This is a genomic window from Streptomyces sp. NPDC002125, assembly GCF_053593715.1.
In genome coordinates this window covers 574,738-630,352 of the sequence record NZ_JBSFDD010000001.1, presented here as the reverse complement: position 1 = coordinate 630,352, position 55,615 = coordinate 574,738, and the positions used below count along the sequence as shown (strand labels likewise).

52 protein-coding genes, 2 tRNA genes, 1 pseudogene and 1 riboswitch (2 of these 56 running past the window's edge) are annotated in these 55,615 nt (G+C 70.8%); of the genes and pseudogenes, 27 read left to right on the top strand and 28 right to left on the bottom strand.

The window, feature by feature from the left end; all coding sequences use genetic code 11:
* Window positions 1-1,071, top strand: the 3' portion of a protein-coding gene (locus ACWCQM_RS02755) for a YlbL family protein (protein WP_450913561.1). Its footprint begins 33 nt before the window's first position; 1,071 of the gene's 1,104 nt are visible here — the last part of the coding sequence; its start codon lies beyond the left edge, outside the window; the stop codon is at window positions 1,069-1,071.
* Window positions 1,072-1,092: 21 nt separating this feature from the next.
* On the opposite strand, the gene ACWCQM_RS02750 is transcribed toward ACWCQM_RS02755, so the two are convergent.
* A complete protein-coding gene (locus ACWCQM_RS02750; RefSeq protein WP_241839472.1) occupies window positions 1,093-1,662 on the bottom strand; it encodes a PPA1309 family protein in 570 nt (189 codons plus the stop codon).
* 127 nt (window positions 1,663-1,789) lie between these two features.
* Between ACWCQM_RS02750 and ACWCQM_RS02745 the strand changes: the two genes are divergently transcribed.
* The 4 genes from ACWCQM_RS02745 (at window position 1,790) to ACWCQM_RS02730 (ending at window position 7,385) form a co-directional block, all read left to right on the top strand.
* Window positions 1,790-4,714 carry a UPF0182 family membrane protein gene (locus ACWCQM_RS02745; protein ID WP_450913638.1) on the top strand — a complete coding sequence of 975 codons (2,925 nt, stop codon included), beginning with the start codon at window positions 1,790-1,792 and terminating at the stop codon, window positions 4,712-4,714.
* A gap of 42 nt (window positions 4,715-4,756) precedes the next feature.
* Window positions 4,757-4,830, top strand: a tRNA-Met gene (locus ACWCQM_RS02740).
* A 212-nt stretch (window positions 4,831-5,042) separates the two neighbouring features.
* The gene (locus ACWCQM_RS02735; protein ID WP_450913560.1) at window positions 5,043-7,082 is read left to right on the top strand and encodes a sel1 repeat family protein; all 2,040 of its coding nucleotides are present in this window, start codon (window positions 5,043-5,045) and stop codon (window positions 7,080-7,082) included.
* Window positions 7,083-7,311: 229 nt separating this feature from the next.
* Window positions 7,312-7,385, top strand: a tRNA-Met gene (locus ACWCQM_RS02730).
* 125 nt (window positions 7,386-7,510) lie between these two features.
* On the opposite strand, the gene ACWCQM_RS02725 is transcribed toward ACWCQM_RS02730, so the two are convergent.
* Window positions 7,511-7,930 carry a Fur family transcriptional regulator gene (locus tag ACWCQM_RS02725; protein ID WP_450913559.1) on the bottom strand — a complete coding sequence of 140 codons (420 nt, stop codon included), beginning with the start codon at window positions 7,928-7,930 and terminating at the stop codon, window positions 7,511-7,513.
* A gap of 158 nt (window positions 7,931-8,088) precedes the next feature.
* Between ACWCQM_RS02725 and ACWCQM_RS02720 the strand changes: the two genes are divergently transcribed.
* Window positions 8,089-9,561 (top strand): catalase, encoded by a 1,473-nt coding sequence (locus ACWCQM_RS02720; protein WP_450913558.1) that lies wholly within the window; start codon window positions 8,089-8,091, stop codon window positions 9,559-9,561.
* Window positions 9,562-9,674: 113 nt separating this feature from the next.
* Here the strand turns inward: ACWCQM_RS02720 and ACWCQM_RS02715 are convergent, their stop codons facing one another.
* The gene (locus ACWCQM_RS02715) at window positions 9,675-10,076 is read right to left on the bottom strand and encodes a CBS domain-containing protein (protein WP_450913557.1); all 402 of its coding nucleotides are present in this window, start codon (window positions 10,074-10,076) and stop codon (window positions 9,675-9,677) included.
* A 312-nt stretch (window positions 10,077-10,388) separates the two neighbouring features.
* A complete protein-coding gene (hisN, locus tag ACWCQM_RS02710; protein ID WP_450913556.1) occupies window positions 10,389-11,189 on the bottom strand; it encodes a histidinol-phosphatase in 801 nt (266 codons plus the stop codon).
* A 129-nt stretch (window positions 11,190-11,318) separates the two neighbouring features.
* Between hisN and ACWCQM_RS02705 the strand changes: the two genes are divergently transcribed.
* Window positions 11,319-11,960: a TetR/AcrR family transcriptional regulator gene (locus ACWCQM_RS02705; RefSeq protein ID WP_450913555.1), complete on the top strand. Its 642-nt coding sequence runs from the start codon at window positions 11,319-11,321 to the stop codon at window positions 11,958-11,960.
* Here ACWCQM_RS02705 and ACWCQM_RS02700 read toward each other — a convergent pair.
* The 4 genes from ACWCQM_RS02700 to ACWCQM_RS02685 form a co-directional block, all read right to left on the bottom strand.
* On the bottom strand, window positions 11,852-12,175 hold the full coding sequence (locus ACWCQM_RS02700) for a DMT family transporter (RefSeq protein ID WP_450913554.1): 324 nt from the start codon (window positions 12,173-12,175) through the stop codon (window positions 11,852-11,854). The genes ACWCQM_RS02705 and ACWCQM_RS02700 overlap by 109 nt on opposite strands.
* Window positions 12,176-12,302: 127 nt before the next feature.
* Complete coding sequence (gene rsgA, locus ACWCQM_RS02695) at window positions 12,303-13,319, bottom strand: ribosome small subunit-dependent GTPase A (RefSeq protein ID WP_450913553.1); 1,017 nt, start codon at window positions 13,317-13,319, stop codon at window positions 12,303-12,305.
* 4 nt (window positions 13,320-13,323) lie between these two features.
* Entirely contained in the window at window positions 13,324-14,703 is a 1,380-nt protein-coding gene (aroA, locus tag ACWCQM_RS02690; protein ID WP_450913552.1) for a 3-phosphoshikimate 1-carboxyvinyltransferase, read from the bottom strand.
* Between the two features lie 115 nt (window positions 14,704-14,818).
* Window positions 14,819-15,532, bottom strand: coding sequence for a M50 family metallopeptidase (locus ACWCQM_RS02685; RefSeq protein ID WP_450913551.1), 714 nt, complete (start codon window positions 15,530-15,532; stop codon window positions 14,819-14,821).
* Between the two features lie 74 nt (window positions 15,533-15,606).
* On the opposite strand from ACWCQM_RS02685, the gene ACWCQM_RS02680 reads away from it, so the two are divergent.
* The 9 genes from ACWCQM_RS02680 to ACWCQM_RS02640 all read left to right on the top strand — a co-directional run bounded on the left by ACWCQM_RS02680 (window position 15,607) and on the right by ACWCQM_RS02640 (window position 23,952).
* Window positions 15,607-16,422: an SOS response-associated peptidase gene (locus tag ACWCQM_RS02680; protein WP_450913550.1), complete on the top strand. Its 816-nt coding sequence runs from the start codon at window positions 15,607-15,609 to the stop codon at window positions 16,420-16,422.
* A gap of 16 nt (window positions 16,423-16,438) precedes the next feature.
* Window positions 16,439-17,092: an alpha/beta hydrolase family protein gene (locus ACWCQM_RS02675; protein WP_450913549.1), complete on the top strand. Its 654-nt coding sequence runs from the start codon at window positions 16,439-16,441 to the stop codon at window positions 17,090-17,092.
* 329 nt (window positions 17,093-17,421) lie between these two features.
* Window positions 17,422-18,078 carry a sigma-70 family RNA polymerase sigma factor gene (locus tag ACWCQM_RS02670; RefSeq protein ID WP_450913548.1) on the top strand — a complete coding sequence of 219 codons (657 nt, stop codon included), beginning with the start codon at window positions 17,422-17,424 and terminating at the stop codon, window positions 18,076-18,078.
* Window positions 18,075-18,395: a mycothiol system anti-sigma-R factor gene (gene rsrA / locus ACWCQM_RS02665; RefSeq protein ID WP_450913547.1), complete on the top strand. Its 321-nt coding sequence runs from the start codon at window positions 18,075-18,077 to the stop codon at window positions 18,393-18,395. Before ACWCQM_RS02670 ends, rsrA begins: the two co-directional genes overlap by 4 nt.
* Before the next feature lie 205 nt (window positions 18,396-18,600).
* Window positions 18,601-19,983: an HD-GYP domain-containing protein gene (locus tag ACWCQM_RS02660; RefSeq protein WP_450913546.1), complete on the top strand. Its 1,383-nt coding sequence runs from the start codon at window positions 18,601-18,603 to the stop codon at window positions 19,981-19,983.
* The gene (locus ACWCQM_RS02655) at window positions 19,980-21,227 is read left to right on the top strand and encodes an HD-GYP domain-containing protein (RefSeq protein ID WP_450913545.1); all 1,248 of its coding nucleotides are present in this window, start codon (window positions 19,980-19,982) and stop codon (window positions 21,225-21,227) included. Before ACWCQM_RS02660 ends, ACWCQM_RS02655 begins: the two co-directional genes overlap by 4 nt.
* 91 nt (window positions 21,228-21,318) lie before the next feature.
* Window positions 21,319-22,311, top strand: coding sequence for a tetratricopeptide repeat protein (locus ACWCQM_RS02650; protein WP_450913544.1), 993 nt, complete (start codon window positions 21,319-21,321; stop codon window positions 22,309-22,311).
* An 80-nt stretch (window positions 22,312-22,391) separates the two neighbouring features.
* Complete coding sequence (gene def / locus ACWCQM_RS02645; RefSeq protein ID WP_073745059.1) at window positions 22,392-23,030, top strand: peptide deformylase; 639 nt, start codon at window positions 22,392-22,394, stop codon at window positions 23,028-23,030.
* Window positions 23,031-23,214: 184 nt separating this feature from the next.
* Window positions 23,215-23,952 (top strand): D-Ala-D-Ala carboxypeptidase family metallohydrolase, encoded by a 738-nt coding sequence (locus ACWCQM_RS02640; RefSeq protein WP_450913543.1) that lies wholly within the window; start codon window positions 23,215-23,217, stop codon window positions 23,950-23,952.
* Window positions 23,953-23,978: 26 nt separating this feature from the next.
* Here ACWCQM_RS02640 and ACWCQM_RS02635 read toward each other — a convergent pair whose 3' ends face one another.
* Window positions 23,979-24,953, bottom strand: coding sequence for a GlxA family transcriptional regulator (locus ACWCQM_RS02635; protein ID WP_450913542.1), 975 nt, complete (start codon window positions 24,951-24,953; stop codon window positions 23,979-23,981).
* A gap of 81 nt (window positions 24,954-25,034) precedes the next feature.
* Between ACWCQM_RS02635 and ACWCQM_RS02630 the strand changes: the two genes are divergently transcribed.
* Window positions 25,035-25,250, top strand: a complete 216-nt coding sequence (locus ACWCQM_RS02630) for a hypothetical protein (RefSeq protein WP_450913541.1) — start codon at window positions 25,035-25,037, stop codon at window positions 25,248-25,250.
* On the opposite strand, the gene ACWCQM_RS02625 is transcribed toward ACWCQM_RS02630, so the two are convergent.
* The 6 genes from ACWCQM_RS02625 to ACWCQM_RS02600 all read right to left on the bottom strand — a co-directional run bounded on the left by ACWCQM_RS02625 (window position 25,247) and on the right by ACWCQM_RS02600 (window position 32,473).
* Window positions 25,247-26,263: a ribonucleotide-diphosphate reductase subunit beta gene (locus ACWCQM_RS02625; RefSeq protein WP_450913540.1), complete on the bottom strand. Its 1,017-nt coding sequence runs from the start codon at window positions 26,261-26,263 to the stop codon at window positions 25,247-25,249. The genes ACWCQM_RS02630 and ACWCQM_RS02625 overlap by 4 nt on opposite strands.
* Window positions 26,263-28,659 (bottom strand): ribonucleoside-diphosphate reductase subunit alpha, encoded by a 2,397-nt coding sequence (locus tag ACWCQM_RS02620; RefSeq protein ID WP_450913539.1) that lies wholly within the window; start codon window positions 28,657-28,659, stop codon window positions 26,263-26,265. Before ACWCQM_RS02620 ends, ACWCQM_RS02625 begins: the two co-directional genes overlap by 1 nt.
* Window positions 28,660-28,799: 140 nt before the next feature.
* Window positions 28,800-28,922, bottom strand: a riboswitch (cobalamin riboswitch).
* Between the two features lie 53 nt (window positions 28,923-28,975).
* Entirely contained in the window at window positions 28,976-29,476 is a 501-nt protein-coding gene (locus ACWCQM_RS02615; protein ID WP_450913538.1) for a GNAT family N-acetyltransferase, read from the bottom strand.
* Window positions 29,477-29,596: 120 nt separating this feature from the next.
* Window positions 29,597-31,231: a monocarboxylate uptake permease MctP gene (gene mctP, locus ACWCQM_RS02610; protein WP_450913537.1), complete on the bottom strand. Its 1,635-nt coding sequence runs from the start codon at window positions 31,229-31,231 to the stop codon at window positions 29,597-29,599.
* Window positions 31,228-31,491 (bottom strand): DUF3311 domain-containing protein, encoded by a 264-nt coding sequence (locus ACWCQM_RS02605; RefSeq protein WP_450913536.1) that lies wholly within the window; start codon window positions 31,489-31,491, stop codon window positions 31,228-31,230. Before ACWCQM_RS02605 ends, mctP begins: the two co-directional genes overlap by 4 nt.
* Before the next feature lie 211 nt (window positions 31,492-31,702).
* Window positions 31,703-32,473, bottom strand: a complete 771-nt coding sequence (locus ACWCQM_RS02600) for a GntR family transcriptional regulator (RefSeq protein ID WP_450913637.1) — start codon at window positions 32,471-32,473, stop codon at window positions 31,703-31,705.
* Between the two features lie 283 nt (window positions 32,474-32,756).
* Here ACWCQM_RS02600 and ACWCQM_RS02595 point away from each other — a divergent pair, with 283 nt between their 5' ends.
* From ACWCQM_RS02595 to ACWCQM_RS02580, 4 genes are all read left to right on the top strand, one after another.
* A complete protein-coding gene (locus tag ACWCQM_RS02595) occupies window positions 32,757-34,055 on the top strand; it encodes a sugar ABC transporter substrate-binding protein (protein WP_450913535.1) in 1,299 nt (432 codons plus the stop codon).
* Between the two features lie 123 nt (window positions 34,056-34,178).
* Window positions 34,179-35,195 (top strand): carbohydrate ABC transporter permease, encoded by a 1,017-nt coding sequence (locus ACWCQM_RS02590; protein ID WP_450913534.1) that lies wholly within the window; start codon window positions 34,179-34,181, stop codon window positions 35,193-35,195.
* Window positions 35,192-36,064, top strand: a complete 873-nt coding sequence (locus ACWCQM_RS02585; protein WP_450913533.1) for a carbohydrate ABC transporter permease — start codon at window positions 35,192-35,194, stop codon at window positions 36,062-36,064. Before ACWCQM_RS02590 ends, ACWCQM_RS02585 begins: the two co-directional genes overlap by 4 nt.
* A 9-nt stretch (window positions 36,065-36,073) precedes the next feature.
* Window positions 36,074-37,600 carry a glycoside hydrolase family 3 protein gene (locus ACWCQM_RS02580; protein WP_450913532.1) on the top strand — a complete coding sequence of 509 codons (1,527 nt, stop codon included), beginning with the start codon at window positions 36,074-36,076 and terminating at the stop codon, window positions 37,598-37,600.
* A 69-nt stretch (window positions 37,601-37,669) separates the two neighbouring features.
* On the opposite strand, the gene nagB is transcribed toward ACWCQM_RS02580, so the two are convergent.
* A complete protein-coding gene (gene nagB, locus ACWCQM_RS02575) occupies window positions 37,670-38,455 on the bottom strand; it encodes a glucosamine-6-phosphate deaminase (RefSeq protein WP_450913531.1) in 786 nt (261 codons plus the stop codon).
* 557 nt (window positions 38,456-39,012) lie between these two features.
* Here nagB and ACWCQM_RS02570 point away from each other — a divergent pair.
* Window positions 39,013-40,494, top strand: coding sequence for a sensor histidine kinase (locus tag ACWCQM_RS02570; RefSeq protein WP_450913636.1), 1,482 nt, complete (start codon window positions 39,013-39,015; stop codon window positions 40,492-40,494).
* Between the two features lie 180 nt (window positions 40,495-40,674).
* Here the strand turns inward: ACWCQM_RS02570 and ACWCQM_RS02565 are convergent, their stop codons facing one another.
* Together ACWCQM_RS02565 and ACWCQM_RS02560 are read right to left on the bottom strand one after the other, a co-directional pair.
* Window positions 40,675-40,932 carry a WhiB family transcriptional regulator gene (locus ACWCQM_RS02565; protein ID WP_003953983.1) on the bottom strand — a complete coding sequence of 86 codons (258 nt, stop codon included), beginning with the start codon at window positions 40,930-40,932 and terminating at the stop codon, window positions 40,675-40,677.
* A 320-nt stretch (window positions 40,933-41,252) separates the two neighbouring features.
* Window positions 41,253-42,221, bottom strand: coding sequence for a diacylglycerol/lipid kinase family protein (locus tag ACWCQM_RS02560; RefSeq protein WP_267079658.1), 969 nt, complete (start codon window positions 42,219-42,221; stop codon window positions 41,253-41,255).
* 205 nt (window positions 42,222-42,426) lie between these two features.
* Here ACWCQM_RS02560 and ACWCQM_RS02555 point away from each other — a divergent pair, with 205 nt between their 5' ends.
* A complete protein-coding gene (locus ACWCQM_RS02555; RefSeq protein WP_450913530.1) occupies window positions 42,427-42,876 on the top strand; it encodes a hypothetical protein in 450 nt (149 codons plus the stop codon).
* A gap of 122 nt (window positions 42,877-42,998) precedes the next feature.
* Here ACWCQM_RS02555 and ACWCQM_RS02550 read toward each other — a convergent pair whose 3' ends face one another.
* The 3 genes from ACWCQM_RS02550 to ACWCQM_RS02540 all read right to left on the bottom strand — a co-directional run bounded on the left by ACWCQM_RS02550 (window position 42,999) and on the right by ACWCQM_RS02540 (window position 44,862).
* Window positions 42,999-43,961: an RNA polymerase sigma factor SigF gene (locus ACWCQM_RS02550; RefSeq protein WP_450913529.1), complete on the bottom strand. Its 963-nt coding sequence runs from the start codon at window positions 43,959-43,961 to the stop codon at window positions 42,999-43,001.
* Window positions 43,958-44,371, bottom strand: a complete 414-nt coding sequence (locus tag ACWCQM_RS02545) for an anti-sigma regulatory factor (RefSeq protein ID WP_450913528.1) — start codon at window positions 44,369-44,371, stop codon at window positions 43,958-43,960. Before ACWCQM_RS02545 ends, ACWCQM_RS02550 begins: the two co-directional genes overlap by 4 nt.
* Before the next feature lie 230 nt (window positions 44,372-44,601).
* A complete protein-coding gene (locus tag ACWCQM_RS02540; RefSeq protein WP_450913527.1) occupies window positions 44,602-44,862 on the bottom strand; it encodes a UBP-type zinc finger domain-containing protein in 261 nt (86 codons plus the stop codon).
* Between the two features lie 35 nt (window positions 44,863-44,897).
* Here ACWCQM_RS02540 and ACWCQM_RS02535 point away from each other — a divergent pair, with 35 nt between their 5' ends.
* Window positions 44,898-46,499 (top strand): Na+/H+ antiporter, encoded by a 1,602-nt coding sequence (locus tag ACWCQM_RS02535; RefSeq protein ID WP_450913526.1) that lies wholly within the window; start codon window positions 44,898-44,900, stop codon window positions 46,497-46,499.
* Here ACWCQM_RS02535 and ACWCQM_RS02530 read toward each other — a convergent pair.
* The 3 genes and pseudogenes from ACWCQM_RS02530 to ACWCQM_RS02520 form a co-directional block, all read right to left on the bottom strand.
* On the bottom strand, window positions 46,475-47,410 hold the full coding sequence (locus ACWCQM_RS02530; protein WP_450913525.1) for a 1-aminocyclopropane-1-carboxylate deaminase/D-cysteine desulfhydrase: 936 nt from the start codon (window positions 47,408-47,410) through the stop codon (window positions 46,475-46,477). The two genes, ACWCQM_RS02535 and ACWCQM_RS02530, sit on opposite strands and share 25 nt — an antisense overlap.
* Before the next feature lie 33 nt (window positions 47,411-47,443).
* A pseudogene (locus ACWCQM_RS02525) lies at window positions 47,444-47,662 on the bottom strand (XRE family transcriptional regulator); the annotation flags it as partial.
* Window positions 47,663-47,676: 14 nt separating this feature from the next.
* Window positions 47,677-48,393, bottom strand: coding sequence for a TetR/AcrR family transcriptional regulator (locus tag ACWCQM_RS02520; protein ID WP_450913524.1), 717 nt, complete (start codon window positions 48,391-48,393; stop codon window positions 47,677-47,679).
* Window positions 48,394-48,507: 114 nt separating this feature from the next.
* On the opposite strand from ACWCQM_RS02520, the gene ACWCQM_RS02515 reads away from it, so the two are divergent.
* Entirely contained in the window at window positions 48,508-49,215 is a 708-nt protein-coding gene (locus ACWCQM_RS02515) for an NAD(P)-dependent oxidoreductase (protein ID WP_450913523.1), read from the top strand.
* A 207-nt stretch (window positions 49,216-49,422) separates the two neighbouring features.
* Here the strand turns inward: ACWCQM_RS02515 and ACWCQM_RS02510 are convergent, their stop codons facing one another.
* From ACWCQM_RS02510 to ACWCQM_RS02500, 3 genes are all read right to left on the bottom strand, one after another.
* Window positions 49,423-50,013: a peptidoglycan recognition protein family protein gene (locus ACWCQM_RS02510; protein WP_450913522.1), complete on the bottom strand. Its 591-nt coding sequence runs from the start codon at window positions 50,011-50,013 to the stop codon at window positions 49,423-49,425.
* Between the two features lie 141 nt (window positions 50,014-50,154).
* Window positions 50,155-51,351: a globin domain-containing protein gene (locus ACWCQM_RS02505; RefSeq protein WP_450913521.1), complete on the bottom strand. Its 1,197-nt coding sequence runs from the start codon at window positions 51,349-51,351 to the stop codon at window positions 50,155-50,157.
* Window positions 51,352-51,480: 129 nt separating this feature from the next.
* Entirely contained in the window at window positions 51,481-51,933 is a 453-nt protein-coding gene (locus ACWCQM_RS02500; protein ID WP_450913520.1) for an RrF2 family transcriptional regulator, read from the bottom strand.
* A 138-nt stretch (window positions 51,934-52,071) separates the two neighbouring features.
* Here ACWCQM_RS02500 and ACWCQM_RS02495 point away from each other — a divergent pair, with 138 nt between their 5' ends.
* Window positions 52,072-53,469 (top strand): FAD-binding oxidoreductase, encoded by a 1,398-nt coding sequence (locus ACWCQM_RS02495; RefSeq protein ID WP_450913519.1) that lies wholly within the window; start codon window positions 52,072-52,074, stop codon window positions 53,467-53,469.
* Here ACWCQM_RS02495 and ACWCQM_RS02490 read toward each other — a convergent pair.
* Window positions 53,466-54,476 (bottom strand): questin oxidase family protein, encoded by a 1,011-nt coding sequence (locus tag ACWCQM_RS02490; protein WP_450913518.1) that lies wholly within the window; start codon window positions 54,474-54,476, stop codon window positions 53,466-53,468. The two genes, ACWCQM_RS02495 and ACWCQM_RS02490, sit on opposite strands and share 4 nt — an antisense overlap.
* 267 nt (window positions 54,477-54,743) lie before the next feature.
* Here ACWCQM_RS02490 and ACWCQM_RS02485 point away from each other — a divergent pair, with 267 nt between their 5' ends.
* Window positions 54,744-55,615: the 5' portion of a family 2B encapsulin nanocompartment shell protein gene (locus ACWCQM_RS02485; RefSeq protein WP_450913517.1), read on the top strand. It continues 535 nt past the right edge of the window; 872 of the gene's 1,407 nt are visible here — the first part of the coding sequence; it begins with the start codon at window positions 54,744-54,746; its stop codon lies off the right edge, out of view.

The following is a 55,615-nucleotide window of genomic DNA, read 5'->3' as shown; positions in this document are numbered from 1 at the left end:
ACCCTCATCCTGATCGCGCTGCTCTGCGCAGGCGTGCTGATTCCCGTGCCGTATTCGGAGATGTCTCCCGGCCCGACCGTGAACACCCTCGGTGACGCCCGCGGCGAGCCGGTGCTGCACATCAGTGGCCGCAAGACGTATCCGACGTCGGGGCACCTCAACATGACGACGGTCCGCGTCACGGGCGCGGAGTACGACATGAACATCGTCGAGGCGGTCTACGGCTGGCTGGCCCACGACAGCGTGATCGTGCCGCACGACACCCTCTATCCGGACGGCAAGACGGAGGAGGAGTCCACCCAGGAGAACGCCGAGGAGTTCAGCCAGTCCCAGGAAAGCGCCAAGGTCGCCGCCCTGGAAGAGCTGAAGATCCCCGTCACCTCCCGCGTGGTGGTCTCGACGGTCGTCAAGGACAGCGCCGCCGAGGGTGTGCTGCACGCGGGCGACGTGATCAAGGCCGTCGACGGTACGGCGGTGAAGCAGCCCGAGGACGTCGCGAAGCTGGTCACGAAGCACAAGCCCGGCGAGGACGTCGTCTTCACCGTCATTCCCGCCAAGACCGCGGCCGCAGCCGAGAAGGCGGGCAAGGAGCCCGAGGGCTCCCGCGACGTCACCCTCACCACACGGAAGGCCGTGGACCCCGCCAACCCCTCGAAGGACCGGGCGATCGTCGGCATCCAGGCGGGGACGGACCACACCTTCCCGTTCGAGATCGACATCAAGCTCGCCGACGTCGGCGGCCCGAGCGCGGGGCTGATGTTCTCGCTCGGCATCATCGACAAGCTGACGCCCGGCAAGCTGACGGGCGGAAAGTTCATCGCCGGCACCGGCACGATCGACGACGACGGCGCCGTCGGCCCCATCGGCGGGATCAACATGAAGCTCGTCGGCGCACGGGACGCGGGCGCCCGGTACTTCCTGACGCCGGACGACAACTGCGCCGCCGCGGCGTCCGACACCCCGAGCGGTCTCACCCTGGTGCGGGTGAAGACCCTCGACGACGCGAAGAAGTCCCTGGACAAGATCCGGGCGGGGGACACGGCCGCACTGCCCAGCTGCTCGGCGAGCTGAGGCCGGCCCCCGCCGCCGGGATCAGGACTCGAAGGTGGCCGCGAGCGCGTCGGCCAGCCCCGGGACCAGCCCCGCACCGGTCAGGACCTCAGTGGGGGAGTCCTTCTCCCGGAGCCGGACGGCCGAGTCCCGGGCCCCGTCCCGGAGCACGGCCACGGTCATCCGGACCTCCTGGCGGTCCGGGTGCTCGGCGACCCACTTGGTCAGCTGGGCATCGCTGAGCCCCTCGGGCACGGAAGCCTCGGCTGACGGCGGCAGCATCATCCGCTCCACGGTCATGGCACAGCCGACGACCGCGTCCGGCCACGCGATCGTGGCGAGGAACTCGTCCAGCGCGGTGCCGTCGGGGAGCTCCTCCTGCTCCACAGGGGTGAGGGTGGCGGTCGTGGAAGCGGCGTCGTCGAGGCCGAGCTGTGCGGCGAGGCCCGGCTCGTGGGCACGCAGCCGGGCGGTGTCGACCAGGGCGAACAGCCGGGCGGGCTGGTCCCAGCCGAGACCTGCGGCGTAGGCGTCGATCTCGAGGACGGCGACGGTCAGTGGACTCGAGGCCATCGGGGGGCCTGAGGGGGAAACGTTGGGCATACCCAACATCCTGCCTCCTTCCGCCCCGGTAACGGGAACTAGGTAAAGCCTCAGTAAGTTGCATAGGTGGGCTCTACGATCGCTGGGCCTGCACAACACGACCGCGAACTTCGAGGTGCGCACGTTGGCTTTCCAGATGCCGGACCGCGGCGGAGGCCCGACCGGGCCACGGATCAGAGTCGGCCGCCCGTCCCGGCGCGTCCGTACCCTGCTCATGACATTGGGTGTCCTGGCGGTTCTCGCCATGGCCTTCGTCATGTTCGCCGGGTTCTGGACGGACTGGCTCTGGTACAGGTCGGTCGCGTATTCGTCCGTCTTCACCACCACTCTGTGGACCAAGATCGGACTGTTCCTCGTCTTCGGACTGCTGATGGCCTTGGCCATCGGTGTGAACATCTGGCTCGCGCACCGGCTCAGGCCGCCGCTGAGCGCGATGTCCCTGGAGCAGCAGAGCCTGGACCGCTACCGGATGAGCGTCGCCCCGTACAAGAAGTGGGTGCTGCTCGCGATCACCGCGCTCGTCGGACTGATCGCCGGCGCCTCCGCGTCGGGCCAGTGGCGCACATGGCTCATGTACGTCAACGGCGTGCCGTTCGGGCAGAAGGACCCCCAGTTCAAGCTGGACGTGTCCTTCTACGCCTTCGACCTGCCGTGGTACCGCTTCCTGCTCGGGTTCGGCTTCGCGGCCGTCGTGCTGTCGCTGATCGCCGCGGCCGTCACCCACTACCTGTACGGCGGGCTGAGGGTCACGAGCCCCGGTGCGCGGGCCACGGGGGCGGCCACCGGCCACCTCTCCGTGCTGCTCGGTATCTTCGTCTCGCTGAAGGCCGTGGCCTACTGGCTCGACCGGTACGGCCTGGCGGTGAAGTCCAGCGACTTCAAGGCCACGGACAACTGGACGGGCCTGCGCTACGTCGACGCCAACGCCTACCTGCCGGCGAAGACGATCCTGTTCTGCATCGCCGTGATCTGCGCGGTGCTGTTCTTCGCGACGCTCTGGCGCCGCACCTGGCAGCTGCCGGTGATCGGCTTCGGGCTGATGGTGCTCTCGGCGATCCTGATCGGCGGGCTCTACCCGGCGATCGTGCAGAAGTTCCAGGTCCAGCCCAACGAGCAGGCCAAGGAAGCGGCGTTCATCCAGAAGAACATCGACGCGACACGTGATGCCTACGACATCGACGACGCGCAGGTGGACGACTACTCCGGCAAGAGCACGACGACGGACGCCGCCAAGCTGCGCACCTCGGCGAACGAGGCCGCGAGCTACCGGGTGATGGACCCGAACGTCGTCTCCCCGGCCTTCCAGCAGCTCCAGCAGCGGAGGAACTACTACCAGTTCCCCAAGACGCTGGACGTCGACCGCTACAAGGGTGAGGACGGCAAGGAGCAGGACACCGTCATCGGCCTGCGCGAGCTCAACCTCGACGGCCTCCCCAAGCGGAACTGGATCAACGACCACTTCACGTACACCCACGGCTACGGCGCCATCGCGGCCCGGGGCACCACGACGGGCACCAACCCGGCGGGGTCCCCGGACTTCACGGAGTCGGGTCTGCCGACCACCGGCGAGCTGGGGGAGTACGAGCAGCGGATCTACTACGGCGAGAAGACCGAGCAGTACTCCATCGTCGGCGGGCCCCAGAAGGAGCTCGACTACGAGGAGGACGGCGAGAAGACCACCAGCTACAAGGGTGACAGCGGGGTCAGTCTCTCCAACGCCTTCAACCGCGCCGCCTACGCGGTGTCCATGAGCGAGCCGCAGATCCTGTACTCGGGAGCCATCGGCGAGGGTTCGCGCATCCTGTACAACCGGACGCCCAAGGAGCGCGTCGAGGCGGTCGCCCCCTGGCTGACCATCGACGGCGACGCCTATCCGGCGGTCGTCGGCAAGCGCATCCAGTGGGTCGTCGACGCGTACACCACGACCAACGGCTACCCGTACGCCTCGCGTACGACGCTCGGTGACACCACGGCCGACTCGCTGACCACCAACCAGCGCGCGGTCGTCGCCCAGCAGAACCAGGTCAACTACATCCGCAACTCGGTGAAGGCCACCGTCGACGCGTACACCGGCAAGGTCACGCTCTACGAGTGGGACACCGAGGACCCGGTGCTCAAGACGTGGCGCAAGGCCTTCCCCGGGACCGTGAAGTCCCGGGGCGACATCCCGCAGGACCTAATGGGCCACCTGCGGTACCCGCAGGACCTGTTCAAGGTCCAGCGGGAGCTCCTCACGCGCTACCACGTCGAGGATCCCGCGCAGTTCTACAGCGGCAGTGACGCCTGGCAGGTGCCGGACGACCCCACCAACAAGGAGCCGGGGGCCGTCCCGCCGTACTACCTGAGCATGAAGATGCCGGGCCAGGACACGCAGAAGTTCTCACTGACCACGACGTTCACACCGAGAGGACGGCCCAACCTCGGGGCGTTCATGGCGGTGGACGCGGACGCGGCCAGCAAGGACTACGGCACGATAAGGCTGCTGAGAGTCACCACCACGGTGAAGGGCCCGGGCCAGGTACAGAGTGAGCTCAACGGCAACGACGACGTCGCCGAGTTCGTGAGGAACCTCAAGGGCACCGACTCCGACATCGAGTACGGCAACCTGCTGACGGTGCCGCTCGACGGGGGCTTCCTCTACATCGAGCCGGTCTACACGCGCGGTGGCACGCAGAACTACCCGCTGCTGCGCAAGGTGGCCGCCTCGTACGGGTCGAAGATCGTCTTCGAGAACAGTCTCGGGGAGGCGCTCAACGCGGTCTTCGGGGTCGAGGGATCCGACCCGACCACGCCACCGACGGAGCCGGACGAGCCACCGGGTGACACCACGGAGCCGCCGGCCACCGGGGACGCCGCTCTCAAGAAGGCCATCGCGGACGCCCAGAAGGCGTACACGGCGGGCGAGACGGCACTCAAGGAGCAGGACTGGGAGGCCTACGGCAAGGCCCAGGCCGACCTGCAGGAGGCGCTGGAGCGGGCCGCGGCGGCTCAGCCCAAGGCGGGCAGCTCCTCGGACACCGAGGGTGCGGCCGAGCCGGAGGGCGCCGACCAGGGAAGCTGAGAAGAGCGCACCCCGCGTCGTGGTACGGTTTGAACACAACGACGCGGGGTGGAGCAGCTCGGTAGCTCGCTGGGCTCATAACCCAGAGGTCGCAGGTTCAAATCCTGTCCCCGCTACTGAAAGGTGAAGGCCCGGATCTTCTGAGATCCGGGCCTTCGTCATGTCGTGGGCCGTTTTCTCAAGTAGTCGGAGTGAAGTGCGGTTCGCGGGGCACGAGTTGGGCCCGACCGTGTTTCACTTGTCTCTCTGTGGGCATGTCGACAAAACGCTGAAGTGACCTCACTGGCCGCGGTATACCAGGTGTACGCGGGTTGCAGGTGGTGCGACGATGGTATTTATGGGGGACAGGGCAACTCTGTTGGAGACAGGGCGGTTTGTGCAGCGACGCGTGCGGACGACGGAAAACGTGGAAGATGCGGTATTTGCCGCTGCCGTCGCCGAGGTCGCCGACACCGCCGAGCGCGCTCGCGAGACCACTGCCGTCACCGCGTACGCCGACGACGAGACGGGCGGTACGGACGCGACCGACGCCACCGGGAGCGCGGACACCACGGACTCCGCGGACCACGCCGACGAGACCGAGGCGCGCCACCGGCGTGCCGCGGAGGCCGGTGACATCGCCTCGATGAGCGTCCTGGGCGCTCTGCTGCTCCGCCGGGGCGACCTGGACGGCGCCGAGGCCCATCTGCGTGCCGCCACCGCGGAGGGCGACCGGGCCGCGGCCAACAACCTCGGGGTCCTCCTCCACCAGCGGGGGTACGCGGACGAGGCGGCCGGCTGGTGGCGCATCGCCGCCGTCGCCGGCTCCGCCGCCGCGGCGCACGCCCTCGGCCGCCACCTCCGGGAGCGCGGCGACGAGCCCGGAGCCGAGTACTGGCTGCGCCAGTCCGCCGAGCAGGGACACGCGCTGGGCGCGTACGCCCTGGCCGACCTCCTGGAACACCGCGGCGACGTGGGCGCCGAGCGCTGGCTGCGCGCCGCCGCGGAGCAGGGGCACCGGGAAGCCGCGTACCGCCTGGCCCGCGCGATCGAGCGCAACGCGGTCGGAGACGCCCACGATGCCTTCGGGCTGGGCCGCGTCGTGGGCGAGGGCCCCCGCGGGCTGACGGCGGGCACGCAGTCGAGGCGGGACAGTCCCGTCGCCGGACCCGACGCCGGAAGGGTCGGCGAGGCCGAGCAGTGGTACCGCCAGGCCGCCGCGCGCGGTCACCGTCGTGCCGCGCTGCATCTCGGCGCCATCCTCGAACAGCGCGGGGAGCTGAAGGAGGCCGGCCGCTGGTATCTCACGGCGGCCAAGGGGGGCGAGCCCCGCGCGGCATGCGCCCTCGGCTTCCTGCTGCGCGACGCGGGGGACGAGGAGAGCGCGGCCGTGTGGTGGCTGCGCGCTGCCCAGGACGGCGACGGCAACGCGGCCAACGCGCTGGGCGCGCTGCACGCGGCCAGGGGCGAGCAGCAGACGGCCGAGCGCTGGTACCGCGCGGCCATGGACGCGGGCGATGTCAACGGCGCCTACAACCTCGGGCTGCTCTGCGCCGCCCAGGACCGCATTCCGCAGGCCGAGCAGTGGTACCGCCGGGCCGCGTACGCCGGACACCGTGAGGCGGCCAACGCGCTGGCCGTGCTGCTGCTCCAGGCGGGGGACGCGACCGGGGCCGAGCCCTGGTTCTCCAAGGCGGCCGAGGCGGGCAGTGTGGACGCCGCCTTCAACCTCGGCATCCTGCACGCCGGACGGGACGAGGACCGCACGGCGCTCGGCTGGTACCAGCGGGCGGCGGCGGCCGGGCACACCGACGCCGCGCTCCAGGTCGGCATGGCGCTGCTGCGGGACGGCGAGGAGCAGGAGGCCGAGCGCCATCTGCGCTGTGCCGCGGGCGGTGGCAGCGCGGAGGCCGCCTTCCGGCTGGCCGGTGTCCTCGACCTGCGCCAGCCGGCGCCGGGCCCTCCCGCCCTGGGGGAGCCGATGCCGGAGAAGACGGAGTGCGAGGAGTGGTACGAGCGGGCGGCCGAGCAGGGGCATCGCCGTGCTCAGGTCAGGGCCGGGATGCTGGCCGCCGCGCGCGGTGACATGGCGAGCGCGGCCCGCTGGTATCGCGAGGCCGCCGAGTCCGGCAGCCGCAACGGGGCCTTCAACCTCGGCCTGCTCCTCGCCCGCGAGGGCAGCGAGCGCGAGGCGGCCCTGTGGTGGAGCCGCGCCGCCAACGACGGGCACGGCAGGGCCGCCCTGCGCCTCGCGCTGCTCGCCGCCCGCCGGGGCGAGCTCACCGAGGGGCAGCGCTGGTGCGCCCGCGCGGTCGAGCTGGGGCCGGCGGAGGTGGCCGAGCGCGCGGCACGGCTGCTGGAGGCGCTGCACCAGGAGCTCACCGCGTGACCCCGGGCCCGGCGGCCTGAGCCCGGTGGCCCGAGCGTGGCGGCCGCCGGACCGAGTCGAGCGGGGCCCGAGCCCGGACCGGCCCGGCTCCACCGACCCGAGCGTGGCGGCCACCCCACCGACCCGAGCGGGCCCCGGCCCGGACCGCCCCGCCAAGGGTTCGTGCGGGTGTCCAGGGAATGAATTTGCTCCGGTCGGTGGCGGTGCCGTAGTGTTGCACTCACAACGACGCGGGGTGGAGCAGCTCGGTAGCTCGCTGGGCTCATAACCCAGAGGTCGCAGGTTCAAATCCTGTCCCCGCTACTGAAGACAGAGGCCCGGATCCTTCCAAGGATCCGGGCCTCTGTCGTATGCCCGCGCAAAGACGCCGCGCGGAACGGCACGGCGATCGGTGGCGAACGCAGGTGCCCGGCGGACGTCGCGTCGCGTCAGCCGGTGCCGGCGCAGTTCGGACAGATGCCGCGGTAGGTGACTTCGACCTCCGAGACGGTGAAGCCGAAACGCTCCTCGGCCGGCAGATCGGCCAGCGGATTGCCCGACGGGTGCACGTCCCTGATCGCTCCGCAGCGCCCGCACACCAGGTGGTGATGGGGGCGGTGGGCGTTCGGGTCGTACCGCTTGGCGCGGCGGTCGGTCGTGACCTCGATGACCTCGCCGAGGGACACCATCTCGCCCAGGGTGTTGTACACCGTGGCACGGGAGATCTCCGGCAGCCGGTCGACCGCCCTCGCGTGGACCTCGTCCGCCGTCAGATGCACATGGTCCCCCTCGAGGACCTCGGCCACCACGCGGCGCTGCGCCGTCATGCGCCAGCCGCGTCCACGGAGTCGTTCCAAGAGGTCACTCATGGGCACCAGCTTAACAGTGGAGTGAACAAGTCCCGAGTAGGTGTGACTTTAGATGTTCGCTTGACTTGGACAAAGTCCATTGTAGGATCGGTGACGTATTGGCCAAGGACAGGCTGCGGCCGGGAACAAGCCGCGCAGGGAACGACGCTGCGCGGGACATGACGCAGGAGGCGCGCGTGACTCAGGGACCGCTCACCACGGAGGCCGGCGCTCCGGTTGCCGACAATCAGAACAGCGAGACCGCTGGCCCGGGTGGACCGGTTCTCGTTCAGGACCAGGCACTTCTGGAGAAGCTCGCCCACTTCAACCGCGAGCGCATCCCGGAGCGCGTCGTGCACGCCCGCGGCGCCGGGGCGTACGGCACCTTCACGCTGACCCGGGACGTCTCGCAGTGGACCCGCGCGAAGTTCCTCTCCGAGGTCGGCAAGCAGACCGAGACCTTCCTGCGCTTCTCCACCGTCGCGGGCAACCTCGGCTCCGCCGACGCGGCGCGGGACCCCCGCGGCTGGGCGCTGAAGTTCTACACCGAAGAGGGCAACTACGACCTCGTCGGCAACAACACCCCGGTGTTCTTCATCAGGGACGCCATCAAGTTCCCCGACTTCATCCACACCCAGAAGCGCGACCCGTACACCGGCTCGCAGGAGGCGGACAACGTCTGGGACTTCTGGGGGCTGTCTCCCGAGTCCACTCACCAGGTGACCTGGCTCTTCGGTGACCGTGGCATTCCGGCCTCGTACCGCCACATGGACGGCTTCGGCTCGCACACGTTCCAGTGGAACAACGAGGCCGGCGAGGTCTTCTGGGTCAAGTACCACTTCAAGACCGACCAGGGCATCAAGAACCTCACCACCGAGGAGGCCGTCCGTCTCTCCGGTGTCGACCCCGACAGCCACCAGCGCGACCTGCGCGAGTCCATCGAGCGCGGTGACTTCCCGTCCTGGACGGTGCAGGTCCAGATCATGCCGGCGGCAGAGGCGGCCACCTACCGCTTCAACCCCTTCGACCTGACCAAGGTGTGGCCGCACGCGGACTACCCGCCGATCGAGATCGGCAAGCTGGAGCTCAACCGCAACCCGGAGAACGTCTTCGCCGAGGTCGAGCAGTCGATCTTCAGCCCGGCGCACTTCGTGCCCGGCATCGGCCCGTCCCCGGACAAGATGCTCCAGGGCCGTCTCTTCGCGTACGGCGACGCCCACCGCTACCGCGTCGGCATCAACGCCGACCACCTGCCGGTGAACCGCCCGCACGCCACCGAGGCGCGCACCAACAGCCGTGACGGCTACCTCTACGACGGCCGCCACAAGGGCACGAAGAACTACGAGCCGAACAGCTTCGGCGGCCCGGCCCAGACGGACCGGCCGCTCTGGGAGCCCATCCCCGTCACGGGCGGCACGGGTAACCACGAGACGCCGCGGCACGCAGAGGACGACGACTTCGTGCAGGCCGGCAACCTCTACCGGCTGCTCTCCGAGGACGAGAAGGCCCGGCTGATCGACAACCTGGCCGGGTTCATCTCCAAGGTCTCGCGCGACGACATCGCCGAGCGCGCGATCAACAACTTCCGTCGGGCCGACGGAGACTTCGGCAAGCGGCTGGAAGCCGCGGTCCAGGCCCTGCGCGGCCAGTAGGACGCTTGCCGTCGGCGGCGGGCCGGACATCCCTGGACACCTCAGGGGGTCCGGCCCGCAGTCGTGTCCGGACCCGCGTCGAGGAAGGCGGCGCCGCCCGCCCGGGCCGCCGGTCAGAGGGCCATCCCCGCGGGGCGCCGCCTGGCCGGAGCCCAGCACCGGATGATGTCGCGCACCGAGACGATGCCGACGGGGCCGTCGCCGTCCAGCACGACCAGATGCCGGAAGCCGCCGTGCGTCATGGCTTCCGCCGCCTCCTCCAGGGTCCAGGTGGGAGAGGCGAAGACCACATCGGTGGTGGTGTGGGTGGACGCGGTCTCGGCGTCCGGGTCCAGCCCCGCCCCGACCGCGTCGAGGATGTCGCGTTCGGTGATGATGCCGAGACCGCAGGTGTCCGGGTCGTGGACGACGGCTGCTCCGATACGACGGGCCGACATCAGCCGGGCCGCCTGGCGGAGCGTATGGGCCGGCCCGATGGTCAGGACCAGCGTGCTCATGGCGTCGCGGACGAGCATGAAGGGAGCCACCTCCTTCGAGGAGTGAGCTGTGAAGCGGCTTAGTGAGGCGATTCACAAGTTCACAAGTGGGGGGATTCTCAGAGTGGCATCCCTGGGGGAACCCGACAAGGGGCCCCGCACCCGCGTCCCGGGCGGCAGCGGATCCGGGCCGGTGACTGGCGCAGCGCCGTGCCCGGAAAGCCGGGCCCCGAGAAGCTCCGCCCCTGGCAGACCGGCTGAGGGGCGGCCCGGGGGCCCTTCGTCCGGATCAGGCAGGCCCGGGGAGCGGTGCCAGGTCGCGCGGGCCCGGCACCATCCGGACGAGTGGCCCTAGTAGCGCTGGTTGAGGTAGCCGAGCAGCTCGTGGTGGAGCAGGCCGTTGGACGCCGCCGCGTTGCCGCCGCCGGGACCGGAGACCCCGTCCAGGCTGGTGAACCGGCCGCCCGCTTCCTGGACGATGATCGCGTTCGCCGCCATGTCCCACAGGGAGAGCTCCGGCTCCGCGCAGATGTCCACCGAGCCCTCGGCGACCATCATGTACGGCCAGAAGTCCCCGTAACCCCGGGTGCGCCAGCAGGCCCGCGTCAGGTCCATGAAGCCGTCGAGCCTGCCCTGCTCCTCCCAGCCGGTCATCGATGAGTACGCGAACGAGGAGTCCGCGATCCGCTCGACCTTCGACACCCCCAGCCGCGTCGCGGACGTCAGGCTGCGGCCGGTGAACGCGCCCGCGCCCTTGGCCGCCCACCAGCGGCGGTTCAGCGCGGGGGCCGACACCACGCCGACCACCGGCTGGAAGCCGTCCTCGCCCGCTTCCATCAGGGAGATCAGCGTGGCCCAGACGGGCACGCCCCGTACGTAGTTCTTGGTGCCGTCGATCGGGTCGACGACCCAGCGCCGCGGCCCCGTGCCCTCGATGCCGTACTCCTCGCCCAGGATCGCGTCGCGCGGGCGCGCCCGGTGCAGATGCCCGCGGATCAGCTCCTCGGCGTGTTTGTCGGCCTCACTCACCGGGGTCATGTCCGGCTTGGTCTCGACCTTGAGGTCCAGAGCCTTGAACCGGTCCATCGTCGCCGCGTCGGCGGCGTCCGCCAGGACATGGGCGAGGCGCAGATCATCGTGGTAATCGGGCATGCCGTCACAGTATCCACAGCCACCCGCCCGGGCTACACGGCCCCGCGCCGGGCGGTGCGCGGACCCTTGACAGTGCCCCGGAGCGCGTCAACTCTGAATCGCAGATCCCCCCTGGCGTGGGAGGCGACGATGCCTACGGCGCGAGAAGCTCTGCTGGACGCCGCAGACTCGGCGCTCTCCCGGCTGCCCTGGACGGCGGTGCGCATGGTCGACGTGGCCGCGGTGGCGGGGGTGTCCCGGCAGACCCTCTACAACGAGTTCGGGAGCAAGGCCGGTCTGGCCCGCGCACTGATCCGGCGCGCGGCCGACGGCTATCTGGCCGGTGTGGAACAGGTGCTTGGAGGGTCCCGTGCCACCGGGGACGTGCCCGCGGAGCTGGCCCGCTGGACGGTCCGGGCGGCCAGGGCCGACGTGCTGGTCGAGGCGCTGCTCACGGGTGTCTGGGGAGACCGGTTGCCCAGGCCGGGAGATCCTCCCGCCGGCCGCGGCGCGGGTCCGGCCCCGCCGACGCCCGCCGAACTGCTCGCGCTCGTACGGGACAGGGCCGTGGCCGTGAGGGGGGACCGCTCCCGGCCGCGGGAACGCGCCGGGCTGGAGCTGGCCTGCGAGACGGCGCTGCGGCTCGCGCTCTCCTACACGCTGGTCCCGGCCGGCCCCGGGGCTCAGTGCGCCGAACCGGACAGCTGCAGACCGATCACGCCGATGATCACCAGCGAGATGGACACCAGCTTGAGCGCGGAGACCAGATCGCCCAGGAAGATCATCCCGTAGATCGCCGTCCCCGCCGCGCCGATGCCCGTCCACACGGCGTAGGCCGGGCCGACGTCGAGCTTCTTGAGTGCCAGCGTCAGCAGACCGAAGCTGCCGAGCGCGAACGCGCAGAACGCGATCGTCGGCCAGATCCGGGTGAATCCGTGCGAGAGCTTCAGGCACACCGCGAAGCCGGTCTCCAGCAGTCCAGCGACCACGACCAGCAACCACGCCATCGTCAGGTGCCTCCCACGTAGGTGATGCTTCGTCCCGCTCGACGCGATTATGCCCTTACCAGTCCCGGTAGCTCGCAAACGTGCGCGAGTCGGGCAGTCCTGCGTCGTTGCCCCCCGGACCTCTGGGTCAGTCTCCCTCGCGGCGCTCCCGGGTCGAGAGGAGCCGGCGCAGCGAGTCGAGCCGCGCCGGGTCGGCGTGCCCCTCCGCGACCCAGGCGTCGAGGGCGCACTCCGGCTCGTGGGAGTCATGGGTGCAGCCGCGCGGGCAGTTCTCCGTACCCGGCTGAAGATCGGGGAAGGCGTTGATGACCCGGGAGGGATCGACGTGGTGCAGCCCGAACGAGCGAACGCCCGGGGTGTCGACCACCCAGCCCCGGCCGTCCGGCAGCGGGAGCGCGAGCGCCGAGGTGGTGGTGTGCCTGCCGCGCCCCGTGACGGCGTTGACCACCCCGGTCGTACGTCGTCTGTCCTTGGGCACCAGGGCGTTGACCAGCGTCGTCTTGCCGACCCCGGAGTGCCCGACGAACGCGGTCACCTTGTCGCTCAGCAGCTCGCGCACCCGGTCGGCGGCGTCGCCGTTCTCGAGTTCCTCGCGGCTGGTCACGATGTAGGGGACCCCGAGCGGGGTGTAGGCCTCCAGGAGCTTGTCCGCCGAGGCGAGGTCCGACTTGGTCAGCACGAGGAGCGGGGTGAGCCCGCCGTCGTACGCCGCCACCAGACAGCGGTCGATCATGCGGGGGCGCGGTTCGGGATCGGCGAGCGCGGTGACGATGGCGAGCTGGTCGGCGTTGGCGACGACCACCCGCTCGAAGGGGTCGTCGTCGTCCGCGGTGCGGCGGAGCACCGATGTGCGCGCGCTGATGCGCACGATGCGCGCCAGGGTGTCCTTGTCGCCGGAGAGGTCGCCCACGAGCGAGACCCGGTCGCCCACGACGGCGGCCTTGCGGCCGAGCTCGCGGGCCTTCATGGCCACCACGGTGCGGTCGTCGACCAGACAGGTCAGCCGGCCCCGGTCGACGGTGAGGACCATGCCGTCCTCGGCGTCCTCGTGCTTGGGGCGGGTGTGCGTGCGGGGCCGGTTGCCCTTGGGGTTGGGGCGGACGCGGATGTCGTCCTCGTCGGGGTTCTTCCCGTAGCGGCGCATGCCCTCAGACCCCGCGCCTTGCCGTGGCGGCGCCGAGCGCCCCCGACGAGACGCCGACGGCGCCGGAGGGTTCGCCGAGCATGCCGGTCCACATCTCCGGGAAGTCCGGCAGGGTCTTGGCCGTCGTGCCGACGTTCTCGATCTCCACCCCCGCCACGGCGAGGCCGATGATCGCGCCCGCCGTCGCCATCCGGTGGTCGTCGTACGTGTGGAAGACGCCGCCGCGCAGCGGACGGGGCCTGATCCGCAGGCCGTCGGCGGTCTCCGTGACATCACCGCCGAGGCCGTTGATCTCCTTGGTGAGCGCCGCCAGCCGGTCCGTCTCGTGCAGCCGCAGATGGGCGACGCCGCTCAGCGTGGACGGGGAGTCCGCGAGGGCGGCGAGGGCCGCGATGCCGGGCGTCAGCTCGCCGACCTCGCTCAGGTCGACGTCGATGCCGTGGACCGTGCCGGAGCCCGTGAAGGTGAGCCCCCGCTCGGTCAGCTCGCACGCGCCACCCATTGCGGTGAAGATCTCCCGCAGCGCGTCACCCGGCTGGGTGGTCCTCAGCGGCCAGTCGGGGACGGTGACCCGGCCCCCGGTCACCAGCGCGGCGGCCAGGAACGGCTGGGCGTTCGAGAGGTCCGGCTCGACGGTCAGATCACGGCCCAGCAGAGCGGAGGGGGAGACCCGCCAGACATCTGGTTCGCCGCCCGACTCCGGCTCGTCGACCTGGGCGCCGACCGAGCGCAGCATGTCGACGGTCATGCGGATGTGCGGCATGGAGGGCAGGGCCGAGCCGGTGTGGCGCACCTCCACGCCCTGGTTGAACCGGGGGGCGGAGAGCAGCAGTGCCGAGACGAACTGGGAGGAGGACGAGGCGTCGATGGAGACCGGGCCGCCGTCCAGCGCGCCCGCGCCGTGCACGGTCAGGGGGAGCGTCCCGCGGCCGTCGTCGTCGATCCTGGCTCCCAGGGACTTCAGCGCGCCGATCACGCCGTGCAGGGGCCGCTCGTAGGACCGGGGGTCCCCGTCGAACTGGACGGGGCCGTCCGCCAGGCAGGCCACCGGTGGCAGGAAGCGCATGACCGTGCCCGCGTTGCCGACGTCCACCCGGGCGGGGCCGTGCAGACCGGCCGGGATCACCCGCCAGGCCTCGCCCGAGCCGTCCGGGCCGACGCCCTCCTCGATGCCGACGCCCATCGCGCGCAGGGCCTGGGCCATCAGCAGGGTGTCGCGGGAGCGCAGCGGGCGGCGCAGCCAGCCGGGCTCGGAGGAGAGCGAGGCGAGGACCAGCGCGCGGTTGGTGACCGACTTCGATCCGGGCACGGTGACGGTCGCGTCGACGGCCCCGGTCGCACGGGGGGCGGGCCAGAGGGCGGGGTGCACGGAACTTTCGGTCATGCCCCTCACTTTAGTGGCTCGGCGCAATCCCAGATCCTGATCAAATGGGATGAAACCAGGGCGTAACGCAAGGGTGGTACGGGGCCGGCTCCCAGCCCCGCCCGCTCGCGCGCCCTCACAGCCCGAGCAGCCAGCGTCCGCCGCCGATCAGCGAGCTCAGCGACACCGCGTGGAAGAGGAACAGCCAGATCGCGGCCGGGGCGTGCGTCAGCCGGGCGAGCTGGTCGGCGTCGGAGTCGGGCGCACCGCCGTACCTGCGCTTGGACTGCAGCTCGAACGCCGGGCGCACGCCGCCGAGCAGCAGGAACCACACCACGGTGTACGCGAAAGCGGACTGTACGTCGGCCGAGGTCAGCCAGGACACCAGCAGGAAGGTCGTACCCGTGAGGATGACGGTGAGCGCCCCGTACAGATTGCGGATCATCACCAGCATCACGGCCAGCAGCGCGGTCGCCAGCCACAGGAGCAGGGTGATCCGGCCGTTGGTCAGCAGCCAGGCGCCGCCCAGGCCGAGCAGCGGGGGCGCCGTGTAGCCGGCCGCCGCCGTGAGGATCATGCCGATGCCGGTGGGCTTGCCGCGGCTCACGGTCAGGCCGCTGGTGTCCGAGTGGAGCCGGATGCCGGAGAGCTGCCGCCCGGTGAGCAGGGCGACCAGCCCGTGGCCGCCCTCGTGCGCGATCGTGATCGCGTTGCGGGAGAGCCGCCATATGAGGTTCGGCACGACGGCGATCAGCGCCGCCGTGGCCGTGACGACGACGAGCCACTGCTCGGGCGCGGGCTGGGTTCCGAAGACGCGATCCCACAGATCGCCCAGTTCGGTGCTGTCCATGGTGAGAGCGGCTCCTTGGGGTCTTCGAGGGATCGGCGTCCACTCGGCCGGCGGGTCGTGGCAGTCTGGCACTTATGTGCGGACGGTATGCGGCGAGTCGACGGCCGGAGGATCTGACCGGGCTCTTCGGAGTGGAGAAGTGGGAACCCACCGAGACCCTGGAGCCCGACTGGAACGTGGCGCCGACCAAGGAGGTCTACGCGGTCCTCGACCGTCCTGTGAAGGACGCAGAGGACCGGCGTCCGGTTCGCCAGCTGCGCGCCCTGAAGTGGGGACTCGTGCCCTCCTGGGCAAAATCGCCGGAAGGCGGCGCCCGCATGATCAACGCCCGCGCGGAGACGGTCCACGAGAAGCCGTCCTTCCGCCGCCCCTTCGTGTCCAGGCGCTGCATCCTGCCCGCCGACGGCTACTACGAGTGGGTCACCGGCGCGGACGAGAGGCAGCTGGAGGAGAAGGGGAAGAAGAAGCGCCCCCGCAAGCAGCCGTACTTCGTGACGCCCGCCGACGGCTCCGTCTTCGCCATGGCCGGGCTGTACGAGTTCTGGCGTGACCGGACGCTTCCCGACGACCACCCGCAGGCCTGGTGGGTCACCTGCTCCGTGATCACCACGGAGGCGGAGACGTCACCCCTGGCCGTGGCCCCCGCCGAGGGCCCGTCCTCGCTCTCCGACATCCACCCCCGGATGCCGCTGATGCTCACCCCGGACCGCTGGGACGCCTGGCTCGACCCCGCGCGCACGGACGTCGACGAGCTGAAGGGGCTGCTGGAGCCGCCGCCCGGCGGACTCATGCGGGCCTACCCGGTGGCCACCGCCGTCAGCAACGTCCGCAACAACGGCCCGGAACTCCTGGAGGAGCTGGCCGCGCCTGAGGTCGGCACCCTCTTCTGACCGGCAGGATGGAACCGTGAGCCGTATCCCAGGGACAGCGCAGCACGCCGAGACCGTCGCCACCGATGCCGGGGAGGCGAGGATCACCTGGCTCCCCGCGAAGAAGGCCCGGCTGGTGCTCGCCGTCGGCCACGGCGCCGGAGGCGGCATCGAGGCCCGCGATCTCCAGGCACTGGCCGCCGTCCTGCCGGAGCGCGGGGTGACCGTGGCGCTGGTCGAGCAGCCGTGGCGGGTGGCGGGGAAGAAGGTCGCCCCGGCGCCCCGAACCCTGGACACCGGCTGGCGCGGACTGTGGCCCGCGCTGGCCGCCGCCGGGCCGCCCGTCGTCGCGGGGGGCCGCAGCGCCGGGGCCCGGGTGGCCTGCCGCACGGCCGAGGAGCTGGGCGCCCGCGCGGTGCTGGCGCTGAGCTTCCCGCTGCACCAACCGGGCCGGCCGGAGAAGTCCCGGGCCGGTGAACTGCTCGGCGCGGGGCGGCCCACCCTCGTGGTGCAGGGCGGACGCGACCCCTTCGGGCGCCCGGAGGAATTCCCCCCGGGTGAGCACGGGCTCGTCGAGGTGCCGTACGCGGATCATGGCTTCGCCGTACCGAAGAAGGCCCCGCTGACCCAGGATCAGGCTGTGGAACTCCTCACGGACGCGGTGGCCGGATGGCTGGACGGACTCTCCTGAGGCACCCCGTCCCGAACGCGTCAGGACCGTAGCCCTCCTCACACCTCCGGCGCCCGCGTGCACCCCGGGAATGCGGCGCGGGGGGCGGCTGTTGTCGGTGGTGTCGGTACAACAACGCCGTTAGTCGAGAGGGAGTCCGCCGCATGGGTTCGACCATCTGCCCGAGTCGCTCGAACGCCGCCGAGCTTGAGTGGACGGTGCTCCACGCGCCCAAGAGCACCCCGGCGCGCGCCCAGGGCGGTGCCGATCGACAGCCCGCGCGGAAGCAAGGTCGACTATTCTCCGATGCGAGCGGGTCCGGTCTCGGTTCCGCCACATCGTTGGAGGAGGTGGGTCCGGTCACTGGGACCGACACAGGGACCGACGACGGCCGTGGGCAGGAGACGACTGCCGAGCGCAACGCGCGCTTCGAGCGGGACGCCCTCGGATATCTCGACCAGATGTACTCGGCCGCGCTGCGCATGACGCGCAACCCCGCGGATGCCGAGGACCTGGTCCAGGAGACGTACGCGAAGGCCTACGGCTCCTTCCACCAGTTCCGTGAGGGCACGAACCTCAAGGCGTGGATGTACCGCATCCTCACCAACACGTTCATCAACTCGTACCGCAAGAAGCAGCGCGAACCCCAGCGGAGCGCCGCCGAGGAGATCGAGGACTGGCAGCTGGCGCGTGCGGAGTCGCACATGTCGACCGGTCTGCGCTCGGCCGAGTCCCAGGCGCTCGACCACCTGCCGGACTCCGACGTGAAGTCCGCACTGCAGTCGATCCCCGAAGAGTTCCGCATCGCCGTGTATCTCGCCGATGTAGAGGGCTTTGCCTACAAGGAGATCGCGGACATCATGGGGACACCCATCGGTACGGTGATGTCCCGGCTGCACCGTGGGCGCCGTCAGCTGCGCGGCATGCTTGAGGACTACGCGCGTGAGCGCGGGCTCGTCCCGGCCGGAGCCGGTGAGTCGGACGACATGAAAGGCTCGGCCTCATGAGCTGCGGAGAGCCGCACGAGACGGACTGCTCAGAGGTTCTCGATCATCTCTACGAGTTTCTCGACCATGAGATGCCCGAGGGCGACTGCACCAAGTTCGAGGTGCACTTCGAGGAGTGCTCCCCCTGCCTGGAGAAGTACGGCCTCGAACAGGCCGTGAAGAAGCTGGTCAAGCGCTGCTGCGGACAGGACGACGTCCCCGCCGATCTGCGCTCGAAGGTGATGGGGCGGATCGACCTGATCCGCTCCGGTCAGGCCGTGCCCGGGCAGGACGTGGCCCTGGGCGGCGCCGACCGTCCGGCCGCCGCCGCCGAGTGACGGCCGGCGCGGCGGGCTGACCGTCCCGCCGCCCGCCCCGGGCCGTCGGCGTGTGGCGCCGGCGGCCGACCGTTCCCGTCGGCCGTCCCCGCCGACGCCCGTCGTGTCACCCGAATGTGCTAATCCGACTCGTTCGGAACCTCTCGTACGTCCAACTCGCTAGCCTGGCGCCCTCATTGATCAGGTCGGGGGGCGGGCGGTACGGGTGAGGGGCACACCGGCGGCGGCGCGCGTCTACATCCTGTGTGTGGCGGTCTGCGCCGCACTCTGCGCCCTCCCCGCGCTGTCCCCGGGCGCCGCGCCCCCCTGGGGCACGCTCGGCCTCCTCGCCGCGCTCCACCTGGTCTGCGAGCTTCCTGGCCGCCGGCCCTTCTTCGGCGGCTCCGTGCCCATGAGCGCCGGATCGTTCTTCCCCCTGCTGCTCGCTGCGGCCTTCCTGCTCCCGCCGTCCGCCGCCGCGCTCGTCGCCGTACCCGGCGCACTCGCCGGCCGGGTCGAGCAGCCGCCCGCGACGGCCCGCCGGATCTGGCGGGCCGCGCAGCTCGCCCTGACCGCGGGGGCGGCCTCCTGGACCTATGCGCTCCTGAGCGGGCCCGCCACCCTCGGCGGCGCGTCCGGGGGCGCCGTGCCCGACCTGCCGTACGCCCTCCTCCCCGCCTGCGCGGCGGCGCTCGTCTTCAGCCTCGTGCTGGCCGCGCTGGACGGCGGCATCCTCGCCACGGCCGAGCGCGTGGCCCTCCGGCACGCGTGGCGCGGACCGGCCGCGGGCTCCGTGGGGCCGCACCTGGTGCACGCGCTCGCCGGGCTCATGATGGCCGTCCTCTGGCGCAGCTCGTACGGTCCGGTGTCCGCGCTGGTCGTCCTGCTGCCGATGTACATCTCCTGCTGGGTGTTCGCGCAGTACCACCGCGAGCACGCCGCCCACCGCGCCACCATCAGGGCGCTCGTCCAGGCCGTCGACATCAAGGACGGCTACACCCGGGGGCACAGCGAGCGGGTGGGGCGCGCGTCCGAGCTGATCGCCCGTGAACTCGGCATGGAGGAGAGCCGGATGGAAGCCCTCCGCTTCGCCGGGATCCTGCACGACGTCGGCAAGCTCGGCGTCCCCACGCGGGTCCTGCGCAAGGACGGGCCGCTGACCCCCGAGGAGCGCCGTGTGATCGAACTGCACCCGGAGTACGGGCACGAGATCGTCCGGGGCATCGGCTTCCTGGACGAGGCACGCGCCGCGATCCTCCACCACCACGAGCGTCTCGACGGCAGCGGATATCCGTACGGCCTCGCGGGCGAGCAGATCCCCGAGTTCGCCAGGGTCGTCGCCGTCGCCGACGCCTTCGACGCCATGACCTCGACCCGCTCCTACCGGCGCGGGCGCCCCGTCCCGGTGGCCGTCGAGGAGCTGGAGCGCTGCGCCGGGAGCCAGTTCGACCCGCGGATGGTGCGCGCCCTGGCCCGCGCGCTGGAACGCCACGGCTGGTCCGCCGCGGCCAACACGGTCACCTCGGACGAGGGACCGCCCGGTCTGCCCCGGCAGAAGCGGGCCGGGGAGCCCACCGGGACCGCCGGCCGGCCCGGACGGCCCCGGTGACGCCCCGGCGGCCGGCGCCGGCCGTCCTCGTGGTCCGCGGCGCCGCGCTGCTCCTCGCCGTCGTCGCGCTCGGCCACACCCTGTGGAACGGCGTCGCCGAGCCCGGGCACGCCCTCGCCTTCGGACTCCTGGTCGCCGTCGGCGAGCTGGCCCGCTGGGGCGCGCTGCCCGGGGAGCGCGAGCCCGCGCCCCTGGGGGCGGCCGGGGCGCTCGCCTACGCTCTGCTCGGGCGCAGCGGCGGTGAGGTGACCACGCAGGGCGTCCTCCAGGTGGTCACCGTCGTCGTCGCGGCGCAGCTGCTCGCCTCCGTGCCCCATGTGGCGCGGGGCAGCGGCCCGGGCCCGGACCAGCTGGCCCGCCGCGTCCTGACCGTCGCCTTCGCCGCGGTGTGCTTCCAGCCGCTCCACCGGTCGGGCCTCTCGGAGCGCTGGCTCGGCGAGGGCCCGTACGCCGTCCTCTTCCTGCTCCTGCTGCTGGTCCTCACCGCCCTGTGCGACGCCGTCCTCGCGGCCCTCACCGCGGGGACGGACCGCCCGTTCGGGCCTCAGCTCCGCGACGAGCTCCGGGCCCTCAGCGGCATCGGGCCGGCCGTCTGCGCGACCGGCGTGGTGATGGCGCTCGGGGTCGCCGCAGCGGGCCTGTGGGCGCTGCCCGTGCTGTGCGTGCCGCTGCTGCTGACCCAGGTGTCCTTCCGCAGGTACGTGTCCGTCCGCACGACGTACAGGCAGACCATCGCCTCGCTGGCCCGGTCCACCGAGATCGCGGGCTACACCCCGCACGGGCACGCCCGCAGGGTGGCCGACCTCTCGACGGCCGTCGGCCGGGAGCTGGGCCTGGCCGGGCCCGAGCTGAGCGTCCTGGAGTACGCGGCGCTGATGCACGACATCGGGCAGCTCTCGCTCGTCGACCCGGTGGCCGACGGCGCGACGGCCGTCCTGCCCGCCTCGGAGCAGCGCCGTATCGCGCTGCTCGGAGGCGCGGTGGTCCGGCAGACCGGGGTGGACCCCGCGGTCGCCCTGGTGGTCGAGCAGCAGGCGGATCCGTACAGGGAGCAGCAGACCGCCGCCAGGATCGTCCGTGTGGTCAACGCGTACGACGACCTGTGCGGGGAAGGCGTCAAGGGCCCTCTGGGGGCGCTGGAGCAGCTCAGGCTCGGCACCGGCCGCGACTACCAGCCACAGGTCGTCGAGGCGCTGGCCAGAGTCCTGGCGCGAGGTGGTCTGGCCCCGGTGCGTGCGGGGTAACCCATGGGTAATGAGCGAGCGTCCGGCCCGGCATGGTTGGATGCGAAGGAGAGCGGAAAACGAGGGTGTCCAGTCGGGACAGGCGGGAATCGTGAGGATCTTCGGGAAGGTACGGCATCGGCCGTCCGCCTCTTGGCGGCAGGCCACGGACCGCGCGTTCACGCTGATCGGCGACGGCCGGTACGAGGACGCGGGGGCGCTGCTGACACGCGCGGCGGACCTGGAGCCCTGGCTCTCCGAGTCCTGGTTCAATCTCGCGCTGCTGCACAAGTTCAGGCACGACTGGGAGCAGGCGAGGGCCGCGGGTCTGCGGGCCGTCGCCCTGCTCGACCGCGAGTCCGGCGCCCCGGACTGGTGGAACGTCGGGATCGCCGCCACGGCGCTCCAGGACTGGCCGCTGGCCCGCCGGGCATGGCAGGCCTACGGGCTGAAGGTGCCGGGCAGCGGCCAGCACAACGCGGCGTCCAACAGCGAGCCCACGGGCATGGAGCTGGGCAGCGCTGCCGTGCGGCTCTCGCCCGAGGGCGAGGCCGAGGTCGTCTGGGGCCGCAGGCTCGACCCGGCGCGGATGGAAGTGCTGTCGATCCCCCTGCCGTCCTCAGGCCGGCGCTGGGGCGAGGTCGTCCTGCACGACGGCGTGCCGAACGGCGAGCGGATCACGGCGGCCGGGCCCTCGTACCCCGTCTTCGACGAGATCGAGCTGTGGGCGCCCTCTCCCGTGCCGACCTGGGTGGTGCTCCTGGAGGCCGCCACCGAGGACGACAGGGACGCGCTGGAGCAGCTCGCCTCCGACGCCGGTTTCGCCGCCGAGGACTGGTCGTCCTCCGTGCGGCTGCTCTGCCGGGCCTGCTCGGAGAGCCGGATGGAGAGCGACGAGGGCGACGGCGAGCACCTGGACCCGCACGACCACAGCGAGCCGGGCCACCCCGGGCCCCTGGGCCATCGCACGGCCGGAGACCTCTGGGTGCCGGAGCGGGAGTGCGGCATAGCGGCCCCCGCAGGGCTGGTGCGCGGGCTGCTGGACGGCTGGGTGGCGGACAGTCCGGACAGCCGTGAGTGGCGGGATCTGGAAGAAGTCTGCTGAGCGGTGCCCGTAGGCTGTACGGGCACCGATTCCGGTGCGGATACTCACGGGTTCAGGTTGCAGGAAGGCGTACGGCGGACATGTCGCAGCAGGAGACGGACCAGCAGGCCGGTGTGGACGACGAGGGATTCCTCGTGGACACCGAGGACTGCGAGGCGCGCGAGGCGGCGCACCGCGAGCGCGGCACCTCCCGCCCGATCACGGTGGTCGGCAACCCGGTCCTGCACAAGGAGTGCAGCGACGTCACGGAGTTCGGCGACGAGCTCGCGCAGCTGATCGACGACATGTTCGCCAGCCAGCGGACGGCGGAGGGCGTGGGCCTGGCCGCCAACCAGATCGGTGTGGACCGCAAGGTCTTCGTCTACGACTGCCCGGACGACGACGGTGTGCGGCACGTCGGCGCCATCTGCAACCCGGTGCTGGAGGAGCTCGCGCCTGAGCGGCGCGTTCTCGACGACTCCAACGAGGGCTGCCTCTCCGTGCCGACGGCGTACGCCTCGCTCGCGCGTCCCGACTACGCCGTCGTGCGCGGTCAGGACGCCCGGGGCAACGCGGTGAAGGTGCGGGGCACGGGGTACTTCGCGCGCTGCCTCCAGCACGAGACGGACCACCTCTACGGCTACCTCTACATCGACCGGCTCTCCAAGCGGGACCGCAAGGACGCGCTGAAGCAGATGGCCGAGGGCACGCCGCGCTACGAGGTCGTCCCGAACGACTGATCCGGATCCCGGGGACAGCGTCATAGGGGCTCCGCCCGGTGGGCGGGGCCCTTTCCCGTGTCCGGTGCCGGCGTGAGGTGTTCGCCGTCCAGTGTTCTCCGGGGCGTGGTTGACGCGCGTCGACCCGTCCGACAGGCTCTCTCCCACGCTTCACGGCCATACCTCACAGCGCAGGGAGACCCCCATGCTCAGACGTACCGCACATCTGCTGCTCGGCCTTGTCATGGCCATGGCTTTCGCGGTCGGCGGTGCCCTCGTCACCGCCGGCACGGCTCAGGCCGACGGCTGTTACACCTGGACCCGCACACTCTCGCCGGGCGCCACGGGCAACGACGTCACACAGCTCCAGATCCGGGTGGCGGGCTATCCGGGATACAACTCCGTGCTCGCCATCGACGGTTCGTACGGCCCCGCCACCACGGCCGCGGTCAAGCGCTTCCAGTCCGCCTACGGCCTCGCGGCCGACGGCATCGCGGGCCCGGCCACGCAGTCCAAGCTCTACGCCCTCCAGGACGACGACTGCACCCCCGTCAACTTCACCTACCCCGAGCTCAACCAGTGCAACAGCACCTGGGCGGGCGGAGCCGTCGCCGCGGGCACGGCCAAGGCCAACGCCCTCAGCAGCATGTGGAAACTGCAGGCACTGCGGCACGCGCTGGGTGACCAGCCCCTCCGTGTCACCAGCGGCTTCCGTTCCACCAGCTGCAACTCGGCGGTCGGCGGGGCGACCAACAGCCGCCATCTCTACGGTGACGCCGTCGACCTCGGCTCCGGACCGCACTCGCTGTGCACCATCGCGCTTCAGGCCCGCTACCACGGGTTCAACGGGATTCTCGGCCCGGGCTACCCCGGCCACGGTGACCACATCCACGTGAACCAGGGGCCGAGCCACTTCTGGTCCGCCTCCAGCTGCGGCATCTGACCTGCACCCCTCCGGGGGCCGTCCGCTCAGGCCACCTCGGTCAGTTCGGCCGGTCCCCGGAAGGTGCGGCGGTAGGCGTTCGGAGTCGTACCGAGCGCGCGTACGAACTGATGGCGCAGTGCCGCCGCGTTCCCGAAGCCGGTCCGCCCCGCGATCGTGTCCATGGTCTCGTCCGAGGTCTCCAGGAGGTGCTGTGCCAGCAGCATCCGCTGCCGGAGCAGCCAGCGGTACGGAGTGGTGCCCGTCTCCTGCTGGAAGCGGCGGGCGAAGGTGCGCGGCGACATGTGCGTCTGGGCCGCCAGCTGTTCGACGGTCAGCTCCTGGTCGAGATGGCGCTCCATCCAGGCGAGCGTCTCACCGACCGTGTCGCACCGGGTGCGCGGCAGCGGCCGCTTGATGTACTGCGCCTGCCCTCCGTCCCGGTGCGGCGGCACCACCATGCGGCGGGCGATGGCGTTCGCGACGGCGGGCCCGTGCGCCTGGCGGACGAGGTGCAGAGCGGCGTCGATCCCCGCGGCCGTGCCCGCCGACGTGATGACCGGGCCGTCGTCGACGTAGAGCACGTCCGGCTCCACACGGGCCTGCGGGAAGCGGCGGGCCAGCTCCTCCGCGTGCCGCCAGTGGGTGGTGCAGCGGCGGCCGTCCAGCAGCCCGGCGGCGCCGAGGACGAACGCGCCGGAGCAGACGCTCAGGACCCGCGCCCCGCGCTCCACGGCCCGGCGCAGGGCGTCCAGGACCTCCACGGGATACTCCCGCCCCACGAAGTGGCTCCCCGCCGGTACGGCGACGAGGTCGGCCTCCTCCAGGCGGTCCAGACCGTGGGGGGTGCTGATGGTGAACCCGGCGTGCGTCCGGAGGACGGGCCCCTCCGCCGACACCACCGCGAAGTCGGTGACCGGCAGCCCTTCGTCGGAGCGGTCGAGCCCGAACACCTCGCACAGGACGCCCAGTTCGAAGGGATGGACCTCGTCGAGCAGCAGAGCGGCGACATTCTTCAGCATGAGATGAGTGTGGCAGTAATTCGATGCTGCATGACAGTCCTGCCACTGCCGGAATCGAGCCGCACGGACGACAGTAGAGCCATGAACACATTCCTGAGCTTCCTGTCCATAGCCGTACTTTTCGCCCTCGTCCTGCTGCCCGCGGTCCTCGGGCTCGCCCGCGAGCGCCGCATCGACCGCGAGCTGCGGGAGGCGGCGGAACGCCGCCACGAGGCGCAACCCCCGGAAACGGCAGGCGCCGCGCGGCCGTTCACGGCCACGCGGCGCCCCCACCTCAGGTCCTGGGCCAGGATCTAGAAGTCGTCGTCGAAGCCGACCGACCCCTCCACCGCCACCTGGTACGCGGAGGGACGGCGCTCGAAGAAGTTGGTCAGCTCCTGCACCCCCTGGAGCTCCATGAACGAGAACGGGTTCTCGGAGCCGTAGAGCGGCGGGAAGCCGAGCCGGGTGAGCCGCTGGTCGGCGACGCACTCCAGATACTGGCGCATCGACTCGGTGTTCATCCCCGGCAGGCCCTCGCCGCACAGATCGCGGCCGAACTGCAGCTCCGCCTCGACGGCCTCCTTCAGCATGTCGGTGACCTGCTGCTGGAGGGCGTCGTCGAAGAGGTCCGGCTCCTCCTTGCGGACGGTGTCCACGACCTCGAACGCGAAGTTCATGTGCATCGTCTCGTCACGGAACACCCAGTTGGTGCCCGTGGCGAGGCCGTGCAGCAGACCGCGCGAGCGGAACCAGTAGACGTAGGCGAACGCGCCGTAGAAGAACAGCCCCTCGATGCACGCGGCGAAGCAGATCAGATTGAGCAGGAAGCGGCGGCGGTCGGCCTTCGTCTCCAGCCGCTCGATCTTCTCGACCGAGTCCATCCACCGGAAGCAGAACTGAGCCTTCTCGCGGATCGAGGGGATCTCCTCGACCGCGTCGAAGGCCGCCGCGCGGTCCTCCGGGTCGGGCAGATAGGTGTCGAGCAGCGTCAGATAGAACTGGACGTGCACGGCCTCCTCGAACAGCTGGCGCGACAGGTACAGCCGCGCCTCGGGGGAGTTGATGTGCTTGTAGAGCGTCAGCACCAGGTTGTTGGAGACGATCGAGTCCCCCGTCGCGAAGAACGCGACCAGCCGGCCGATCATGTGCTGCTCGCCCGGCGACAGCTTGGCGAGGTCGGCGACGTCCGAGTGGAGGTCGACCTCCTCGACGGTCCAGGTGTTCTTGATCGCGTCCCGGTAGCGCTCGTAGAAGTCCGGGTAGCGCATGGGGCGCAGGGTCAGCTCGAAGCCCGGGTCGAGCAGGTTCTTGTTCTCGGTGGTGCTCATTACTGGCAGGCCTCGCAGGACTCGGGGTTTTCGAGGGAGCAGGCGATCGCGTCCGCGTCGGGAGCGGCTGCCTGCTGCACGGGAATCGGAGCGGCGGCGACGGCCGTCCCGGACGCCGCGCGGGCGATCCGGGTCGCCGGGCGCGAACGCAGGTAGTACGTCGTCTTCAGCCCCTGCTTCCAGGCGTACGCGTACATCGAGGAGAGCTTGCCGATCGTCGGCGTCTCCAGGAACAGGTTCAGCGACTGGCTCTGGTCGAGGAACGGCGTACGGGCCGCCGCCATGTCGATCAGACCGCGCTGCGGGATCTCCCACGCCGTGCGGTACAGCGCCCGCACGTCCTCGGGGATCCAGGCGAAGCCCTGCACGGAGCCGCTCGCCTCGCGCAGTGCCTCGCGGGTCCGGGCGTCCCAGACGCCGAGCTTCTTCAGCTCGTCCACCAGGTAGGCGTTGACCTGGAGGAACTCACCGCTGAGCGTCTCGCGCTTGAAGAGGTTGGAGACCTGCGGCTCGATGCACTCGTAGACCCCGGCGATCGAGGCGATCGTCGCCGTCGGCGCGATGGCGAGCAGCAGCGAGTTGCGCATCCCGCTCTTCGCGATCCGGGCGCGCAGGGCGTCCCAGCGCTCCGGCCAGTTCAGCTCGGTGGCGTAGTGGTCGGGGTGCAGCACGCCCCGGGCGGCGCGGGTCTCGGACCAGGCGGGCAGCGGGCCGGACCTCTCGGCCAGGCCGCAGGAGGCCTCGTAGGCGGCGAGCATGATGCGCTCGGAGATCTTCGTGGAGAGCGCGCGGGCCTCGGGGGAGTCGAAGGGCAGCCGCAGCTGGAAGAAGACGTCCTGGAGGCCCATCGCGCCGAGACCCACCGGCCGCCAGCGGGCGTTGGAACGCCCGGCCTGCTCGGTCGGGTAGAAGTTGATGTCCACGACACGGTCCAGGAAGGTCACCGCCGTACGCACGGTGGCGTCCAGCCGCTCCCAGTCGATGGTGCCGTCGGCGACGAACGCGCCGAGGTTGACCGACCCCAGGTTGCAGACAGCCGTCTCACCGTCGTCGGTGACCTCCAGGATCTCGGTGCAGAGGTTCGAGGAGTGGACGACCCTGCCCGGCTCGGCGGTCTGGTTCGCCGTGCGGTTGGACGCGTCCTTGAACGTCATCCAGCCCTGGCCGGTCTGCGCGAGGGTGCGCATCATGCGCCCGTAGAGCTCACGGGCCGGCATGGTCTTGCGGGCCAGCCCCTTGGCCTCGGCGGCGCGGTACGCGGCGTCGAACTCGTCGCCCCACAGGTCCACCAGCTCGGGGGCGTCCGCCGGGGAGAACAGCGACCACTCGGTGTCCGCGTCGACCCGGCGCATGAACTCGTCCGGGATCCAGTGCGCCAGGTTGAGGTTGTGCGTACGCCGCTGGTCCTCACCGGTGTTGTCGCGCAGCTCCAGGAACTCCTCGATGTCCGCGTGCCAGGTCTCCAGATAGACCGCGGCGGCACCCTTGCGCCGGCCCCCCTGGTTGACCGCCGCGACCGAGGCGTCGAGCGTCTTCAGGAACGGCACGATGCCGTTGGAGTGCCCGTTCGTCCCCCGGATGAGTGAACCGCGCGCGCGGATACGGGAGTAGGAGAGGCCGATACCGCCCGCGTGCTTGGAGAGGCGCGCCACCTGGTGGTAGCGGTCGTAGATGGAGTCGAGCTCGTCCAGCGGTGAGTCCAGCAGATAGCAGGAGGACATCTGCGGGTGCCGGGTGCCGGAGTTGAAGAGGGTGGGGGAGGAGGGCAGATAGTCCAGCCGGCTCATCAGGCCGTACAGCGCGGCGACCTCCTCCAGGGCGCGCTCGGAGGTGTCCTCGGCGAGCCCGGCGGCGACGCGCAGCATGAAGTGCTGCGGGGTCTCGACGACCTCGCGGGTGAGCGGGTGGCGCAGCAGATAGCGGCTGTACAGCGTCCGCAGCCCGAAGTAGCCGAAGCGGTCGTCGGCCCCGTCGGCGAGCGCCTGCCCGACCAGCGCGTCCAGAGCGTCTGCGTGCAGCGCGACGAACTCCGCCGTACGGTCCGCGATCAGGCCCTCGCGGTGTCCGGTGGCGACCGAGGCCGAGAAGGAGACCGCCCCCTGTCCGGCCGCCTCGTCCGCGATGGTGCGGGTGAGGAGCCGCGCGGCGAGCCGGGAGTAGGCCGGGTCCTCGGAGATCAGGCCGGCGGCGGCCTCGGTGGCCAGCGAGCGCAGCTCGGCCTCGTCCGCCCGCGCGCTCCGGCCGCGCAGCGCGGCGGCGGCGACCCGTCCGGGGTCGGTGTCGGGCAGATCGGCGGTGAGACCGGTCAGGGTCCGCAGCAGGGCGGTCCCGGGGGCGTCGGCCGCAAGGCCTTCGGATTCCTCGGCCGAAACCGGATCGGCTGGCGCGATGGTCACTGGGGCTATCCCTCGCTCGGCTCTGGGCCTGCGGGAGCGGGGCAGCCGGGGCACGACCGAGCCCGCGAAAGGGCAGCACGGCGTGCACGGCGTCCACCGGCCCTCCGCGGGGCCCGGACGTCTCGGCGTCCGGTTCGGTCGAGCCGGACGCGCTGTCGACAGGTCTTCGGACTTCGGGTGCGCCGAAGCACACCGATCACACCGTTGCGGGACAGTTCCGGATTCGCACCGGATTCCCCTGCGGCGACAGCGAGGTCGAGCATACATGTGGGGGCTGCCTGCTGAGGCAGCCCCCACATGTTGTGTCGCGGAGGAGTCAGAGAGCCAGGCGGTACGTCAGCAGCCGGAGGGCGGGCAGCGGGTTCCAGTCCCGCTCCGGGGTCCGTACGAAGCCGAGGCGCTCATAGATCCGGTGGGCGCCACGCATGGCCGGCTGCGTCGACAGGACGATCCCGGAGCACCCTCCGGCGGCACTCGCCCGGTCCACGCACGCCCGTACGAGCGCCTCGCCCGCGCCCCGTCCACGAGCCTCCGGGGATACGGCGAGCATCCGGAACTCGGCCTCGTCCGCGGCGGCGACGTCCGCCCACGGGCCGCCGGACGCGACGTAGGTGACGCCGCCCAGCAGCCGGCCGTCGCCGTCGACCGCGACCAGCACCTCGGTCTCGGCCGCTCGCTGCCCGACGGCGCGGAGCTTCTCCAGATAGGGGTCGTCGGCGCCGAGGTCCAGGAGCCCGTCCCTGAGATACGCCTCGGCGGTGATCCCGGCCAGGGCCTCGTACTGCGCGGGCCGGATCCGCCTGATCGATAGGTCCATGGGCGCAGTCTGCCGCAGCCGGACGAGGGGACGCCTCCCTGTTTCCGGGGGCACGAACGACGCCGTCCCGGCAGGGTGGACCCTGCCGGGACGGCGTCGCCCTCCTGGTGCCCGCGGGGGTCAGTGACCGCCCGGGGCACCCACCGTGGCGGGCGGGAGCTTCTCCTGGACGCCGGGGTCGCCCACGTCCGCGGTGTAGTCGGACGGGGACGTCTCGTCGATGCCCGCCGGGGCCTTCACCGCGTTGAGGACGAAGGTCAGCACGACCACGACGAGGACGTTCAGCACGAACGCGGTGAGACCGATGTAGCCGATCTCGCCGATGCCCGGGATCTCCTTCGAGGACCCGCCGAAGTGCTTCTGGGTCGGGCTGGCGACACCGTACGCGGCCACCGTGCCGTAGATCATGCCGACCGCCCAGCCGGCGATCAGGGCCCAGCGGTGGAACCACCGGGTGAACAGGCCGCCCACCAGGGCGGGCATCGTCTGGAGGATCCAGATGCCGCCCAGCAGCTGGAAGTTGATCGCGACCGTCTTGTCCATGGTGAGGACGAAAGCGAGCGCGCCGACCTTCACCAGCAGCGAGACCAGCTTGGAGACCTTGGTCTCCTGGGCCGGGGTCGCGTCGGGCTTGATGAAGTCCTTGTAGATGTTGCGGGTGAAGAGGTTCGCCGCGGCGATCGACATGATCGCGGCCGGCACCAGCGCGCCGATACCGATCGCGGCGAAGGCCACACCCGCGAACCAGTCCGGGAACATGTTCTCGAACAGCTGCGGGATCGCGAGCTGTCCGTTGTCCACCTTGATCCCGGCGGCGATCGCCATGAAGCCGAGCAGGGCCAGCAGACCCAGCATCAGCGAGTACAGCGGCAGGATCGTCGTGTTGCGCCGGATCACCTCACGGCTGCGGCTGGAGAGCGTCGCCGTGATCGAGTGCGGATACATGAAGAGGGCCAGTGCCGAGCCCAGTGCCAGGGTGGCGTACACCCACTGGCCGGAGGCGCCCGGCGCGAGTCCGGCCACGGGTTTGCCCGCCGCCTCGTTCGCCGCCGAGAACTTCTCGTTCGCCGCGGCGAAGATGTTGTCGAAGCCGCCCAGCTTTATCGGGATGTAGATGATCGCCACCGCGATGACGAGGTAGATCAGGCCGTCCTTGACGAACGCGATCAGCGCCGGCGCACGCAGGCCCGAGGAGTAGGTGTACGCCGCGAGGACCGCGAACGCGATCAGCAGCGGCAGGTCCTTGATGAACCAGTGCGTGGTCTCGCCGCCGCCGACTCCCATGACGTCCAGCACGGCCTGGATGCCGACCAGCTGGAGCGCGATGTACGGCATCGTGGCGAGGATGCCCGTGAGGGCGACCGCCAGCGAGAGCCCCTTCGAGCCGAAGCGCCCCCGGACGAAGTCCGAGGTGGTGACGTAGCCGTGCTTGTGCGAGACCGACCACAGACGCGGCAGGAAGGTGAAGATGAGCGGATAGATGAGGATCGTGTAGGGGACCGCGAAGAAGCCGGCCGCCCCCGCCGCGTAGACCGCCGCAGGGACCGCGACGAAGGTGTACGCCGTGTAGAGGTCGCCGCCCAGCAGGAACCAGGTCACCCAGGTGCCGAACGACCGTCCGCCCAGGCCCCATTCGTCGAGGCTGGCCTCGTTCTCGGCCTTGCGCCAGCGCGCGGCCATGAATCCGATGACCGTGACGGCCAGGAAGAAGAAGATGAACACGGCGAGTGCGACGCCGTTCACACCGTCCTTCATGCGGAAGCACCTCCCTTGCGGGCGCGCTGGTCACGCTGCCACAGCTTGTACGCGACCATGGTGAGCGAGGTCGAGATGAGCACCCAGAGCATCTGGTACCAGTAGAAGAACGGGATGCCGATGAAGGTCGGTTCGATCTTTGCGTACGAGCCCACCCAGAGCATCGCCACGAACGGGGCTATCAGACAGAGCGCGATGACCACCCTGACGGGTGTCACGGTGGGTCCTGTCGGTGGGTTCGCTTCGTTTTCTTCCGGCATATGGCGACTCCGTCCCCTCGCTGATCACCTGGTGTAATGCGCAGGAAATCTAGGCGAGAGGTCCGGCCATCGTCACCCCCCGTCCGCATTGCGGTCCTGCAACGGTCCGCCGCGCACGGGAACAGGCGTGGCCGGAACCCGCTGCCGCCCGGAACGACCGATCCCCTCGCGCGGGCGCGAGGGGATCGTGGGGCGAGAGGTCCGGGCGGTCTCAGTCGGTGGGACGCTTCAGGCGCGCCACGAACTTGTAGCGGTCGCCCCGGTACACCGAGCGCACCCACTCCACGGGTTCGCCGTGTCCGTCGATCGAGTGACGGGAGAGCATGAGCATCGGAAGGCCGACGTCCGTGCCGAGCAGCCCCGCCTCGCGCGGGGTGGCGAGCGAGGTCTCGATGGTCTCCTCGGCCTCGGCCAGCCGGACGTCGTACACCTCGGCCAGAGCGGTGTAGAGCGAGGTGTACTTCACCAGTGAACGGCGCAGCGCGGGAAAGCGCTTGGCCGAGAGGTGCGTGGTCTCGATGGCCATCGGCTCCCCGCTGGCGAGACGGAGCCGCTCGATGCGCAGCACCCGCCCGCCCGCGGTGATGTCCAGCAGTCCGGCGAGCGTGTCGTCCGCCGTGACATAGCCGATGTCCAGCAGCTGGGAGGTGGGCTCCAGGCCCTGGGCGCGCATGTCCTCGGTGTACGAGGTGAGTTGCAGGGCCTGGGAGACCTTCGGCTTGGCCACGAAGGTGCCCTTGCCCTGGATGCGCTCCAGCCGGCCCTCGACCACCAGCTCCTGGAGGGCCTGGCGCACGGTGGTGCGCGAGGTGTCGAACTCGGCGGCCAGGGTCCGCTCGGGAGGCACCGGAGTGCCCGGCGGCATGGTGTCCGTCATATCGAGGAGATGGCGCTTGAGCCGGTAGTACTTGGGGACGCGGGCCGTGCGCGCACCCGCACCCGCACCGGTCTCGCTCGTCACTCTGCCCCCGTCGGCACCCATGGCCCGCCTTCCCGACTGCTGCGTTGCTGCCGTCACCGGCTCCTCCGTCTGTCGCGGCTCACATGGTGGCACGGTCCGGTCACGGGTCGTCGCCCTCCCTCAGGTGTCGGTCCGATAACGGACGCGAGTGCACTTCTTATACACCCTTGACACCCCTAAAGGTCTAGGCCAAGCTCCCGGTACTGGTCTAAACCATTAAAGACCAGGTCCCAGCCCCACAGGCACCAGGCTTACGTCTTCGCGGTGGGCGGGGGGTTGCTGGTATCCCTGAGGAGGGTGTGGCATGAAGCGCAAGCTCATTGCGGCAGTAGGCGTCGCAGCGATGATGACCGGAATCGCGGCGTGTGGTGGGGACAGTAATGAAAACGCCTCGAAGGATCCGAAGGACCGCACCGAGAGCCTGACGGTCTGGCTCATGGTCGACGCGCAGAGCACCTGGCCGGAACTGGTCAAGGACGTCAACGCGCAGTTCAAGAAGAAGTACCCGAAGGTCAAGGTCAACGTCCAGTACCAGCAGTGGGCGGACAAGGCCAAGAAGCTCGACACGGCCCTCGGCGGCGACAAGTTCCCGGATGTCGTCGAGCTCGGCAACACCGAGACGATGCAGTACATCCTGAACGGCGCCCTCGCCGAGATCGACCCCAAGAAGTACGACAACTCGGACACCTGGATCAAGGGTCTGAAGGACACCTGCACCTTCGAGGGCAAGCAGTTCTGCGTGCCCTACTACGCGGGCGCCCGTGTCGCGATCTACAACAAGGACATGTTCAAGAAGGGCACCGGCAGCGACGTGCTCCCGGAGACCGAGGACGAGCTGCTCGCCGCGCTCGACAAGGTCTCGGCGGAGTACACGAAGAAGGACAAGCGCTTCTCGTCCCTCTACCTGCCGGGCCGTTACTGGTACGCGGCCATGTCCTACGTCGCGGCCTACGGCGGCTCCATCGCCGAGTACGACGAGGGTGCGAAGGAGTGGAAGGGCAACCTCTCCTCCCCCGAGTCGCTGAAGGGCATCGAGCACTTCGTCAACCTGGTCGAGAAGTACAACAAGGCCGACCAGACCAAGGACGAGCAGGACCACGCCAACGTCATGGCCAACGAGAAGGCGGCCCTGATCTACGGCAACGGCTGGGAGGCCGGCTCCGTCGTCGACGGCGCCAACAACGGCAACCCGAAGCTCGAGGGCAAGATCGCGCCCGCCGGGATGCCCGGCCCCGAGGGCAAGGCGCTTCCGTCCTTCATCGGCGGCTCGGACCTCGCGGTGACCGCGAAGTCCAAGGTCGCCGACCTGGGTGAGGAGTGGGTCTCGCTCTTCACCAGCGAGAAGTCGCAGGAGGTGCTCGCCTCCAAGAACATCCTCCCGAACAACGAGAAGCAGCTCGAGCCGCTGAAGTCGAAGCCGGAGACGGCCGCCGTCGCCAACGCGGTGCCGGACGCCTGGTTCACGCCGATCGCGCCGGGCTGGACCTCGATCGAGAAGGAGGAGGTCCTGGAGAACATGCTCCTGGAGATCCTCAAGGGCACCTCTGCGGCCGACGCCGCCAAGAAGGCCGACGCCAAGATCAACGAGCTGATCAACAAGTAGTCGCGAGCCTTCGGCTCTCCAGGCGGGGGCCCGGCGAACACCGGGCCCCCGTCCCTTTCTTAGGTTGAGAACGCCGTGATTCCCGGGTAGAGACCCCGGGAATCCCGATGGAAGGTCAGTCACGTGACTGCTGCCGACACCAAGGCCGCCGGTCCACCGGTCCCCGTACCGGGTGTCCCGGAGAAGACCGGGAACCCGCCCTCCGAGCAGGAAGCCGCCGGGCCGGGCCCGAAGAAGCGGCGGAAGAAGGGGGAACTCCTTCCCTACTTCCTGATCCTGCCGGCGATCCTCGCCATCGCCGCCGTCTACGTCTACCCGCTGATCAAGACCGTGATCATGTCCTTCCAGGACATGGGGCGGGCGGCTCTCTGGGGCAACGGCGAGACGCCATGGGTCGGCCTGGAGCAGTTCACCAACATCCTCGGCGACCCCGAGTTCTGGTCGGTCGTCGGCCGGACCGTCGTCTTCATGACCGTCTGTGTCGTGCTGACGATGGGCATCGGGCTGCTGATAGCCCTGATGATGCTGAAGGTCTCCACCTGGGTCCGGCTGGTCCTCACCGTGGCGCTGATCGCCGCCTGGTCCATGCCCCTCATGGTGGCCGCCTCGGTCTTCCGCTGGCTCTCCGACTCCGACTACGGCCTGATCAACACCCTGCTCGCCGACATCACGGGCAACGAGGACCGGTGGCTCGGCCACAACTGGTTCCTGGACCCCTGGCAGGGATTCGGCATCATCACGCTCCTGGTCGTCTGGGGCGCCATCCCGTTCGTCGTGATCACCATGTACGCCGCGCTCACCCAGGTCCCCAAGGAGCTGGAGGAGGCCGCCTCCCTCGACGGCGCCACCGCGTTCGGCGTGTACCGCTACGTGACCTGGCCGGTCATCAAGCCGGTGTTCACCATGGTCGCCACGCTCTCGGTCATCTGGGACTTCAACGTGTTCGGCCAGATCTGGCTGCTCCGCGGGAACAAGCCCGAACCCGAGTACGAGACCCTCGGCCTCTACTCCTTCTCCAAGGCGTTCGAGTCCACCTCCTTCAGTCAGGGCAGTGCGATCGCGCTGATCACCGTCGTGATGCTCTCCGGCGTCGCCGTCTACTACCTGCGCCAGCTGATCAAGACGGGAGAGGTCGAATGAGCGCCTCCACACCCACCGACGCGCCGGCCCAGGTCCTGAGGCCCGACCGCAAGAGGAACCGCCTCGGCTACAACATCCTGGCGCTGGTCACGGCCGGTCTCATGGCCTTCCCGGTCTACTGGCTGATCGTCAGCTCGCTCCGCCCGAACCACGAGATCCGGTCCTACGACCAGACGCTGTGGCCGTCGTCCCTCACGTTCGACAACTTCGCGCGCGCGGTGAAGCAGGACAACTTCGCCACGGCGATCCAGTCGAGCCTCATCGTCTCGGTCACCGCCGTCCTCGGCGGCATGATCATCGCGACGCTCGCGGCGCTCGCCATCGGACGCTTCCGCTTCTTCGGGCGGAAGGCGCTGATGATGATCATGATCCTCGTCCAGATGCTTCCGCCGACCGCGATGCTGATCCCGATCTACCTCCAGCTCAACGCGATGGGGGGCATCGACGAGTACTGGGGACTCATCGTCGTCTACCTCGTGTCCACGCTGCCCTTCGCGACCATCATGATCCGCGGGTTCGTGATCAACATCCCGGTGGAGCTGGAGGAGTCCGCCATGGTGGACGGCTGTACCCGCATGGGGGCCTTCCGCCGTGTCATCTTCCCGCTGCTGGCGCCGGGGCTCGCCGCCGCGTCCATCTTCGCGCTGGTCAACGCGTGGAACGAGTACCTGTTCGCGTACATCCTGATCAACGACAACTCCAAGTACACGCTCAACGTGTGGCTGATGACCTTCACCACGGAGCGCGGAACGGACTACGGCGCGCTGATGGCGGCGTCCACGCTCATCTCCATCCCGGTCGTCATCTTCTTCATGATCATCCAGGGGAAGATGGCTACGGGGCTCACCTCCGGCGCCGTGAAGGGATAACGCAGCCCCATGACCACCCTCGTATCCACCACGGACACCGTGACCCGTGACGCGCTCGCGGTCCTCCAGCCCGGCTTCACCGGCACGACCGCCCCCGACTGGCTCCTGCGCAGGGTCGGCGAAGGCCTGGCCTCCGTCGGACTGTTCGGCCGCAACATCGACTCTCCCGAGCAGCTCTCCGCGCTCACCGCCCGGCTGCGGGCCGAGCGGGACGACGTACTCGTCGCGATCGACGAGGAGGGCGGCGACGTCACCAGGCTGGAGGTCCGCGACGGCTCCTCCTTCCCCGGCAACCTCGCGCTCGGCGCCGTCGACGACGTGGAGCTGACCCGGGCCGTCGCCCGGGAGCTCGGCCGCAGGCTGGCCGAGTGCGGCGTCAACCTCAACTGGGCGCCGTCCGCCGACGTCAACTCCAACGCGGGCAACCCGGTCATCGGCGTACGCTCCTTCGGCGCCGATCCCGCGCTGGTCGCCCGGCACACCGCCGCGTACGTCGAAGGGCTCCAGGCCTCCGGCGTCGCCGCGTGCACCAAGCACTTCCCCGGGCACGGCGACACCGCGGTCGACTCGCACCACTCGCTGCCCCGCATCGATGTGGACCTGGACACCCTGCACGCCCGTGAGCTGGTGCCTTTCCGGGCGGCTCTCGCAGCGGGTTCCAAATCAGTGATGAGCGCACATATCCTGCTACCCGCACTCGACCCGACCCGGCCCGCGACCCTGAGCCCGCAGATCCTCACCGGTCTGCTGCGCAAGGAGCTGGGCTACGACGGGCTGATCGTCACCGACGGCATGGAGATGGACGCCATCGCCGGCACGTACGGCATCGAGCGCGGATCCGTACTCGCCATCGCCGCGGGCGCCGACGCGATATGCGTCGGAGGCGGCCTGGCCGACGAGGAGACCGTGCTGCGGCTGCGCGACGCGCTGGTGACGGCGGTGCGAACCGGTGAACTGCCCGAGGAGCGGCTGGCCGACGCCGCCGCACGTGTACGGGCCCTCGCGTCGTGGACGCGGGGGGCCAGGGGGGCTGCCTCGGAGCCGGGCGCGGACACGCAGGAGGGGACCGCGCCCGGCACCGGAGCCGGCATCGGGCTGATCGCCGCCCGCCGTGCCCTCACGGTCACGGGCTCCGCCGAGCCGCTGACCGAGCCGGCGTACGTCGCGGCCTTCACCCCGGTCGCCAACATCGCGGTCGGCGCGGAGACCCCCTGGGGCCTCGGTGCCGAGCTGTCCCGGATGCTGCCGGGCACCACGACGGACACCTACGGCAGCGACAGCGAGGCACCCGCGGCCGAGGTGCTGAGGGCGGCGGGGGAGCGGCGTGTCGTCGCCGTCGTCCGCGACCTCCACCGGCACGCGTGGATGGCCGCCGCCGTGGACGCCCTGGTGGCGGCCCGCCCCGACACGGTCGTGGTGGAGATGGGCCTGCCCGAGGCGCCGCCCCGGGGCGCGTGGCACATCACGACGTACGGCGCGGCGCGGGTGTGCGGCGTCGCGGCGGCGGAAGTGATCACGGGATCCACCGGGTCCTGAACCGGCCGGGAAACGCGTGAGGGCCGGGTCACCGCACAGGTGACCCGGCCCTCACGCGTACGGGGAGGCTCAGAGGCCCTGCCACCGCGGCTTCGCCGCGTAGGTGGCGCGGAAGTAGTCCGCCAGCTTCAGCTTCGACGCGGCCGCCTCGTCGACCACGACCGTGGCGTGCGGGTGCAGCTGGAGCGCCGAGGCGGGGACGACGGAGGCCACCGGGCCCTCGACCGTGCGGGCCACGGCCTCGGCCTTGCCCTCGCCGGTGGCCAGCAGGATCGGGTGGCGCGACTCCAGGATCGTGCCGATGCCCTGGGTGATGACGTGGCGGGGCACCTGCGCGATGTCGTCGTCGAAGAAGCGCGCGTTGTCGATCCGGGTCTGCTCGGTCAGCGTCTTGATGCGGGTGCGGGAGGCGAGCGAGGAGCACGGCTCGTTGAAGCCGATGTGCCCGTCGGTGCCGATGCCGAGCAGCTGGAGGTCCACTCCGCCCGCCTCGGCGAGCGCCTTGTCGTACGCCTCGCAGGCGGCCTGGACGTCCTCGGCGGTGCCGTCGGGGCCCATGAACGACTTCTCGGACAGCCCGAGCGGCTCGACGACCTCGCGCAGTACGACGGAGCGGTAGGACTCGGGGTGGCCCGCGGGCAGTCCCACGTACTCGTCGAGCTGACAGATGCGGGCGTCCGACGCGTCCACGGAGCCGGAGCGGACCTTCGCCGTGAGGGCCTGGTAGATGGGCAGCGGGGTCGAGCCGGTGGCAACGCCGAGCAGGGCGTCGGGCTTGCGGCTCAGCAGGGCCGCGATGGCCTCCGCGATGAGTTCGCCGCCTGCCGAGGCGTCCGGGACGATGACAACTTCCACGCTGGGCCTGCCGATCTGAAGAGTGGCGGGTGGTATAGACCAATCTAAATGCCCAATCTAGCAGAACGGGGCGGCTCGGAGGTGAACCGTCCGTATACGGGTCGCCGGTTGTCGCCCTGTCGGCGGACGGTCACATCCGCGGGGGTGGAAGCCCCTCGGAGGGCCTCGCGGGCCCCCCGGAAACACCCGCGGGCCGCGGCGCCGGGACGGGACCCTCAGCCCGTCCGGCACCGCAGCCCGGAGCTTCCTGGCCGGCGGTGTGCGGTGCCTCCGGCCATGTGGGGCACCGGCGCAGTCAGGGCAGAGAGCGCCGGGTACCCCGGTCCGTTCTCCTGTGCGGGGAGAACGGAGGTCTGTCGTGTGCGGGACGCTTCCTGAGTGTGTCCTGAGTGTGGCGTCCCTACACGGTGCATTGTGGACTAGACCAATAGCCCGTGTCCATCCGTGGGCGCGGAATTTCCTGTCGGCGTGCGCCCCTCCCACAGTGTCACGCATCCGCGGGCCGATCGGTTCGGAACCTCTTCGTTTCCGCGGGTACGCTCGCACATGTGCCCTCCATGAACGATCTGGTCCGCCAGCACACAGCCCTCAGTGACACCGACCTCGAGTGGCTCCATCTGCTGGTCTCGGAGTGGCAGCTGCTCTCCGACCTCTCCTTCGCCGACCTCGTCCTGTGGGTGCCCACCCGCGACGGGACCCGCTATGTGTCCGTGGCGCAGATGCGGCCCAACACCGGCCCCACCTCCTATCAGGACGACATGGTCGGCCACCTGGTGCCTCGTGGCCGCCGACCGCTGCTGGACGCGGCCCTGGACGAGGGCCGCATCGTGCGCGAGGGCGATCCGGAATGGCGGGAGGAGGTGCCCGTGCGGGTCGAGTCGATCCCCGTACGGAGGGAGGGGCGGGTCCTCGGGGTCATCGGCCGCAACACCAACCTGCTCACCGTGCGCACCCCGTCCAGGCTGGAGCTCACCTACCTCCAGTCCGCCTCCGACCTGGCCCAGATGATCGCCGCCGGGACCTTCCCGTTCCCCGGTCAGCAGGTCGACATGGACGTCTCGCCGCGGGTCGGCGACGGGCTGATCAGGCTCGACGCCGACGGCGTCGTGCAGTACGCCAGCCCCAACGGCCTCTCCGCCTACCACCGGCTCGGCCTGGCGTCGGACCTCGTCGGCCACAACCTCGGCGCGACGACCGCCGAACTCGCGCCCTCGCGCGGCCCGGTGGACGAGGCCCTGGTCAAGGTGGCGAGCGGGTACGCGCCCCGGGAGTTCGAGGTCGAGGGGGCCGGCGGGGTCATCCAGCTGCGGGCGATCCCGCTCAAGCCCAAGGGCGTACGCATCGGCTCGCTGGTCCTGCTCCGCGACGTCACGGAACTGCGCCGCCGTGAGCGGGAGTTGATCACGAAGGACGCCACCATCCGGGAGATCCACCACCGGGTGAAGAACAACCTCCAGACGGTGGCCGCCCTGTTGCGGCTCCAGGCGCGCCGGATGGATTCGGAGCGGGGCCGCGAGGCGCTCAACGAGGCGGTACGGCGCGTCGGTTCGATCGCCATCGTGCATGAGACGCTGTCCCAGAATCTGGACGAGCGGGTCGAGTTCGACGAGATCGCCGACCGGGTGATCGCGATGGTCGCCGAGATCTCCCCCGGAAAGGTCACCTGCCGCCGCACGGGGCGCTTCGGCATCCTCGACGCGGAAGTGGCCACTCCGCTCTCGATGGTGCTCACCGAGGTGCTGCAGAACGCGCTGGAGCACGCGTTCACGGTTGCCGAGCAGGGCACGGTGGAGGTGTCCGCCGTGCGCGGCGGCTCATCGGCCGACGCCCGGCTGCTGATCACCGTGACGGACGACGGGCGGGGGCTGCCCGAGGGCTTCGATCCTCAGAAGGCCGGCAACCTGGGACTCCAGATCGTGCGGACGCTGGTCGAGGGCGAACTCGGCGGCACCTTCGGCATGGTCCCCGCGCCGGTCCGCGGCACGCAGGTCGTGCTCGACATCCCCGTCCGCAACGCCCCCGCCCGGAACGAGAAGTAGCGGAGCACCGCTCTGCGGACACAGCAGTGGGCCCGGACCGTGGTGACGGTCCGGGCCCACTGCGTGGTGCTCACGGTGCGATGCGCTTCGGGGGTACTGCGCGCTGCGACTCGAAGGCGGGGCTGTGCGTACGCTCTGTACGCGCCGCCGGGCTGAGGCTCGTCGTGCGGGGGGCGTCGGTCAGGCGCTGGCGTTACGCGCCCGGTTGCGAGCGGCACGGCGCTTCATTGCGCGGCGCTCGTCCTCGCTGAGGCCACCCCAGACGCCGGAGTCCTGGCCGGACTCGAGCGCCCACTGCAGGCACTGCTCCATGACGGGGCAGCGACGGCAGACGGCCTTGGCTTCCTCGATCTGCAGCAGCGCAGGACCGGTGTTGCCGATGGGGAAGAACAGCTCGGGGTCTTCCTCACGACAAACGGCGTTGTGACGCCAGTCCATGGCTGCTACCTCTCCTTGGTATTACATGCTGGTGCTTGTGAATGTGAACGCTTTCACGAATCCCCCCGCAGACGAAGGTCCGACGCCCAGAAGAACTGGTTGTGGTCCTGTTGTGGTGAGGAGGGGTTCTGGCTCTCAGTGGAGGCCGATGTTGCGGGCCGTCCCGATCGCCATGTAGAGATTCGCAAACCTCGGCGGCGGATACAACCCCTTCTGGAAAGTTTTTTTTGATTCCTCGGTGTCGACTAGGTCACAGCCGTACTTCTAAGGGGTGGGGGCCAGCCCAAACGTTCGAGTCAAAGGACTTTCGCCCCTTCCACTCACACAATCACACGCAGTGCACGGCGTACGCCTGTGAACGTCACGCTCGTACGCAGTCCCAGGTGGTCGCCGTCCATCTGGAAGGGCAGCGGCGCCTTTGAATGCAAGGTGAAGTCCGTGAGGTCGTGCAGGGAGACGGCGTGCTTGCCGTGCGGGCCCTTCTCCGGGCTCGAAGTGAGCAGCTGAGTGGCGTACCGGGCCACCGCGGCGGTCGTCAGACGCTTCAGTCCGAGGATGTCCAGGCCGGTGTCGAAGGAGGCCTTGGGAGCGGCGTACATCGGACGATTCCCCAGGTAGGTCCAGGGAGCGGTGTTGCAGATTATGGAGAGCGCGAGGTCCGTGACCGGCTCCTGGCCGGGCACGTCCAGGGTGATCAGGCCGTTGCGCCGGTGCGGCTCCTCCATGAACTGCCGGACCACTTGGCGCACGTACAGCGGATGGGTCGAACGCTTGCCGCGCTCGCGCTTCTGCTCGACCCGGCCGAGTACGCCGGCGTCGAATCCGAGCCCGGCGCAGAAGGTGAACCAGCGTTCCGGGACGGCCTCGTCCCGTGTGCCCTGTGTGCCGCTCGCGAGGCCGAGGCCCACGGTGCGCTCGCTGCGGTCGGCGAGGGCGTCCAGGATGGCGCCGGTCGCCTCCACGGCGTCGTTGGGGATGCCCAGGGCCCTGGCGAAGACATTGGTCGATCCGCCGGGGACCACGGCCAGGCTCGGCAGGTTCTCCGGGTCGGGGCCGCGGTGCAGCAGCCCGTTGACCACCTCGTTCACCGTGCCGTCGCCGCCGAGCGCGACCACCAGGTCGATGTCGTCGGAGTCGGCGGCCCGGCGTGCCAGGTCGCGGGCGTGTCCTCGGTACTCGGTGGAGACGGCCTCGATCTTCATCTCGCTCGCCAGCGCGTGGATCAGCACGTCGCGTGTCCGCGCACTGGTAGTGGTGGCAGCTGGGTTGACCACGAGGAGTGCGCGCATGTCCGCCAGGGTACCCACCGCGCGGTACCGCCTGAAGTCCTGATCCATGGGGTGCGGGCGCATGTACGGAGAGTGACGTAGTCCGGCCGGTGGGTCCGTCGCGGTGCGGGTCGGCCGGTGGGCGGCCCGGCTCCGGTCCCGGGGTTCCGCTCCGCCTCCGGCCCCGGCTTCGCTTTCGGCGGGCCGGGATGCCAGTCTGAATGGCGTGAGCACTCAGCAGAACACGCCCTCCCCGTCGCCCTCGGCCGGCGTCGGGAAGCCGGGCAGGATCGCCGCCCTGGCCGCACTCACCGCGCTCGAAGGCGCGGCGCTCGCCATCGGCGGGATCTACATGCTGGCCGTCGGTCTGCTCGGCAGGCCCGACAGCATCCAGCAGGCGGAGATGGGAGGGCTCACGCTGGTGGCGCTCGGCCTGATCCCGCTGTTCGCCGCCCGCGGGCTGCTGCTGCGGCGCAGCTGGAGCCGCGGCCCCGCGCTCATCACCCAGCTCATGGCGATGCCGGTGGCCTGGACGCTGCTGAGGGCGCAGGGCGCCATGATCCCCGCCGGCATCGTGCTCGCCGCGGTCGCCGTGACGGCCCTCGTGCTGCTGCTGAACCCGGCCACCACGAAGGAGCTGGGCATCCGCGGACCGCGGACGACTCCGGGCGCCTGAGGCGGGCCGCGGAGGACTCCGGGCGCCTGACGCGGACCGCGGGCGACCCCGGACGCCTGACGCGGGCCGCCGCGGACGGCGGGACGCGCCGCGGCCTGCCGGGCCCGGCGCCCCGTCCTCGGCTACTCCTCGACGAGCAGGCGCTCGCGCAGCTGTGCCAGCGTGCGGGCGAGGAGCCGGGAGACGTGCATCTGGGAGATGCCGACCTCCTGCGCGATCTGCGACTGGGTCATGTTGCCGAAGAAGCGCAGCAGCAGGATCCGCTTCTCGCGCGGGGGGAGGTCCTCCAGGAGCGGCTTGAGGGACTCCCGGTACTCGACGCCCTCCAGGGCCTCGTCCTCGGAGCCCAGGGTGTCCGCCACCGCGGGCGACTCGTCGTCCGTGTCCGGTACGTCCAGGGAGAGCGTGCTGTAGGCATTGGCCGATTCCAGCCCCTCCAGGACCTCCTCCTCGGAGATGCCCAGACGCTCCGCCAGCTCGTGCACCGTCGGCGAGCGGCCGTGCTGCTGGGAGAGTTCGGCGGTTGCCGTGGTCAGCGACAGCCGCAACTCCTGGAGGCGGCGCGGAACCCGGACCGCCCATCCCTTGTCCCGGAAGTGGCGCTTGATCTCGCCGACGACCGTGGGGGTCGCGTACGTCGAGAACTCGACGCCGCGGTCCGGGTCGAACCGGTCCACCGACTTGATCAGGCCGATCGTGGCGACCTGGGTCAGGTCGTCCAGCGGCTCGCCGCGATTGCGGAAGCGGCGGGCCAGGTGCTCCACGAGCGGAAGGTGCATCCGCACCAGCCGGTTGCGCAGCTCGGCCTTCTCGGGCGAGCCGTCGGGAAGCTCCCGCAGCTCGATGAAGAGCGCCCGCGCCCCGCTCCGGTCGTGTGGATCGTGCTGCCTGTGCTCGCTCATCTGGCCCGCCCGCTCCGCCTGCGACTGCTCCCCCGCGACCGGACCGCCCCGCACCCCGTCCGCGCCGTCCGCCCCGTCCTCAGGATGCGGCCGGGCCTGCTGTTCCGGCAGGGCGGCGGGGCGCACCACCTCGGACCGGATCGTCTCGTCCCGCACAGGACCGTCCCCGTTCCCGTCGCTCACGCCGGCCCGGGTCCCGCGCCGCGCTGTTTGTAGAGGCTGATGCTGACCGTACGGTCGTCGGCGACCGTGGAGTCGACCTTGCCGGCCAGTGCGGAGAGCACCGTCCAGGCGAAGGTGTCGCGCTCGGGGGCGCGGCCGTCCGTTGTGGGGGCCGAGACCGTCACGTCGAGGGAGTCCCCGACGAGGCGGAAGACGCAGCTGAGGATGGAACCCGGCACGGCCTGCTGGAGCAGGATCGCGCAGGCCTCGTCGACCGCGATACGGAGATCCTCGATCTCGTCGAGAGTGAAGTCCAAGCGCGCTGCGAGACCGGCCGTGGCCGTACGCAGCACCGACAGGTAGGCACCCGCAGCGGGCAGCCGGACCTCTACGAAGTCCTGGTTCCCGGGCTCGCCTGCGATCTGGGACACCCTCACCTCCAAGGTGGCACAAACTCGTTCGAGGCTCCGGGACGAGTGCCCGGGGCCGTGCGGTCCGTCGTCGGTTCTGTGGTCCGGCGACGCTATCGCGCCCCATGATGCCGTGTCGCCGAGACTCCAACCCCGTCGTTACTCATGGTAGGCATATGAGCACACACAGTGGCTAGAGGTCTGCGGCGGTCAATTGCGAAGAACCGGCGCCGGTTTGACGTACCCAGACGTCAGACGATCGAACCGTCCTCGAAGCACCAGCGCCAGCTCTCCGCGCATTCGAAGCTGCGCATCACCGGATGACCGGTCTCCTTGTGGTGCGCGGTCGCGTGTTTCAGCGGCGAGGAATCGCAGCAGCCGACGTGTCCGCAGACGAGGCAGAGCCGCAGCTGCACGGGATGCGTCCCGGCCGCCCGGCACTCCAGGCAGGTGTCGCTGAGCGGGGCGGGCTCGGGGCGCGGCAGTTCGTCAACGTGGAGGCACTCTCTCATGATGGCCACGTTACGTCGGATGCGGGGACGGTGAGATGGACGCATTGCCGCTGGTGGCACTCGTCGCGGTCAGTGCTGCGGTCGCGGGGGCCGCCCGCAGGACGCCGGTGCCGGCGCCGCTGCTGCTGGTCGCCGCGGGCCTGCTCGCCGCGTATCTGCCGGGGGTGCCGGACTACACGCTGGACGCGCACGTCGTGCTGCCCTTGCTGCTGCCGCCCCTGCTGTACACCGCCGCGGTCGACAGCTCGTACCTCGACCTGCGGGCCAATCTGCGGCCGGTGGCTCTGCTCTCCGTGGGGTACGTGCTCTTCGCGACCTTCGCCGTGGGATGGCTGGCCTATCTGCTCGTCCCCGACCTGCCGCTGACCGCCGCGCTGGTGCTCGGTGCCGTCGTCGCCCCGCCGGACGCCGTCACGGCCGCGGCGATCGCCCGCAGGGTCGGACTGCCCGCCCGGGTCACCACGATCCTCCAGGGCGAGTCCCTGGTGAACGACGCCACCGCGATCACCGCCTTCAAGGTCGCGCTCGCCGCGGCCGTCGGCGAGGGCATGAGCTGGGGCGCGGGCGTCGGTGAGTTCCTGCTGGCCTCCGTCGGGGGCGTCGGCGTGGGCCTGCTGCTGATGGTGCCGCTGCACTGGCTGCGCACGCACCTCAAGGAGGCCCTGCTCCAGAACACCCTGTCGCTGCTGATCCCCTTCGTGGCGTACGCGGCCGCCGAACGGGTCCACGCCTCCGGTGTGCTCGCCGTCGTCGTCGTGGCGCTCTACCTGGGCCACCGCTCCTGGCAGGTCGACTTCGCGACGCGGCTCCAGGAGGCGGCCGTCTGGAAGATGGTCGCCTTCATCCTGGAGTCCGCGGTCTTCGCGCTCATCGGGCTGCAGCTGCCGTTCGTGCTCAGGGGCCTGGGCTCCTACGGCGTGGCCGAGGCCCTCGGTTACGCGGTCCTCGTGTTCGTCGCCGTGGTCGTCGTGCGCTTCGTCTGGGTCTACCCGGCGAGCTATCTGCCGCTGTGGCTGTCCAAGCGCATCAGGGAGCGCGAGGCCCCCCTCGCCTGGAGCTCGCCCCTGATCGTCAGCTGGGCCGGTATGCGCGGCGTCGTCTCGCTCGCCATCGCCTTCTCCGTCCCCCTGGTCACGCACGACGGCGAGGACTTCCCCGCGCGCAACCTCGTGCTCTTCCTGACGTTCACCACCGTCATCGGGACCCTGGTCGTCCAGGGGCTCACCCTGCCGCTCCTGGTGCGCGTGCTGAAGCTCCCCGGGCGCAGCGAGCGCGCCGAGACGCTGGCCGAGGCCCAGGCACAGAGCGAGGCGTCCGAGGCCGCGGACGCCCGGCTCGCGGCCCTGATGGAGGACCCGCGCAACGCGCTGCCCGACCCGCTCACCCAGCGGCTGCGCACCGTCATGGAACGGCGCCGCAACGCCGTGTGGGAACGGCTCGGCGCGGCCAACCCGGTCTCCGGGGAGTCGGCGGACGACACCTACCGGCGGCTGGCCAGGGAGATGATCGCCGCCGAGCGCGAGGTTTTCGTACGTCTCAGGGACGCACGGCAGATCGACGACGAGATGCTGCGCGCCCTGCTGCGCAGGCTGGACCTGGAGGAGGCCGCCGCCTACCGGGAGTCCGACACCGCGTGACCGGGCGCCCGGCCGTCCCAGGGGCTGCCGGTGACGACCGCGGTGACCGTGGAGCCCGGCGCGAAGGCGCCCTCCCCGGCGAGCACGGTCAGCCCGTAGAGGAGCTTCGCCACGTAGAGGCGCTCGACGGGCAGCCCGTGCCGGTCCTCGAAGTCCTCGGCGAAGGCCTCCAGCTCGGGGGGCGTACGGGCGTACCCGCCGAAGTGGAAGCGCTCGTCCAGGGTCCACCGCCCTGCCGGGGCCCCGAACGCTTCGCGCTGCAGGGTGCGCACCGCGTCCCCGAGGAAGCCGCCGCGCAGGACGGGGATTCCCAGGGCGCGCTGACCGGGGCCGAGCCCGGCGGCGAGGCCCGCCAGGGTGCCGCCGGTTCCGCAGGCCACCGCGACCGTCCCGGTCCGCCCGTGGAGCTCCCGGCCGAGCTCTGTGCAGCCCTGTGCGGCTAGCGCGTTGCTGCCCCCTTCCGGGATGACCACGCACGGGCCGAAGAGGCTCAGCAGGCCCTCCAGGACCTCCGGAGCGGCCTTCGCGCGGTATGTCGTCCGGTCCACGAAGTGCAGCCGCATGCCGTCGGCGGCGCACTGCGCCAGCGAGGGGTTCAGCGGACGGCGGGCCAGCTCGTCGCCCCGTACGACACCGACGGTGGGAAAGCCCAGCAGCCGACCGGCGGCGGCGGTCGCCCGGAGGTGGTTCGAATAGGCCCCGCCGAAGGTCAGCACGGTGCGCCCGCCGGCGTCCCGCAGATTGGGCGCGAGCTTGCGCCACTTGTTGCCCGGCAGGTCCGGGTGGATCAGATCGTCGCGCTTCAGCAGCAGCGTCACCCCGTGCCGGGCGAAGCGCTCGTCATGGACCTCCTCCAGGGAAGAGGGGAGCCGGGGCTGTAGTGCACGGGCGGGGTCTGCGGGCGGGCTCACCCCGCCATTGTCGCCATGCCGCACCCGCCGCCGTCACGGCGTCCGCGGCACGCCCCGGTCCCACAGCTCCTCGGCGTGCTCCGCGAACCGGTCGAACATCCCGTCGTCCCCCTGGCGGCGCAGGTGCGGGAGCGGCGAGTCGTGGCCGACGAGTCGCGCCGGGTGAGGCGTCACGAGTGCGTCACGGCCGAACCTGAACACCGAGATGGATACCTGGTTCACAGCGTCCTCGGGGCTGCTGAAGCGTGTCTCGGCGCTTGGGACGCTCAGCGCCGAGGCGGCATGCCCAGCGTCCGTGTGAGCTGGGCGAGTTCCTCCCGGAAGAGCTTCTCCGGGCTGGTGGTCTGAGTGCGCATATGGCCGTAGACCTCCAGTGACACCAGTCCGTGGAGGTGCCCCCAGATGCGCAGGGCGAGCGCGACGGCCGCGGGCGGCAAGTCGGGGAAAGCGGGACGCACCTTGTCGAGGAGCCCAGGATCGAAGTCGGACCAGTCGAAGGCACTGTCCTGGTAGAGGCGACCGGCGTGGGGCCAGGCGGCTGCCGCGAGGGCGGTGAGCCCGGTGCAGACCCGGCGTGCGGCATCCGGGGCGGGGCCTCCCTCGGGGGCCTGGTAGCCGGGCACGGGATCGCCGTAGATGAGCCGGAACCCCTGGGGGTTGACCAGGGCCCAGGCGCGGAAGGCGTTGGCCCATGCCTCGATCCGGACGGCGGGATCGGCGGAAGGCGTGGCTTCCCAGGCCGTGTCCACAGCGTCGGCCAAGGCGGTGTACACGTCGTTGATCAGCGTGGTGACCAGGTCGTCCCTGGTCGGGAAGTACCCGTAGATGGCGTTGGCGGTCATGCCCATCTCGCGGGCGATGGCCCGCAGGGTGATGGCGTCCGGCCCGCCCGAGGCCATCAACGCCAGTGCCACCTTCTTGATTTCGGCCGTGGTCTCGGCCCGTAGCCGCTCGCGCCTTCCCCTGCTTCCCGTGACTGTCACAACTGGCACTTTACAGCGTCGACTTACTTAACCGCGTGGTTAAACTTCACGGCGTATAGTTTCTGCACGGCGTCACTACAAGTGGCGTCCCACTCTGCATGCACAGGGGGAACCATGCACATCGGAGTCATCGGAGCCACGGGCACCATCGGCAGCCGGGTCGTCGCCGAGGCCCTCGACCGGGGCCACGACGTCAAGGCGTTCAGCCGGGACGCCGTTCAGGCGCAGCGCGAGGAGCGTCGGGCCAACATCACCTGGACGAGCGTCGACGTCCTCGACCCGAAGAGCATTGCTGGTGTCCTGCCCGGACTCGACGTCCTGATCAGCGGATTCCAGCCGGGCAATGCCGCCAAGGACTTCGCGGACACCGTCCGGCGCTCCATCGCCGACCCGACCGTCTACGCGACGGCGGCGCGAGCCCTGCTGAAGGCACTGGAGAGCCGCCCACGGACCCGGCTCATCGTGATCGGCGGCGCCGGCAGCCTCGAGATCGAACCGGGAGTGGTGCGAGCAGACTCCGACGAGTTGCTGCATGCCGCCCTCGACCAGCTCGGGCTGCCTCGCGAATACGCCGCAGCGATACGCGGTCACCGCGACGCCCTGGCCGTCCTGCGGGCCTCGAACCGGCTCTGGACCTACTTCAGCCCCGCAGAAGAGATCGGCCCGGGCGAACGCACCGGCCGCTTCCGGATCGGCGGCGACCAGCCGGTCGTGGGCGCCGACGGTCGCAGCCGCATCTCGGCGGAGGACGCGGCCATCGCCTTGATCGATGAAGCGGAGCTGCCACGCTTCGTGCAGCGCCGGTTCACCATCGGCTACTGAAGGCCGCGAGCCCACGTCCCTGTGGGGGATCCCATGGACTCCTCCACAGGCCGGGGCGACTCCCGTCCGAGCTGACCTGGTCGGGGGCCTTCCCTCGCATGAATCGTGAAGGCACTGGACAGTGCGGGGTCGGAACACCGCCTCTTCGCCGGTGATCACGCGGAGCGGCCCCCGGGGCCCAGGCACCCGTGGTGCCCCGGGGGCGTCCTACTTCAGCCGGTCGTGGATCCGGTTGCGCATCCCCGTCATCGAGAAGCCGCGCGGGTCGACCTTCCCCGGCTGCCACTCGCGGTGCCCGACGACCGAGGGGGCGTCCCAGCCGTGGAAGCGGCAGACGGCCGCCGCGGCCTTCTCGATGGCTTCGAGCTGCACCGCCGGCCAGGGGTCCTCGCCGTCGCCCAGGTTCTCGCACTCGAAGCCGTAGAAGTGCCGGTTGCCGTCGGTGTTGGACTCGTTGTCCGTCGGTAGGCGCTTCTCGGCGACGACGGCGCGCAGGACGTCGTCGTCGCCGAGGCCCGCGTGGTTGGTGCGGCCGTAGCCGACCAGATGCACCCGGCCGTCCTTGGCGATCACACCGTGGCAGAGCGGGCCCGGAAGCCCCGCGTGGCCGTCGCGGCAGATCTCGACCGTGCGGGCCGTGCCCCTGGTGACGGTGTGATGGAGCATCACCCCGTGCACCGGCCCCCAGGGGCCCTGGTGATTGCGGTTGTGTGTACGCCAGTCGCCCACCTGGACGACGGTGAGTCCTTCGTCCTTCAGGGCCTTGAGGAAGTTGCTCGCGGACATGGGTGAGGACATGGCCGACTCCTTCGCGGGGTGTGAACCGTTCCGTACAGCGCTTGTACCGGAACCTGCCCCTCCGGCAAACCTGTTCGAGCGCCGACCGCCGCTTGTACGAGCCGATTCGGACACCCCGCGCGTGCCCCCGGGGCGTCGGGCTCAGTCCTGGGCGAGCCACAGGTCGGGGCCGAACACCTCGTAGTGGATGTCGGCCGCCGCGACCCCCTTGGCGAGCAGCTGGGAGCGGACCGCGCGCATGAAGGGCAGCGGTCCGCAGAGGTAGGCGTGGGTACCCGGCGCGACGGGAAGGGCGCTCAGGTCCACCGTGCCCGTCAGCCCACCGGTGCTTCCGGGCTCCGGGTGCTCGTACCAGAAGTGCGCTGAGGCGTCGGGAAGTCCGGCCGTGAGCGCCGAGTGCTCGGCGCGCAGAGCGTGGTCGGCGGGCGACCGGTCGCCGTGCACGACGGTGACCGGCGACCGGTGCCCCTCGGCCGCCAGGTGTTCCAGCATCGACAGGATCGGGGTGCAGCCGATACCGGCCGACGCGAGGAGCAGCGGGGCGTCGGAGCCGTCGAGCACCAGGTCGCCGTACGGTGCCGAGACGCGGAGCCGGTCACCGGCGCGCAGCCGCGCGTGCAGGTGCGCCGAGACCTCGCCCTCGGGTCCGCTCCCGTCACGGACCCGCTTCACCGAGAAGGAGCGCAGATCGGCACCGGGCGCGCCGATGAGGCTGTACTGGCGTATCTGGTGTGCACCGTCGGAGAGTTCCACCTGCACGGAGACGTACTGGCCCGGCCGGAAGGCGGGCGCCGGTGAGCCGTCGGCCGGGGTGATCCGGAAGGTGGCCACGTCGGCCGTCTCCTCGCTGCGGGAGACGACCGTCCACTCACGCCATACGTCGCCGGCCGTCACGCCCTGCTGCGCGTAGAGCCGTTCCTCGATCGCGATCAGGGCGTTGGCCATCAGCCAGTAGACCTCGTCCCAGGCCGCGGCGACCTCGGGGGTGACCGCGTCGCCGAGCACCTCGGCGATGGCGGCGAAGAGGTGGGTGTGCACGATCTCGTACTGGGGGGCGGTGATGCCCAGGGAGGCGTGCTTGTTGGCGATCCGGCCCAGCATCACGTCGGGCCGGGTGCCGGGGTGTTCGACCAGTTGCGTGGCGAAGGCCGCAATGGAACCGGCGAGCGCCTGGCGCTGGGCGCCGGATGCCTGGTTGCCCCGGTTGAACAGGTCCCGGAGCAGCTCCGGGTGGGCCTCGAAGAGCATGCGGTAGAAGAGGTCCGCGATGTCCCCGATGGCCGCGCCGACGGCGGGGAGCGTGGCTCGGACGGTGACGGTCGAGGTCTCGGAGAGCATGCGTTGACTCCTCTGTCCACAGGCGCCGTGCGGCGGTCGCCCGGTTAATTGGTATGCAAGATGCTTATTTTTGTGCGGCGTGACGCCGCCCGTGCGACGGGGAGAGCGCGCGGGCGAGGTGAGGGTGGATCAGGCGGGCGCGGGGCGGCTGCGGCTGATGCCGAGCAGCAGCGGGCCGGTGGGGGAGGCGGTGAGATCGCCGACCGTGAGCGGGTCGAGGGAGGCGTAGAAGGCCTCCTCGGCCTGGCGCAGCGCGGAGCGGAGCCGGCAGGCCGAACGCAACGGACAGGGGGTGCTGCCCTCGCATTCGACGACCTCGCCCGGCCCTTCCAGCTGCCTGACCAGGGCGCCGATCGACGCCGACCGCCCGGCGGTGGTGAGGGAGAGTCCTCCGCCCCGGCCGCGACGCGCGTCGACGAGGCCGAGGTGCTGGAGGCGTGCGACGACCTTGGCCGCGTGGGTGTATGGCACCTGCATGGTGTCCGCCACCTCGCGGGTGGTCGGCGGGTCCTCGCCCTCTGCCGTGACGGTGAGGCGCATCAGCACCCGCAGCGCCACATCGGTGAATCGCGTCAGCCGCATGGCGGCAGAATAGATAAGTTGCATCCCGAATGCAACTTAGGCCGCCCGTCCGCCGCCGCACCGAGCGCGTCATGATGGACGGGTGCGGCTCCGTGGAGGATGCGGGGTGCGCGAGTGCGAGAAAGGTGGTCAGCGGCCGTGCCGAAGCCGAACGCAGCCGACGGGATACCGGCGGGCAAGGTCATCACCGACCCGGACAGCCTGGGCCGTTACGCACACGACGAGGCGGAGTGGGCCCCGGCCGGCCGGCCCCTCGCCGTCGTGAGGCCCCAGGACACGGACGAGGTGCGGGCCGTCGTCGCGTACTGCGTCGAGCACCGCATCCCCGTGGTGCCGCGCGGCGCGGGCACGGGGCTGTCCGGCGGGGCCAACGCGGTGGACGGCGCGGTCGTCCTCTCCTTCGAGGACATGAACCGGATCCTGCGCATCGACCCCGTGGAGCGTCTCGCAGTCGTCCAGCCGGGCGTCGTCAACGACGACCTGCGCGCCGCGTGCGCCGAACAGGGCCTCTGGTATCCGCCGGACCCCGCGAGCTCCCCGTGGTCCACCATCGGCGGCAACGCCGCCACCAACGCGGGCGGCATGTGCTGCGTCAAGTACGGCGTGACCCGGGACTACGTACTCGGGCTCGAAGCCGTCAACGGCCTCGGCGAGGTCGTCAGGGTGGGGCGGCAGACCGCGAAGGGCGTCGCCGGGTACGACCTGTGCGGGCTGCTGGTCGGCTCCGAGGGCACCCTCGGCGTGATCACCGAGATCACGGTGAAGCTGCGCGGCGCCCGGCTGGCGGAGCGTACGGTGGCCGGCTTCTTCGACTCGGTCGTCGCCGCGGGTGACGCGGTGAGCAGGGTGACCGAGGCGGGCATCGTGCCCTCCGCGCTCGAACTCCTGGACCGGCACTGCCTGAAGGCCGTCGACGAGTGGAAGAACATGGGACTGTCGGCCGACGCCGACGCGATCCTGCTCGGCCGCGTGGACACCCCGGGGGCCGCCGGGGACGCCGAGGCGGAGGCGATCAGGGCCTGTTTCGCGGCGGCGGGGGCCGTCTGGGCCGAGGTCTCCACCGACCAGGCGGAGGCCGACGCCCTGTTCCAGACCCGGCGGCTCGCCTACCCGGCGCTGGAGCGGCTCGGCCCGGTGCTCACCGAGGACGTGGTCGTGCCGCGCGCCCTGGTGCCCCGGATGCTGGCGCGCGTCGAGGAGATCGCCCGCGAGCACGACGTACGCATCGCCAACATCGCCCACGCCGGCGACGGAAACCTCCACCCCCTCATCATCACCGAGCCCGGTGACGAGGCGGCCCGGGCACGCGCCCAGCTCGCCTTCGAGGACATCCTCGACGCGGCGATCTCCTTCGGCGGCACGGTCACCGGTGAACACGGCGTGGGCCTGCTGAAGATGGGCGGGATGAACCGCGAGGTGGGCACCGTCAACCTCGCCATGCAGCGCGCGGTCAAGGCGGCCCTGGACCCCTACGGCATCCTCAACCCGGGCAAGGTCGTCGCATCGGGAGCGCCGCTGTCCGTCCGGCCGCGCTAACGCAGGGGCTCGCTGAGCTCGACGGCCCGCAGAGCCGCCGCGAGCGCCTGCTCGTCGCCGACGTCGAGTGCCGTGTCGGTCAGCTTGATGACGTGCTCGTCGCCGTGCGCCAGGGCCTGTTCGAAGACCTCCTCGGGCGTGAGCGAGCCCGGCGGGACATAGGTGACCGGTGCGTCGGGCGCGTACATGGCGGTGACCGCGGCGGACGCGGTCCAGGCGGCCCGGAGGCTCGGCACCCACAGGGCGCGGGGGAGTGCGGGGAGGGTGCGCAGGACGGCGTTGGGAGCCGTGGCGGCGTGCACCATCATCGTCTCCTCGCCGTGGCCGTGGGTGGCGTACCGGTGGGTGGCCGCCCGCACCAGCTCGGTGAGCCGGCTGTGCGCCTCGTCCGGGTCCGTGACGGAGGCGGCCCACACCGGCAGGCTCGTCACGCGCCCGAGCCTGGTGGGGAACCCGCCCTCCCGCTCGGCGACGGGCCGTACGGCGTCGAGGGCCCCGGCGGCGCTGTCGGCGCCCGCCACTAGGGCCAGGCCGGTGACGGGGTGGTGGCGTGCCGCCCAGTAACCGAGGCCGTGCGCCAGTTCGTTCAGCCTCGGACCGGTGCTCTCGCCGGCCAGCAGGGTGCGCACCGCGTGGCCGACGCGGATCACGGGGTGCGTCGATCCCCCGTACATGCCGGGCAGCAGGCGGGGCCACCACTGGGCGAGCACGTCGCGCCAGGGGCGCTCGGAGATCTCCCGGCCGAAGTAGCCGATCCAGTCGGCGGCGCGGCGTGGATCGCCCAGTGCCTCGGGCCAGTTGAGGTCCGTGACCGGCTCCACGGCCGGGGGGAACTCCTCCAGCCTGGACGCGTAGACATCGAGCCAGCGGTGCACCGAGCGTGCCTGTCCGTTGACGGCGAGCGCCTCCACGGCCATCGGCGCGTGGTTGGTGAGCCTGCCGAGCCGCTCGGGGCCCGAGGTGTGCAGGCGCTGGAGGGCTTCGTCGAGTGTGCCGGTCGTATCCATGCCGGGAACGCTAGGCCGCCGGGCCCGGGCGCCGTAACGGTCGCAAGCCGCAGCCGCGGCGGACCGGGGTCCTAGGTCCGGGGGCCCGGTTCCTGCTCTCCCACGGTCCGTGCGACGGCGCCCGTCGACGCGACATGCATGCGGCCGGGTGCGGGCAATGTGCCCCGCCCAAGCCTGATTAGTCACACTCTTTTGTGTAATAGCGCATGGCATCCTCCGCTGGAAGGCTTCTTCTCGCAGGTCAGCTCATGATCGAGAGGATGTCGGATGTCCGTTGGTGAAGAGGTTCGCGACACGCAGCCGCCGCCGCAGCAGAGTCTCGGCACAGCGGCTGCGCGGAACCTCGCGACGACCACCAAGTCCGCCCCGCAGATGCAGGAGATCACCTCCCGGTGGCTGCTGCGCACGCTGCCGTGGGTACAGGTGCAGGGCGGCACGTACAGGGTGAACCGCCGGCTGAGCTACTCGGTCGGAGACGGCAGGGTGACGTTTGTCCAGACGGGCGACCGGGTCACGGTCATCCCCGCCGAGCTCGGCGAACTTCCCGCCCTGCGCGACTTCGGGGACGAGGACGTGCTGGCCGAGCTGGCGCGCCGGTGCGAACAGCGTGATGTCGAGGCGGGCGAGGTCCTCGCCGCCGCGGGCGACGCGGCGGATCGCGTCCATCTGCTGGCCCACGGCAAGATCGAGAAGATCGGCTCCGGGCCGTACGGCGACGAGACGGTGCTCGGAGTCCTCGCGGACGGCGCCTACTTCGGCGACCACGTCCTGATCGACGGGGACGCGACCTGGGAGTACACGGCCCGCGCGGTGACCGCCTGCACGCTGCTGACCCTGCGCCGGTCGGACGTGCTCAATCTCGCCGCCCGCGCGGACTCGCTCCGCGACCACCTCGCCGGGCTGCTCGCCATCCCGCACCAGCGCACCAACCGCTACGGCGAGGCGGAGATCGACCTCTCCGCCGGGCATGTGGGGGAGGCCGTCGTCCCCCACACCTTCGTGGACTACGACGCGGCGCCACGCGAGTACGAACTGAGCGTCGCCCAGACCGTGCTGAAGGTCCACAGCAGGGTGGCCGACCTCTACAACCAGCCGATGAACCAGACCGAGCAGCAGTTGCGGCTCACGGTCGAGGCGCT

Coding starts and splice junctions, on each gene's coding strand:
- ACWCQM_RS02515 (WP_450913523.1), top strand. CDS start 48,508: ATGCACATCGGAGTCATCGGAGCCACGGGCACCATCGGCAGCCGGGTC.
- ACWCQM_RS02630 (WP_450913541.1), top strand. CDS start 25,035: ATGAACACATTCCTGAGCTTCCTGTCCATAGCCGTACTTTTCGCCCTC.
- ACWCQM_RS02605 (WP_450913536.1), bottom strand. CDS start 31,491: ATGCCGGAAGAAAACGAAGCGAACCCACCGACAGGACCCACCGTGACA.
- ACWCQM_RS02615 (WP_450913538.1), bottom strand. CDS start 29,476: ATGGACCTATCGATCAGGCGGATCCGGCCCGCGCAGTACGAGGCCCTG.
- ACWCQM_RS02635 (WP_450913542.1), bottom strand. CDS start 24,953: ATGCTGAAGAATGTCGCCGCTCTGCTGCTCGACGAGGTCCATCCCTTC.
- ACWCQM_RS02510 (WP_450913522.1), bottom strand. CDS start 50,013: ATGTCCTCACCCATGTCCGCGAGCAACTTCCTCAAGGCCCTGAAGGAC.
- ACWCQM_RS02580 (WP_450913532.1), top strand. CDS start 36,074: ATGACCACCCTCGTATCCACCACGGACACCGTGACCCGTGACGCGCTC.
- ACWCQM_RS02570 (WP_450913636.1), top strand. CDS start 39,013: ATGAACGATCTGGTCCGCCAGCACACAGCCCTCAGTGACACCGACCTC.
- ACWCQM_RS02750 (WP_241839472.1), bottom strand. CDS start 1,662: ATGTTGGGTATGCCCAACGTTTCCCCCTCAGGCCCCCCGATGGCCTCG.
- ACWCQM_RS02625 (WP_450913540.1), bottom strand. CDS start 26,263: ATGAGCACCACCGAGAACAAGAACCTGCTCGACCCGGGCTTCGAGCTG.
- aroA (WP_450913552.1), bottom strand. CDS start 14,703: ATGACCGAAAGTTCCGTGCACCCCGCCCTCTGGCCCGCCCCCCGTGCG.
- ACWCQM_RS02725 (WP_450913559.1), bottom strand. CDS start 7,930: ATGAGTGACCTCTTGGAACGACTCCGTGGACGCGGCTGGCGCATGACG.
- ACWCQM_RS02540 (WP_450913527.1), bottom strand. CDS start 44,862: ATGAGAGAGTGCCTCCACGTTGACGAACTGCCGCGCCCCGAGCCCGCC.
- rsgA (WP_450913553.1), bottom strand. CDS start 13,319: ATGCGCCGCTACGGGAAGAACCCCGACGAGGACGACATCCGCGTCCGC.
- ACWCQM_RS02640 (WP_450913543.1), top strand. CDS start 23,215: ATGCTCAGACGTACCGCACATCTGCTGCTCGGCCTTGTCATGGCCATG.
- ACWCQM_RS02705 (WP_450913555.1), top strand. CDS start 11,319: ATGCCTACGGCGCGAGAAGCTCTGCTGGACGCCGCAGACTCGGCGCTC.
- mctP (WP_450913537.1), bottom strand. CDS start 31,231: ATGAAGGACGGTGTGAACGGCGTCGCACTCGCCGTGTTCATCTTCTTC.
- ACWCQM_RS02720 (WP_450913558.1), top strand. CDS start 8,089: ATGACGCAGGAGGCGCGCGTGACTCAGGGACCGCTCACCACGGAGGCC.
- rsrA (WP_450913547.1), top strand. CDS start 18,075: ATGAGCTGCGGAGAGCCGCACGAGACGGACTGCTCAGAGGTTCTCGAT.
- ACWCQM_RS02490 (WP_450913518.1), bottom strand. CDS start 54,476: ATGGATACGACCGGCACACTCGACGAAGCCCTCCAGCGCCTGCACACC.
- ACWCQM_RS02700 (WP_450913554.1), bottom strand. CDS start 12,175: ATGGCGTGGTTGCTGGTCGTGGTCGCTGGACTGCTGGAGACCGGCTTC.
- ACWCQM_RS02560 (WP_267079658.1), bottom strand. CDS start 42,221: ATGCGCGCACTCCTCGTGGTCAACCCAGCTGCCACCACTACCAGTGCG.
- ACWCQM_RS02595 (WP_450913535.1), top strand. CDS start 32,757: ATGAAGCGCAAGCTCATTGCGGCAGTAGGCGTCGCAGCGATGATGACC.
- ACWCQM_RS02685 (WP_450913551.1), bottom strand. CDS start 15,532: ATGGACAGCACCGAACTGGGCGATCTGTGGGATCGCGTCTTCGGAACC.
- ACWCQM_RS02745 (WP_450913638.1), top strand. CDS start 1,790: ATGCCGGACCGCGGCGGAGGCCCGACCGGGCCACGGATCAGAGTCGGC.
- ACWCQM_RS02735 (WP_450913560.1), top strand. CDS start 5,043: ATGGTATTTATGGGGGACAGGGCAACTCTGTTGGAGACAGGGCGGTTT.
- ACWCQM_RS02500 (WP_450913520.1), bottom strand. CDS start 51,933: ATGCGGCTGACGCGATTCACCGATGTGGCGCTGCGGGTGCTGATGCGC.
- hisN (WP_450913556.1), bottom strand. CDS start 11,189: ATGCCCGATTACCACGATGATCTGCGCCTCGCCCATGTCCTGGCGGAC.
- def (WP_073745059.1), top strand. CDS start 22,392: ATGTCGCAGCAGGAGACGGACCAGCAGGCCGGTGTGGACGACGAGGGA.
- ACWCQM_RS02600 (WP_450913637.1), bottom strand. CDS start 32,473: ATGGGTGCCGACGGGGGCAGAGTGACGAGCGAGACCGGTGCGGGTGCG.
- ACWCQM_RS02535 (WP_450913526.1), top strand. CDS start 44,898: ATGGACGCATTGCCGCTGGTGGCACTCGTCGCGGTCAGTGCTGCGGTC.
- ACWCQM_RS02505 (WP_450913521.1), bottom strand. CDS start 51,351: ATGCTCTCCGAGACCTCGACCGTCACCGTCCGAGCCACGCTCCCCGCC.
- ACWCQM_RS02565 (WP_003953983.1), bottom strand. CDS start 40,932: ATGGACTGGCGTCACAACGCCGTTTGTCGTGAGGAAGACCCCGAGCTG.
- ACWCQM_RS02585 (WP_450913533.1), top strand. CDS start 35,192: ATGAGCGCCTCCACACCCACCGACGCGCCGGCCCAGGTCCTGAGGCCC.
- ACWCQM_RS02680 (WP_450913550.1), top strand. CDS start 15,607: ATGTGCGGACGGTATGCGGCGAGTCGACGGCCGGAGGATCTGACCGGG.
- ACWCQM_RS02715 (WP_450913557.1), bottom strand. CDS start 10,076: ATGCTCGTCCGCGACGCCATGAGCACGCTGGTCCTGACCATCGGGCCG.